We start from the raw sequence: 56,136 nt of genomic DNA, 5'->3' as shown, positions 1-56,136 counted from the left end.
AATGACATCAACCGCGCGCTGGACAACCCCGACCTCTATCCCTTCGTGCTGACCGGGCCGGTCCGCACCAAGATCGCCTTCGCGCATGAATGGCTGCGCGACCACCTGGACCGCGGGGTCTAACCCGCGGCCTTTTCCTCCAGCGACATCCATTCCTCCTCCGCATCGGCCAGGGCTGCCTGGCGTTCGCTGAGGGCGAGGCTGGCCTTTTCGAACTTGGCGGGGGCCTTGGTGAACAGCTCGGGGTCCGACATGAACTCGGTCAGCTTGGCGATCTCGGCCTCCAGGCGTTCCAGCACCGCAGGCAACTCCTCCAAGCGGTGCTTTTCGGTGAAGGTCAGCCCTTCGCGCGGCTTTTCGGCCGCAGGGGCCGCGGCCGTCTGCGTCGCCTGACGCGCGACAGGCGCTGCGGCGGCGGGCTCGGGGGCCTGGCGCTGGTTCTGGTAATCGCTCCAGCCGCCGGCATAGACGGTGGCGCGACCGTCACCCTCCATCGCCACCGTCGTATCCGCGACGCGGTCGATGAAGTCGCGGTCATGGCTGACCAGCAGCACCGTGCCGTCATATTCGCCCAGCAGATCCTGCAGCAGGTCCAGCGTTTCGACGTCCAGATCGTTGGTCGGTTCGTCCATGACCAGCAGGTTCGACGGCTTGGCCATCAGCTTGGCCAACAGCAACCGCGCCTTTTCTCCGCCCGACAGGCTGCGCACGGGGGCCCGCGCCTGGCCGTCATCGAACAGGAAATCCTTCAGATAGGCCACGACATGCTTGGGCACGCCCCGCACCATGACCTGATCGGCCCGGCCCGACACGCTCATGTCGGGATCGCCCGTCAGGGATTCCCACAGCGTCTGGTTGGGGTTCAGCGCCGCACGCGCCTGGTCGAAGACCGCGATCTCCAGGTTGGTGCCCAAGGTCACGGTGCCTTCGTCGGGCGCGACCTCCCCGGTCAGCATCTTGATCAGCGTCGTCTTGCCCGCGCCGTTCGGCCCGACAAAGGCGATGCGGTCGCCGCGCTGGATGCGCAGGTCGAAGGGCGCCAGGATCACCCGGTCGCCAAAGGCCTTCGAGATGCCCTGCACCTCGATCACTTTCTTGCCGCTGGTCGGGCCGGATTCCAGCGCCATGGCGGCGGTGCCCTGACGGCGGATCTGGCTGCTGCGTTCGGCGCGCAGATCGGCCAGCGCGCGGACACGGCCCTGGTTGCGCTTGCGCCGCGCGCTGATGCCCTCGACGGCCCAACGGGCCTCGGCCTTGATCTTGCGGTCCAGCTTGTGGCGGGCGTCGTCTTCGGCGGCCCAGGTGGCTTCGCGCCAATCCTCGAACCCCTCGAAGCCGCGTTCCTGGCGGCGGACCTGACCGCGGTCGATCCACAGCGTCGCCTTGGTCAGGCGACGCAGAAAGGCGCGGTCGTGGCTGATCAGCACAAAGGCCGCGCGGGTCTGGGACAGGTATTCCTCCAGCCAGCCGATGGCCTGGATGTCCAGGTGGTTGGTCGGTTCGTCCAGCAGCATCAGTTCGGGCGACCGCGCCAGCAGGCGGGCCAGCGCCGCGCGGCGGCGTTCGCCGCCCGACGCGGTATCGACAGGGCGGTCGGGGTCGAATTTCAGCCCTTCGGCGGCCATGTCGACCAGATAGCCTTCGCTGTCATCCAGCCCGTCGCGGGCAAAATCGCCCAACGTGGCATAGCCCGACAGGTCGGGGTCCTGCTCCATGTAGCCGGTCGAGACGCCCGCCGACAGGACCACGTCGCCGCGGTCGGCTTCGACGAAGCCGGCCATGACCTTCATCAGGGTCGATTTGCCCGACCCGTTGCGACCGACCAGCGCGACGCGATCGCCGGGCTGGACGTTCAACGACAGGCCGTCGAATACGGGATCGCCGCCATAGGTCAGCGCGATGTCCGAGAGTTGTAAAAGAGGTGCTCTTGCCATGCCTGCGCCCTAGCCTGCCGCCCGCCTTTGGTCAATGGACCCCGTGCATGGGCTGCGGCGAAAGACGCCCACCCCCATCCCTTATTGTTGACAAGTTTCGTCGGTCATCATATCGCGGTCCCACAACTTGATGACAGGAGCTATCATGCGTCAGCTGATCCTTGCCTCGCTTCTTGGTGCCACCGCGATGCCCGCGCTGGCCGAAGAAGTGAACGTCTATTCCCATCGCCAGCCCGAGCTGATCCAGCCGCTGTTCGATGCCTTCACCAAGGAAACCGGCATCACCGTCAACACCGCCTTCGTCGACAAGGGCATGGTGGAACGCCTGCAGGCCGAAGGCGACCGTTCGCCCGCCGACCTGGTCCTGACCGTCGATGTCGCCCGTCTGGGCGAGGTCAAGGACGCCGGCGTCACCCAGGCCGTCGAGGACGAGATGCTGGACGTCATCCCCGCCGACCTGCGCGACAAGGACAACCAGTGGTTCGCCCTGACGACCCGCGCCCGCATCGTCTATGCCCATAACGAGCGTGTGGCCGATGGCGATGTGACCACCTACGAGGATCTGGCCGATCCCAAGTGGAAGGGCCGCATCTGCACCCGCAGCTTCACCAACGACTACAACGTCGCGCTGACCGCCGCCTTCCTGGCCCATCACGGCGAGGAAGAGACCCTGACCTGGCTGCAGGGCATCAAGGACAATCTGGCCAAGCGCCCCGAAGGCGGTGACCGCGACCAGGTGAAATCCATCTGGGCCGGCGAATGCGACATCAGCCTGGGCAACACCTATTACATGGGTGCGATGCTGAAGGATGACGAACAGAAGGAATGGGCGGATTCGGTCCGCATCGTCTTCCCGACCTTCGAGGATGGCGGCACTCATGTGAACGTGTCGGGCGTGGCGATGACCAAATCGGCCCCGAACCGCGACGCGGCGCTGAAGCTGATGGAATTCCTGGTCAGCGACGAAGCCCAGAAAATCTACGCCGAGACCAACAACGAATTCCCGGTCAAGGAAGGCGTCGAAAAATCCGAGCTGGTCGCCAGCTGGGGTGAATTCACCGCCGACGATCTGGCCCTGTCCGAGATCTCGGACCTGCGTCCCAAGGCGCTGGACCTGATCGAACAGGTCAACCTGGACGGCTGATCGGCAACAGACGGCTGCAAGAACGGGAAAGGCGCAGGCATATCGCTTGCGCCTTTTATCTTGGCGGCGCAATGCTTTGCCCGTCACGCAGACAAGGAGGCAAGCTTGGCGCAAAAGATCATCATCGACACGGACCCCGGTCAGGACGATGCCGTCGCCATCCTGCTGGCACTGGCATCGCCAGAGCTGGAGGTGCTGGGCATCACCACGGTCGCGGGCAACGTGCCGCTGGACCTGACCCAGCTGAATGCCCGCAAGATCATCGAACTGGCAGGCCGCCCGGACATTCCCGTCTTTGCCGGATGCGACCGGCCCCTGTCGCGCGACCTGGTGACCGCCGAACACGTACATGGCAAGACCGGCCTTGACGGGATCGCGCTGCCCGATCCGTCGGTTCCGTTGCAGGACCGGCACGCGGTCGATTTCATCATCGACACCTTGCGCGCCCAGGACCCTGGCACCGTGACCCTGGTCCCCATCGGGCCGCTGACCAATATCGCCCAGGCCTTCCGCCGCGCGCCCGACATCGTCGCCCGCGTGCAGCAGATCGTGCTGATGGGCGGCGCCTATTTCGAGGTCGGCAACATCACCCCTGCCGCGGAATTCAACATCTATGTCGATCCCGAAGCCGCGGCCGAGGTCTTTGACGCCGACGTGCCTTTGGTCGTCCTGCCGCTGGACGTGACGCATACGGCGCTGACGTCGCGCGAATGGGTCGACGCGATGGCGGCGCTGCCCGGACGCTGCGGCCCCGCCGTGGCGGGCTGGACCGATTTCTTCGAACGCTTCGACAAGGAAAAATACGGCAGCCTTGGTGCGCCGCTGCACGATCCCTGCACCATCGCCTGGCTGCTGCGCCCCGACATGTTCACGGGCCGCCACATCAATGTCCAGATCGAGACCGAAGGTCGCTGGACCACGGGCATGACGGTTGCCGATTGGTGGCGCGTGACCGACCGCGCGCCGAATGCGCTGTTCCTGCGCCAGGTCGATCACGACGCGCTATTCGACCTTCTGGCCGAGCGGATCGCCCGCCTGCCCTGACGCCTCGGCCTCTGCCTCCTGCGGCAGGAGCACGGCACCCTGGCCGTCGCCCAGTTCCTCGTTCAGCTGGGCGATCAGGTCCTGCGTCACGTCGATGGCGTCCAGCGACACGAACAGCGTGCGACGGTCCAGGACCGCCACCGCGCCATGGTCCTGCATGATCTCGCCCATCATCGGCAGCGCGGCGCGGAAAAAGGCGCTGCGATCGGCCTCGGCCCAGGCATTCAGCAGTTGCACGGCCTGCGCGCGTTCGCGGCGGACATCGGTGGCGCGCTGATCAAAGCTTTCGGCCAGCTTGCGGAATTCGGCGGGCGGCAGGGTCGCGCGCTGTTCGGTCAGGCGCGTCTCCTCGGATGAGAGCAGTTCGGTCAGGCGTTCGTTTTCGGCGGTTATGACGTCGCCCTCGGCCTCCAGCTGCGCCTGCGCGCGCTTGCCCCAGTCCGAAGACAGGTACAGCACGTCCTGATCCAGCGTCAGGATCGGCGCGTTCAGCGCCTGTTCGGCCGTTCCGGAGGTGGTGATCGTGCTGCTGGGGAGCGGCGCCGTGGGTTGCGCGGGGTCCGAACCGGGCAGTTGCGGCCTCACGTCTTCGGCCTGCTGCGCGGCCACCATCATCGGCAGAAGGGCGGCCAGGATCATCCCGGCCGCCCCCAATCCGCGCAGTCCTGTCATCGCCCCGGTCATCAGAACCGGGTCTGGATGGTCAGGTCGAAATTCTGTTCCTCGTCATAGTCTTCCTGCTGCACCGCCTTCGAGAAGTTGAAGCGCAGGGGACCGATGGGCGTGGTCCAGAAGATCGAGGCACCGACGGCGGCGCGGACATACATGTCGTCATCGACCGTGGCATTCCCCGCCGTGTTGTCCAGCCCCCAAAGCGAGCCGACATCGGCGAACAGGCCGCCGGTGATGCCGTATTCCTCGGGCAGGCCGACGGGGAACTGCGCCTCGGCGCGGGCAGCCCAGTAGTAGTTGCCGCCGATGGCGTCTTCGTTCGCGGCGCCCAGGTCGCGCGGGCCATAGCCGTTGCTTTCAAAGCCGCGAATGCGGTTGCCGGTGCGGAACCGGTCCAGAATCCAGGTCGAATAATCGCCATAGCTGTAGATGGCGCCGGCCTCGACCTCGCCGCGCAGGGTCACTTCCTCGCGCCAAGCGGTGCTTTCGACACCCGCCAGGGCCGTGGTGGTGACCGTCTTGGTATCCCCGCCCGCGCCCGCGAAATCCTGCGAGAAGCGGAAGCGATAGGCCGTCAGCGGGTCCAGACCCGTGCGGCGCGAATCCCAGGAATAGGTATAGCCCAGGGCCGAGGTGACCCGCGACCCTTCCTCCTGCTGCAGCAGGATCGAACTGTCGGTCGTCACGTCGCGCAGCGTGTCCTTGGCGATCTTGTAGCGCAGTTCGATCCGGCCATTCGCCGAGATCGGGAATTCGATCGACGGCTGGACCTGGATCGAGCGGGTGTCATAGTCGGAATTGAGGCTGTCGGTTTCGTTGTAGTTGGCGTTGAAGCCGAACCGCAGGTCGCGCCCCAGGAAGAAGGGCTCGGCGAACGAGATGCCCGCCGCCCGATCGCCGCTGGCGGTCGAGATCTGCAGGCCGACCTGCTGGCCGCGCCCCAGGAAGTTGTTTTCCGAAATCGACGCGTTCAGGCCCACGCCAGAACTGACCCCATAGGAGGCGCCGAAGGACAGCGATCCGGTCGGCTGTTCCTCGACGGCGACGCCGACGATCACCTGGTCGGGGCCGCTGCCCTGACGGGTTTCCACCTGCGCATCGGCGAAATAGCCAAGCGCCCGGACGCGTTCGGCGGAATTGCGGATCTCGCGCGGGTTGAAGGGGTCGCCCTCGACGGTGTTGAACTGGCGGCGGATCACCTCGTCCAGGGTGGTGGTGTTGCCTTCGATGTCGATGCGTTCGACGAAGATGCGTTCGCCGCGGGTCAGCGCAAAGGTCAGGTCCAGCGTCTGGTTCGAGGGGTTGCGGGTGACGCGCGGCTCGATATTGACGAAGTTCAGGCCCTGCTGGATAGCGATGGTCTCCATCCGGCGGATGGTCGTGTCGATGACCGAGGGGTTGTAGACGGTCCCCCGTTCGACGCGGTTCTGTTCGGCAAAGGCAGCCGCATCGACGCCCGGGATCTCGGACACGGTGTTGACCTGGCCAAAGCGGTAACGCGGGCCTTCGCTGATATTGAAGGTGATGAAGAAGGCATCGCGTTCACGCGCGATTTCAGGCGCGACGGCCTGCACCTTGAAATCGGCATAGCCCCGCGACCGGTAATAATCGGTCAGCAGCTGCTGATCCAGCGGGATGCGTTCGGGCGCGAAGGTGTCGCGGCGGATGAAGGTGCGCAGGATGCCCGCCTGCTTGGTCTGCAGCACGTTGCGCAGGCGGCGGTCGGAAAAGGCGCGGTTGCCGGTAAAGCTGATGCGCTCGATCTCGGTGACGTCGCCTTCCTTGATCTCGAAGACCAGGTCGACGCGGTTGCCGCTGCGGCGGATGATGCGCGGATCGACACGGGCGGCCAGACGGCCTTCGGTCGCATAGATCTGGGCGATGGTCTGGGCGTCCTGAATGGCCTGGCTGGGCTGATAGACGCGGCGCGACTCGCTGGTCACGACCTCGGCCAGACGGTCATCCTTCAACCTGCGATTGCCTTCGAAGGAGATGCGGTTGACGGTCGGATATTCGCTGACGGTCACGACAAGGCGGTTGCCCTGGGGGGTCAGTTCGACAGTTTCGAACAGGCCCGATCCCTGCAGGCGCTGAAGGGCGTCGTTGACCTCGCCCGGGGACACGTCGCGCCCCTGGGGCAGGTTCAGGAAGGACAGGATGGTCGCGGTTTCGACCTGGTTGTTGCCCTGGATGGTGATGTCGTTGAACACAAGCGCCATGGCCGGCGCCGGCATCAGCCCCGCAGGCACCGTGATCGCCAAGGCCGTCATCAGCGCCACCGCGCCCTTGCCCAGTTTCCGTGTCATCGAAGCCCCTCTTTTCAGCCTTCACGCGCCCGTCGCGGGCTTGTCGTTTTGCCCTATCGTGTAGCCCTTTCGACAGGGGCCTGTCAAAAGCGCATCGACGCTCAGGGGCAGAAAAGATCGTTGGTCAGGCCGAAAATCATCAGTCCCAGCACCAGCGCCATGCCGATCGTCGTCAGCAGGTTCAGCGCCCCATCGGATGGCGGACGGCCCCGCACGGCCTCGTAGGCATAGAAAACCAGGTGCCCGCCATCCAGAACCGGGATGGGCAACAGGTTCAGAAAGCCGATCGCCGCCGACAGGACCGCGATCCACCACAGGAAATTCGCGCCCCCCGCGCTGGCCGCCTGGCCTGTGCTTTCCGCGATGCTGATCGCACCGCCCAGGTTGCAGCTGCCGATCTGCCCCGAGATCATCGCCCACATCCCCGTCAGCGAAGACACGATGATGCCCCAGGTCTGCGCGACGCCCAGACCAAGCGCCTCGACGGGTCCGGCGCGGCGGGTTTCGGGGGTAAAGAAGCTGTTGCCGCCGGTGATGCCGATCAGCCAGCGTTGTTCATATCCACCGGCCTCGGCGGGCAGGTCCGACAGCTTGGGGCGCAGCGTGACCTGAATGGGGTCGCTGCCCGCGCGCCAGACATCCAGCATCAGCGGTTCGCCCTTGGTCGTCTCGACCGCATCGCGGATCTGGGTAAAGCGCGTGATCTGCTGGCCGTCGATGGCCGTCACCACATCGCCCTCCCGCAGGCCGGCATCCGCCGCGGCGCTGCCGGGCGCCACGCCTGACACCCGCGCGGGCATCGGGTCGGGACCCGTCACGGTCATCTGCTGGCCGTCGCGTTCGATGCGCCAATCCTGCTGCGCGGCCAGCGGCAGGTCCTGCGCCGCCCGCCCCAGATCGCCCCAGTTTTCCAGCGCGACGTCCCCCACCGCCAAAAGCCTGTCACCGGGGCGCAGCTCGTTGGTGATGGCAGGGGGTGCGTCCGACACCTGGCCCACGCGCATCTCGGGCGATGGCAGGCCCTGGACCAGCGCAAAGCCGCCGAAGATCAGGATCGACAGGACGAAATTGAAGACCGGTCCCGCCAGCAGCGTGGCAAAGCGCCCCCAAAGCGGCGCCCCCTGCAATGTTTGGCGCCGCAGCGCCGGATCGACCTTGCGCCCCGGCCCCGCGCTGGCGGCATTGTCGTCGCCCAGGAACTTGACATAGCCGCCCAGAGGCAGCGCCGCGATCTGCCAGACGGTGCCGCGCCGATCCACGCGGGATGCCAAGCGCGGGCCGAAGCCGATGGAAAACACCTCGGCCCGGATGCCGGACCAGCGCCCGACGATGTAGTGGCCGTATTCATGCACCGTCACGATGACGGCCAGTGCCACCACAAAGGATGCCAGCGTCCACAGGGTATTGCCTGCGCCAAGGATCAGATCGGTCATGCGGCGGCCTTCTGTCGCGCAAGCGCGTCCCATTCAAGGACCGCCTGCAGGGTGTCGGGGTCGTCGCCGAAGCCCGCTTCGCCCGAAAGGGCGCTCAGCGTGGTTTCGACCCGGGGGGACATGTCGGTGAAACGGATGCGCCCGGCGATGAAATCGTCCAGCGCCTGTTCCTTGGCGGCGTTGAAGACCGCACCCGCCGCGCCCCCCGCGGCCATCACCTCGCGCGCAAGGCGCAGGGCGGGCCAGCGCGTCTCGTCGGGCGCGCGGAAGGTCAGGCTGGCGGCGCGGGCCAGGTCCAGCGGCGGCACCGGCAAGGCGCGGCGTTCGGGCCAATGGAGCGCAAAGCCGATGGCGTGGCGCATGTCGGGCGCCCCCATATGCGCGATGCTGCCGCCGTCGATATGGTTGACGATGGCGTGGATGATGGATTCCGGATGGACCAGCACATTGATGCGGTCGGGGGCAAGGCCGAAGAATTCCTTGGCCTCGATCACCTCCATCGCCTTGTTGAACATCGACGCGCTGTCGATCGTGATGCGCTGGCCCATCGCCCAGTTCGGATGGGTCGAGGCTTCGGCCACGGTCGCCGCCGCCAGCCGTTCCAGCGGCCAGTCGCGGAAAGCGCCCCCCGATGCGGTGATGGTCACGTCCCGGACGCTGTCCAGCTTTTCCCCCGCAAGCGCCTGGAACAGCGCGGAATGTTCGCTGTCGACCGGCAGGATCGTGGCGCCGCTGTCCCGCCCCGTGCGGCGCAGCAAGCCGCCCGCGCAGACCAGCGATTCCTTGTTGGCCAGCGCCAACACTGCGCCCTGGGCCAGCGCCGTCAGCCCCGGCGCCAGTCCGGCCGATCCGACGATGGCCGACAGCATCCAGTCGGCGGGCATGGCCGCGGCCTCGATCAGGGCGGCCTCGCCCGCGGCGGCGCGTACGCCGCTGCCCGACAAGGCGTCGCGCAGGTCGTCCAGCAGTTCGGGATGGGCGGTGACGGCGATTTCGGCACGCAGGTCGCGCGCCATCTGCGCCAGGCGCGCGATGTTGCGCCCGCCGGTCAGCGCCACGACGTCATAGGCATCCGCCCCGCCGCCGCGACGGATCAGATCGACGCCGTTGGCGCCGACCGAGCCGGTCGCCCCGAAGATGGAAATGCGTCGCATCAGGTCAGTTCACCACGAGATCAATTTACCACGGGCATGTTTGTCAGGAACCCGATCAGCATCGTCGCCAGAACCGCGCCCGTCACTGCGTCAAAACGATCCATGAAGCCGCCATGCCCCGGGATCAGGTTCGAACTGTCCTTGACCCCCGCCCGACGTTTCAGCCAGCTTTCGGCAATATCGCCCATCTGCCCCGCAAAGCAGACCAGCGGCGACACCCAGACCAACGTCATGTTGCCCTGCCCCGACAGCCACAGCACGATGCCCAGGATGCAGGCGCCGATCCAGCCGGCGATGGTCCCCGACCAGGTCTTCTTGGGGCTGAGCGCGGGCCAGAACTTGGGCCCGCCCAGGATGCGGCCGAAGAAATACCCCGCCGTGTCCGAGATGATGATCACCCCCATCAGCCACAGCACGAAGTTCAGGCCATAGCTTTCGCGAAAGACGACAAGCTCATAGGCGACCAGCATGATCGCGACGCCGAAGATCGCATAGGTCAGACGATCACGCTTGGCCGCACCGGGAAGCCCGGCAAAGATCGGCACCAGCAGCGCCAGCCAGGCCCAGCTTTCGAACGAGGTCAGCGCGACGGCCTGCGACACGCCCGCAATCGCGGCCAGGGCCACGGCGCGGCTGCGCCCGAACAACGTCACGTGGCGGGCCGGATATTTCCAGCCCGTCATCGCCGCCAGTTCCCAGAAGGTGATGGCCGAGATCACCGCCATGCCAAGCCGCAGCCACAGCCCCTGCGCCACGGCCAGCAGCACACCGATCGCCAAGAGCACCAGGGTCGAGGCGACACGTCGGGACAGATCGCCCCAACGTCCGCCCGCGCGGATGGCCCCGCCGCCGCTCATGCGCCCCCGAAACGCCGGTCGCGCATGCCGAAGCGGTCCAGGATGGCCGACAGGTGGTCGGGCGTGAAATCGGGCCACAGCGTGGGCGTGAATTCATATTCCGCATAGGCCGCCTGCCAAGGCAGGAAGTTCGACGTGCGCGTTTCCCCCGAGGTGCGGATCACCAGATCCGGATCGGGCTGATCGGCCGTGTCCATGCAGGCCGCCAGATCGCTTTCGGACGGATCGGTGACCTCGCCCTGGGCGATCTTGCGCGCCAGCCGGGTCGAGGCGCGCAGGATTTCATCCCGGCCGCCGTAATTGATGGCGACGGTCAGGTTCAGCCGCGTGTTGCCGGCGGTGCGCGCCTCGATGGCGGCCATGAGCGCCTGCAGCTTGGGGTCCAGCCGGTCGCGTCCGCCGATGAAGCGCATGCGCACCCCTTCGGCGGCCATGCCCACGGCCTCACGTTCGATATAGCGGCGGAAGATCTTCATCAGACCCAGCACCTCCTCGGTCGACCGCTTCCAGTTTTCGGTCGAGAAGGCATAGATGGTCAGCCAGTCCACGCCCAGGTCGGGACAGGCGCGCACGATCTGCTTGACCCGTTCGGCCCCGCGACGGTGGCCGACCAGACGCGGCCAGCCGCGTTCCGTTGCCCAACGCCCGTTGCCATCCATGATGATGGCGACATGCCGCGGCCGCGCCTCGCTGCCCGATGCCACTGCCTGCTCCCTTGCCGCTGCCATTCGGCTCAAACCTGCATGATCTCGGCCTGCTTGGCCTCGAGCGCTTCGTCCACGGATGCGATCATCCGGTCGGTCAGGGCCTGGATCTCGGTTTCCCAGAACTTCTGGTCATCCTCGGGCATGCCGTTCGTCTTGCCCTTCTTGACCTTGTCCATCCCGTCGCGGCGCACGTTGCGCATCGAAACACGGGCGCTTTCGGCATATTGCGCTGCGACCTTGGTCAGCTCGCGGCGGCGTTCCTCGTTCAGCTCGGGGATGGGCAGCATGATGATGGTGCCGTTCAGCTGCGGGTTGATGCCAAGGCCGCTTTCGCGCAGCGCCTTTTCCACCTTGCCGACCATGCCCTTGTCCCAGACGTTGATGGTGACCATACGCGGTTCAGGGACGTTCACGGTGCCCAGCTGGTTCACGGGGGTCATCTGGCCATAGGCCTCGACCTGAACCGGATCGATCATCGACGCGGATGCGCGGCCCGTGCGCAGACTGGCGAATTCGCTGCGCAGGCTTTCCATCGCGCCCTTCATCCGGCGTTCCAGATCGTCAATATCGATTTCGATGTCCTCGGCCATATCGGACTGCCTCTAAGTTTGAATTTCGTTTGCTTGTAACTGCATTGCCGGGGGTTGGCAAAGCCTTTGCCCACCCCTTGGGCAGCAGATCGCGGGTGTCAGCGCTGCGGCCCGCCCTGGTCGTTATGGGGGTCGCGCCCGCGCGCCAGCATCTCCTCGATGGCGGTCAGGCGCTCCAGAACCTGGTCGCGATAGGCCTCGGTCGCGGCGGTTTCCTCCTCCTGGTGGGCCTCCTGCATCGAATTGACGATCAGGCCCACGACCAGGTTCATCACCGCGAAGGTCGTCACCAGGATGAAGGGCACAAAGAACAGCCAGGCCTGGGGAAAAACCTCCATCACCGGGCGCACGATGCCCATCGACCAGCTTTCCAGCGTCATGATCTGGAACAGCGAATAGGCCGAATTGCCCAGATCCCCGAACCAGTCGGGGAAGGCCGCCGCGAACAGCTTGGTCGCCATCACCGCGAAGATGTAGAAGATGATCCCCATCAGCAGGAAGACGCTGGCCATGCCGGGCAGCGCCGACAGGAACCCCTCGACCACGCGGCGCAGGCGCGGCGTGACCGAGACGATGCGCAACAACCGCAGGATGCGCAGCGCACGCAGCACCGACAGCCCCTGCGTCGCAGGCATCAGCGCGATGCCCACCACGGCGAAATCGAAGACGTTCCAGCCGTCGCGGAAGAATCGCGGCCCGCGCGCGAACAGCTTCAGCCCGATCTCGGTCACGAAGATGGACAGGCAGATGGCGTCCAGCAGCAGGATCAACGGCCCGACGGCCGCCATGACGGTGCGCGATGTCTCCAACCCCAGGATCGCGGCGTTGAAGACGATGACACCGGTGATGAACCACTGGGCGCGGGGGCCGTGGACGAAGCCGTCGACGCGGTCGCGAAGTGTCATGGCGCGCTCAGTTATGCACGCGGGTATAGGTGCCGCGCCCTTCCAGGATGGTCCGGAACCCGCCCAGCTGATCCAGCGAGAAGACGATGATCGGCAGGCGGTTGTCGCGGGCCAGCGCGATGGCGGATGCGTCCATCACGCCCAGATGCTTCTGCAGGACCTCGTCATAGCTGACATCCTCATAGCGCTTGGCGTCGGGGAACTTGACCGGGTCCTTGTCATAGACGCCGTCGACCTTGGTGCCCTTGAAGATCGCCTCGCAGTTCATTTCGCTGGCGCGCAGGGTGGCGGCGGTGTCGGTGGTGAAATAGGGGTTGCCGGTGCCGGCGGCAAAGATGACGATCCGTTTCTTTTCCAGGTGGCGGATGGCGCGGCGGCGGATATAGGGCTCGCAGACCTCATCCATGCGGATGGCGCTGATGACGCGGCAATGCAGGCCCTCGGCCTCCAGCGATGCCTGCATGGCCAGCGCGTTCATCACGGTCGCCAGCATGCCCATGTAATCGGCGGTGGTGCGTTCCATGCCCTGCGCGCTGCCCTGCAGCCCGCGGAAGATGTTGCCGCCGCCGATGACCATGCAGACCTCGACGCCCATGGCCTGGACGGTGGCGACCTCGTTGGCGATGCGGGCGACGGTGGGCGGGTGCAGGCCGTATCCCTGGTCGCCCATCAGGGCCTCGCCCGAGATCTTGAGCATCACGCGGCCATATTGCTTGGGTGTCTCGGTGGTCATGGGGGCTCCTGTCGCCGGGTCGCTTTCATCGCGCCGTTAAATGTCGCAAAAGACCCGCAGGATCAACTGTCCGGATAGCCAATGCTGAAACTTGACCTGACACAGATCGACGGCTCGCGCCACCTGCTGATCGCGGGACCGACAGCCAGCGGCAAATCGGCGCTGGCGCTGGCCGTGGCGCAGGCACAGGGCGGGCTGATCGTGAATGCCGACGCGCTGCAGGTCTGGTCCTGCTGGCGGGTGCTGACGGCGCGGCCCTCGGCGGCCGACGAACAGGCCGCGCCCCATGCGCTTTACGGGCATGTGGGGCCGGACCAGACCTATTCGGTGGGCGACTGGCTGCGGCAGGTGGGCGACCTGCTGGGCCGGCGGCTGATCATCGTGGGCGGCACCGGCCTTTATCTGTCGGCCCTGACCCGCGGGCTGGCCGACATCCCCGCCACCCCCCATGCCATTCGCGCCGAAGCCGACGAACGCCTGCTGCGTCCGGGCGGCCTGCAGGCGCTGATTGCGGATCTGGATGCCACCACGCGCGCGCAGATCGACCTGAAGAACCCCGTCCGCGTCCAGCGCGCGTGGGAGGTTAAGCAGGCCACCGGGCGCGGCATCGCCGCTTGGCAGGCCGACACCCCCCCGCCCCTGATCGCCCCCGACGATTGCCAGCGCATCGTCATCACCTCGGATCGCGACTGGTTGGCCGACCGCATCGCGAGCCGCTTTCACGCGATGCTGGACCAAGGCGCGCTGGACGAGGTTCGCGCCATGCTGCCCCATTGGGACCCCGCCCGCCAATGGGCCAAGGCGATCGGCGCCCCCGACCTGGTGGCGCATCTGCAGGGCGGGCCCGACCTGGCGCAGGCGACGGAACTGGCCATCATCGCCACGCGGCAATACGCCAAGTCGCAGCGCATCTGGTTCAGGAACCGCATGAAGGACTGGCCGCTGTGGCACGCAAGCCACGCAGGACTGCGACCCGCAGACGGGATGTGAAACCTTTGGCACGGTTGTTGAGTTCTGCTGCAGATAGGCGATAATCCGCTTATCCCGAATGCAGGGGCTGACGACGATGTCACTTTGGGACCGCACAGGCTGGACGGGAGGGTTTCCGTTCTCGGACAGCAACCTTCGACCCCAGGGCCGCGGCGCGGCCGAGGCGGTCGATGTCACCGCCGCCTCGGTCCCCGAGGCAGGCACCGCCCCCATCCGTCACCGTCCCTGGCTGCGTCCCGGCGCACCCACCGGCAGGATCGTGGTTCCCGATGCGCTGACCGTGCGCGTGGGACCGACCACCCGACGCCACGCCCCACGCAAGGCCAGCCTGCGCCTGTTCCCCCTGGGCGGTTTCATCTGGGGCAGCCAGGGCCATCCCGTGCGCCCCCGGACGCGGCCCGATCACACGCTGATCTGGGTGACGGGCGGTGCGATGCGGCTGGAATTGCCGCGCCAGACGCTGCTGCTGGGCCCGGGCGATGTGCGCTACATCCCGTCGGGGACGGCCTTCGCGGCCATTCCGCAGGATGGGGCCGAGGGGCATGTCCTGACCCTGTCGCCCGAACTGACGACCGAGGTCGATCCCGCCCTGCCCACCGCGATGATCGCGGGCTGCATCGGCCAGTCGGGGCCTGCCCTGCTGGTCAACCTGCAGGAACTGGTGCGCGAGGCGACGACGGCGACCGATCGCAAGGCGCTGACCTGCCATCTGAACATGCTGTCGCTGCGCCTGTCGCGACTGGACCCGGAACGCCAGGTCCATGCCCGCCCGCCTGCCGCCACGGCTGATCGGCCGCTGGTCGATCGTTTCGTCACGTTGGCCAGCCAGCAAATGGGTTCGTGCCAGACCCTGGCCGACATGGCCCAACAGCTGGGCAGCACCCTGACCCAGCTGGACCGAGCCTGCATCGAGGCCAAGGGCCTGCGCGCCGTCGAATTGCTGCATGAACTGCAGCTGGAACGCGCCGCCGAGATGTTGCAGCACACCAACCGCCCCATCGGGCGCATCGCGCTGGATCTGGGCTATGCCAGCCAGACACACATGACCCGCGCCTTCGTGGCGGCCACGGGTCGCACGCCCGAAACCTTTCGCATCCAGATGCGTCAGATGTCGGCGTCGCCGCCCGCATCCGCCTGAAGGCCGCGACCGTGAAAGCCGGTCGCCACGACGAATTTCTCGGACGAATCGCTGCGGCTGGCGGGGGGTTTGACGTTGGCGACCTTGTCGAAGTTCTTCTTCAGCATGGCCTGCATGTCGGTTTCCGCGCCACCCGCCAGAACCTTGGCGACGAAGGTGCCGCCCGGTTCCAGCACGTCGAAGGCCAGCTGGGCCGCAGCCTCGACCAAGGCCACGATGCGCAGGTGGTCGGTGCCCTTGTGACCCGACGATGACGCCGCCATGTCCGACATGACCACGTCCGCCGCCCCGCCCAGCCAACCCTTGACCAGATCGTCGGCGCCTTCGGACAGGAAATCCAGCTGATGGATTTCAGCGCCCGCGATGGGATCGACCTCTTGCAGGTCCAGACCCAGCACGCGGCCGACGGATTTGCCGGATTTCTCGCCCAGGGCATTCACGCGGGCCACGGCGACCTGGCACCAGCCGCCGGGCGCGCAGCCCAGATCGACGACGCGGGCGCCGGGCACCAGGAAGCGGTACTTGTCGTCCAGCTCCAGGATCTTGTAGGCCGCACGTCCACGATAGCCTTCGCGCCGGGCGCGCACGACATAGGGGTCGTTCAGCTGCCGTTCCAGCCACAGTTTGCTGGACATCTTGCGGCCCTTGGCGGTCTTCACGCGGACCTTCAGGTCGCGCTGGCCGCGTCCGCTCGTCTTGCCCGACCGGCTGATAGGTTGTTTCGTCATTAGGCCACTCCGTTCAGTCCGTCAGGCGTCAGCACCCCATCGCGCACCATCTGGGCATAAAGCAACCCCTCTCGCAGGCCGCGATCGGCAACCGACAGCTTATTCGTCGGCCAGACGCGCATCAATGTCTGCAGGATCGCGGCCCCCGACATGATCAGCGCTTGCCTTTCGCGCCCGATGCGCGGGTCGGACCGCCGTCCGTCCGGACCCAGCTGCAGATAGGAATGGATCACCCGGTCGATCTGGTCGCTGGTCATCTCCAGCCCGTCCACCTTGGTCCGGTCATAGCGGCGCAGGTTCAGGAAGCTGGCCGCCACCGTCGTCACCGTTCCCGAAGTGCCGATGATCTGGAACCCCTCGTCGGGCGATCCATCCGCATAGGGGCTGAAATTCGCCAGCGCTTCCTCGAAGAACCACGACATCAGGGCGAAACGGCCCTGATCGTCCTGAACATCGACGAACTGGTCGCGCAGGGTCGCCACGCCCAGGGGCACGCTGATCCAATCGACGACACGCGCGCCGCCGGGCTGCGGATTGCCGAAGCCTTCCGACAGCCGCATGATCGCGCGGGGACGTTCCTTGGGTTCGACGTCTTCCAGGTCGATCCAGACCAGCTCGGTGGAACCGCCGCCGATATCGACCACCATCAGCGTTTCGGTCTTGTGGCTGACCAGCGGCGCGCAGGAAATGACGGCAAGCCGTGCCTCCTCTTCGGCGCCGATCACCTCGACCGGCAGGCCGGTTTCGCGCCGGATGGATCGCATGAAATCGCGACTGTTTCTGGCGCGACGGCATGCTTCGGTGGCCACAAGGCGCATGTTCTGCACCTTGTGCTGATCCAGCTTGCGCTTGCAGACCTGCAGCGCATGGACGGTGCGCGCCATCGAGCTGCGGGACAGGCGTCCCGAAGCTTCCAGCCCGTGACCAAGCTGCACGGGCTTGGAAAAGCTGTCGATGACCTGAAACTGACTGCCCGTCGGTCGGGCAATCAGCATCCGGCACGAGTTTGTGCCGAGATCGAGGGCAGCATAGAGCGCCCCCTCCTCGGGTTTCAGGGTGCCTGACGGCTCTACCGTTTTTCTCGGGAACGCGTCTGCACCCGCAGGACGCTTGGGCGTCATGTTACGCCCTCCGATGACAAGTTAATCAAAAGGTAACGTGCCGGGGGGACCCAATCAAGGGCCAGCGGTCCGCTTGCGGCATTTGGTTGCCCCAAGGGCAGCCCGCGACGCTGCGGGCCCTGCCTGCATCAGGTCGCGGCAAATGGTGCGGTGATGTCGCGCGGATGCTTGACGACCGGCGGAGCGCGCGTCAATCAGGTCCGATGATCGACCTGCGCCCCGTAGTCCACCCGATTGGCAAGATCGTCTTTGCACTGGGCGGCTTCATGCTGGCGCCCATGCTGGTCGACCTGTGGAACGACGACCCCCATTGGCTGGTCTTTCTGGAATGCGCCATCATCACCTCGGTCTGCGGGTTGCTGACGGTGGTCGCGACGCGCGGCGAACAAAAGACGCTGAAGATCCAGCAGGCCTTTTTGCTGACATCGGGGATCTGGCTGACCCTGCCCATCTTCGGTGCCCTGCCCTTCATCCTGGGCGCCCCCAATGCCAGCATCCTGGACGCCTATTTCGAGGCGATGTCCGGCGTCACCACCACCGGAACCACGGCCTTCCCCAAGCTGGACGGGCTTCCCTCGGGGACGCATCTGTGGCGTGCGCTGCTGCAATGGATCGGCGGCCTGGGGATCGTCGTGGTGGCGATGGTCTTCCTGCCGGTCATGAAGGTCGGCGGCATGCAGTTCTTCCGATCCGAGGGGTTCGACACCCTGGGCAAGGTCCTGCCCCGCGCCGGAGAGATCGCGACCGAGATGACCATGGTCTATCTGCTGATGACGGGGGCCTGCGCGATCACCTTCATGCTGCTGGGCATGACCGGCTTCGACGCCATCATCCATGCGCTGACCACCTGTTCCACCGGTGGATTTTCCAATTACGACGCCAGCATGGGCCGTTACCTCGGCGCGCCGGAATGGGCGGCCTCGGTCTTCATGGTGATGGCGTCGGTGCCCTTCATCCGGCTGGTGCAGGCGCTGCGGGGCAATTACGTGCCCCTGTGGCAGGACCGGCAGGTGCGCACCTATCTGCGCTGGATCTGCTATTGCTGCGCCATCATCATGATCTATCGCGTGATCTACATGGAGCAGGATCACGACCTGGCCGAAATGCTGCGCGAGACGGTCTTCAACACCATCTCGGTCTTTTCGGGGACGGGCTTTTCCTCGACCGACATGACGGCCTGGGGGCATCTGCCGCTGGCGCTGCTGATCATCGTGGGCCTGATCGGCGGCTGCACCGGGTCGACCGGCTGTTCAGTCAAGATCTTCCGCTATCTGGTGCTGCTGGAGGCGGTCCGCGCCCAGATCCGTCGCATGCATTCGCCCCATCGCGTCTATCCGCTGCGCTACGAAGGCCAGCCCCTGGACAAAAGCATCATCGATTCGGTGATGGCCTTCTTCACCCTCTTCATGCTGACCTTCGGCCTGCTGATCGTGGGGCTGGCGCTGACGGGGCTGCATCCACGCACGGCGCTGACCGCGGCATGGACGGCCATCGCCAATATCGGCCCCACCTGGGGGCCCGAGGTCACGTCGAACGGATCGGTCGAGGAGTTCCCGGCGGCCGCGAAATGGCTGATGATCCTGGGCATGTATCTGGGCCGGCTGGAACTGGTCTCCGTGCTGGTCCTGCTGATGCCCAGGTTCTGGCGGCCCTGAAGCCCCCTGTTCAGGGGGCCGTGGTTTCGGATGTCGCCCCGTCGGGTGCCGTGGTTTCGGGCTCCGTGGCTTCGGGGGCCGTGGCGGGTTCGCCCGGCAGGGCGGCGGGGGGCATGTCCTCGTTCTGGCCGGGGGCCTTGCGGGTCAGGCTGTCGCTCATCTCGGCCAGGATGCGGGCCTGGTCCTGCTGGTCGGCAGTTGGCCAGATCAGGACAAAGCCCTCGGCCCGGCCATCGCGGACCCAGCCTTCGGCAGCACCGATATGGTCGTCATTCTGGCCGCGCAGGGTGACATGGCCGCGCCGGACGTCGCGCTCGGGCTGGGGCACCCAGCCAAGCGCCGTGACCAGCCCCGCCAGATCCAGCAATTCCTGCTGCCCGCCGGGCTGGCTGAACAGGATCATCGCCGCCCCCGACCCATCCTTGGGGCCATAGATCGACAGCGCCCGTTCCGCGCGGTCAAAGCTGAGCGCGCCCATCGGCGCCATCACCGACAACCCCGTCGCCTCGTCGTCCAGCTGCTTCAGGCCCATCGCCTCGCGCCATTCGGCACGGCGTTCGGATAGCAGGCGCATCGCCGTGCCCGGATCGGTCGAGGCGCGCGCCGACAGGATCTCGGCCTGAATGGCGGCCTGGGTCTTGGGACCGTCACGCCCATCGATCTGGCCGTCGTAATGGCCCGCCCAACGCAGCGACCGCTGCACCTGGTCCAGGGGCGGCATGGGCTCGGCGTCACCCGTGGCGCCCAGTTGCGGCGCCTCGCCCTGATCCAGCGCCTGCCCCAGATCGGCGGCCTGCGCCACCAGCGCATCGCGCGGGATCAGCTTGCCCGATTTCAGGACCGGCAGCCAGTCGCGCGCGACATCGTCCGCCAAAGGGCCAAGCGCCACGGTGAACCAGCCATTCGGCAATTCCCACAACCCGGCACCGGGAAATTCCTTGCGGTTGCGGGCCAGCGCCTCGTCTGCCTCGGCACGATCCTGGAAGGATTCCAGCTGCAGATAGCTGCCTTGCGGCGCGGGCTCTTCGGGTGCCGGGGTCATCGCGGGTTCGGCGTCTGCGCCTTCGGCGTCGGGCGCATCGCCAAGCCGGGTCAGTTCCGTTCCGGGGGCCGCTTCGGTCACGAAGGCATCGCCCGGAACCACGCCCTTGGCCTTCAGATCCGCCAGCCGGGCCAGCGCGGCCTCGCGCTCCATCGGGCCAAGCGCGATGCCGGTCCAGCCGCCCTGCAGGGGCAGCGTCACCACGTCGTCGAAACGCTCGGCCCAGCCCTCGGCGGTCGCTGCCGCGACGTCGGGGGCGCGCTTTGCTTCCAGCCGGATCAACGCGTCCTGCGCCATCCCCGCCCCCGGCAGCGCCGCCGCCAGGATGATTACCGCCAACTGCCGCATCGCAGCCTCCTTGAATGTCTTTGTCGTCGCGGGGATCATGCCCGCCTGCGGGCCTTTATTGACCCTGTTCCTTCCCGCGCCTAGAAGACGCGAAAGCCTCGCCCGATCTACGCAAAAGGATGGCCCGATGACCAGCCCCAACCGACCCCGCAGCTTCCAGGAGATCATCCTGCGCCTGCAGACCTATTGGGCGACCAAGGGCTGCGCGATCCTGCAGCCCTATGACATGGAGGTCGGCGCGGGCACCTTCCACCCGGCCACCACGCTGCGCGCGCTTGGCGGCAAATCCTGGGCCGCGGCCTATGTCCAGCCCTCGCGCCGTCCGACCGACGGGCGCTACGGGGAAAACCCCAACCGCCTGCAGCATTATTACCAGTACCAGGTCATCATCAAGCCCAGCCCCCCCGACCTTCAGGACCTCTATCTGGGCAGCCTGCGCGCGATCGGCCTGGACCCGATGGTCCATGACGTCCGCTTCGTCGAGGATGACTGGGAATCCCCCACCCTGGGTGCCTGGGGCCTGGGATGGGAGGTCTGGTGCGACGGGATGGAGGTCAGCCAATTCACCTATTTCCAGCAGGTCGGCGGGCATGACTGCAAACCCGTGTCGGGCGAACTGACCTATGGCCTGGAACGCCTGGCGATGTATGTGCTGGGCGTCGAACATGTCATGGACATGCCCTTCAACGACCCCGACAGCCCCACGCCCCTGAGCTATGGCGACATCTTCCGCCAGACCGAACAGGAATATTCGCGCTGGAACTTCGATCAGGCCGATACCGACATGCTGTTCCAGCACTTCAAGGATGCCGAGGCCGAATGCGCCCGCATCCTGGGGGCCGCCGAAACCGACGGCGCCGGTCGCACCATCCCGATGGCCCACCCCGCCTATGACCAGGCCATCAAGGCCAGCCATCTGTTCAACCTGCTGGATGCCCGCGGCGTCATCAGCGTGACCGAACGCCAGGCCTATATCGGCCGGGTGCGGGCGCTGGCCAAGGGCTGCGCCGACCTGTTCCTGACCACCGATGCGGGCGGTGCCACCGCATGAATTGGGGCAAGGTCGCAGCCGCCTCGATCACGCTGGCCGCCATCGCTGCGGGCGGCGGCATGTGGTATGCGCAGGAATACGGTTATTACGACAGCATCGACCCCGCAGGGCCTGATGCGCGCATCGCCGTGACGACCCCTGCGGGAAGGCGCGACCTGACCCTGACCGATTTCCAGGGCATCGACGCCGACAGCTCGCCCCTGCGCTGGCGGGCCTGCGCGGTGACGGGTGACCTGCCCGCCGATGCCCTGCCCTTCGACGACCCCACGCCCCTGATCGCGCCCGGCTGGTTCGACTGTTTCGACGCCCAGCAGATCGGTGCCGATCTGGAATCCGGTGCCGCCCGCGCTGTCCTGTCCGTGGCCGAGATCCGGCCCGACGTGGACCGCGTGCTGGCCGTCTATCCCGACGGCCGCATCTTTGGCTGGCACCAATATAACGACAAGACCCCGGAACGCGGAGTGATGGACTGATGGCCGACCTGCTGATCGAGCTTTTCTCGGAAGAAATTCCCGCCCGCATGCAGGCGCGTGCCCGTGCGGACCTGAAACGCCTGGTGACGGACGGTCTGGTCCAGGCCGGACTGACCTATGCCGGCGCCGGTGCCTTCAGCACCCCGCGCCGCCTGACCCTGACCGTGGAAGGGCTGACCGACCACAGCCCCACCACGCGTGAGGAACGCAAGGGCCCCCGCACCGACGCCCCCGAAAAGGCGCTGGAGGGCTTTCTGCGCTCGACCGGGCTGACCCGCGATCAGCTGGAGGCCCGCGACGACAAGAAGGGCCAGGTCTGGTTCGCCACCATCACCCACGAAGGCCGCCCCGCCGCCGATATCGTCGCCGAGGTGCTGGCCGACGTGATCCGCAACTTCCCTTGGCCCAAATCCATGCGGTGGGGCGCGGGATCGCTGCGTTGGGTGCGCCCGCTGCATTCGATCCTCTGCATCCTGTCCGATGAGGCCGGCGCCACCACCGTCGATCTGGACATCGACGGCATCACCGCGGGCAACACCACCCGCGGCCACCGCTTCATGGCGCCCGATGCCTTCACCGTCAGCAATTTCGACGATTACGCCGCGAAACTTCGCCGCGCCCGCGTCATGCTGGACGCCGAGGAACGCGAATCCGAGATCCGCCAGCAATCCGAGAACCTGGCCTTCGCCCGCGGCTGGCAGGTCGTCCCCGATGACGCGCTGCTCTCCGAGGTGGCGGGGCTTGTCGAATGGCCCGTGGCCCTGATGGGCGTGATCGAGGACCGCTTCCTGACGCTGCCCCCCGAGGTGCTGCAGACCTCAATGAAGGAACACCAGAAATTCTTCTCGGCGCTGAACCCGAAAACCGGCCGGATCGAGGGTTTCATCACCGTCGCCAATATCGAGACCCCCGATGACGGCGCGACGATCCTGGCCGGCAACCAGCGCGTCCTGGCCGCCCGCCTGTCCGACGCCGCCTTCTTCTGGGAAAACGACCTGCGAGAGGCGAAATCGGGCATGTCCGCATGGGCCGAGGGCCTGAATTCGGTCACCTTCCACAACAAGCTGGGGTCGCAATCCGACCGCATCGCCCGCATCGCATCGCTGGCCCGCGAAATCGCCCCCTTGGTGGGCGCGGACCCAGACCAGGCCGAACGCGCCGCGCGACTGGCCAAGCTGGACCTGCGCTCGGCCATGGTCGGCGAATTCCCGGAACTCCAAGGCATCATGGGCCGCTACTACGCGCTGGAGGCCGGAGAGCCGGAAGCCATCGCCGACGCCGCCCGCGACCACTACTCGCCCCTCGGCCCCTCGGACGAGGTTCCCACCGCCCCCGTCTCGGTCGCCGTGGCGCTGGCAGACAAGCTGGACACCCTGACCGGCTTCTGGGCGATCGACGAAAAGCCGACCGGCTCCAAGGACCCGTTCGCACTGCGTCGGGCGGCGCTTGGGGTGATCCGCCTGGTGCTTGCAAACGCCATGCGTGGCGGTCTTCTTCCCATCATCGGCCAAGCATCCGAAACCGCCGACAAGGCCGACCTCCTCTCCTTCCTGCACGACCGCCTCAAGGTCTACCTCCGCGACCAAGGCATCCGCCACGACATCATCGACGCCGTGCTGGCACAGGATGGCAGCGACGATCTGGTGCAGGTGGTGAACCGCGCCACGGCGCTGAACGCCATGCTGACGACGGCGGACGGCCAGAACCTGACCCAGGGGCTGAAACGCGCCAGCAACATCCTGACCCAGGCCGAAGAAAAGGACGGCGTCGAATACAGCTTCGGCGCCGACCGGAAATTTGCGGAAACCGATGAGGAACGGGCCTTGTTCACTGCCCTCGACACGGCCGAACCGGGCATCAAGACCGCTATGAAGAACGAAGACTTCCCCGCCGCCATGACCGCCATCGCCGCCCTGCGCGCCCCCATCGACGCCTTCTTCGAGGCGGTGCAGGTCAACACCGACAGCCAGGTCGTCCGCCGCAACCGCCTGAACCTCCTGTCGCGCATCCGCGAAGCAGGGCGCCAGATCGCGGATTTCACCAAAATCGAAGGCTGACCGACCCTGAGATGCAAGAAGGGCCAGAGGCAAAACCCTCTGGCCCTTCTTCTTTGTCGAAATACCCTCGGGGGTCCGGGGGCGGACAGCCCCCGGTCGCAGCGATCAGGCCGAACGTTCGACCATCATGTGCTTGATCGAGGCGATCGCCTTGGCGGGGTTCAAACCCTTGGGGCAGGTATTGGTGCAGTTCATGATCGTGTGGCAACGATACAGCTTGAACGGATCTTCCAGCTCGTCCAGACGCTCGCCCGTGGCTTCGTCGCGGCTGTCGATGATCCAGCGGTACGCATGCAGCAAGGCTGCCGGTCCCAGGTAACGGTCGCCGTTCCACCAGTAAGACGGGCAAGCCGTCGAACAGGACGCGCAAAGGATGCACTCGTAAAGCCCGTCCAGCTTCTTGCGATCCTCGATCGACTGCTTCCACTCCTTGCCGGGCGTGGGCGACTTGGTCTGCAGATAGGGGTTCACCGAGGCGTGCTGGGCATAGAAATGCGTCAGGTCGGGGATCAGGTCCTTGACCACCGGCATGTGCGGCAGCGGATAGATGGCGACATCGCCCGCAACTTCGTCGATGCCATAGATGCAGGCAAGGTGGTTGCCCCCGTCGATCACCATCGCGCAGGAGCCGCAGATGCCTTCGCGGCAGGACCGGCGGAAGGACAGCGTCGGGTCGATCTCGTTCTTGATCTTGATCAACGCGTCCAGCATCATCGGACCGCATTTGTCCAGATCGACGAAATAGGTGTCCAGACGCGGGTTTTCCCCGTTTTCCGGGTCCCACCGATAGATCTTGAACTTCTTGACGTTGGTCGCGCCCGCGGGCTTGGGCCAGGTCTTGCCAACGCGGATCTGGCTGTTCTTGGGTAGCGTGAACTGGACCATTGGGTGCTCCTTTCAGAGAGTGCCTTCGGACGGCATGTCAGCCGTGAACAGGTGTTGCGAACGCGTCACCAGATCGACGATCCGGCCCCGCGCATGAGGGTTGAGCGCCAGCCCGTTGAGCCGGCGAAGAAATTCGGTCGAGCCGTCGTTCAGACGCTCCATCGCGCGCGATTGCAGCGGCGACAGACCGGCCACCCGGTCGGGCCCGATGCCCGCGATCGCCAGCAGCTGCTGGCCGGGGCGGTCGGGATCGGTCTCGGCCTCCAGCGCCAGGCGGGTGACGCGGTCCGGTCCCAGCTGCCGCGCAAGGCGGCGTTCCAGATCGCTCCAACCGGGCAGCTCGCTAATCTGCGTCAGAAACGCCTCGCGCGTATTGGCATAGCCATCCGTCCGCACCGCCTGCGCCCAGACCGAAGGTTTCCACGCCGTCATGCGGCGCGTGTAAAAAACATAGTGTGGGTCAAAGCCGCGCGACCGCGCGACCCCATCCAGCTGTTGCAGCATCCGCGGCAGGGCCGGGTAAAGCTGTGTTTCGCCGCCATTGCCGGGCATTGCGCCGGCAAGGTTTTCATGGCTGATCAGGACGGCCTGGGGACCGTCGGGGATGGTCTCCAACACATCCTCGAAGGCGACTTTCAGTGCCCTGCGCAGATCGCCGCTGTCGCCCAGGCTGGCCGCGATCGCGGCGCGGCCCAGGGGACGCATCGGCGTGCCTTCCTCGGGGGTGCGGATCACCAGCAGGTCGGACAGCGCTTCGGCATTCAGCTTCAGGAACCGCTGCAGCGATGTCGTGCCGGTCTTCTGCACGCCCAGATGCAGCACCAGCCGCCGCCCTGCCCCGTCCTGCGTCATCAGATGCGCCCCTGCCAGCCGGGTTGGTCGGCCAGACCGCTTTGCGGCATCTGGCCCGACCGGCGCATCACGCATCGGTCAAAGACCTGTGCCGGGTCGCGCCCTGCCAGGTAATCGCCGCTGATCTCCATGCCGATCCGGCCGAAACTCTGCGTTCCGCCCGAACCTGTGCCGATGCCCACCGTCACGTCCGTGCGCGGCGCGCGGGCCAGTTCGGCGTCACGCAGGCAGACCCGTTCGGCCTGATCCACCGGGATCGGACCACAAGCCGACAGAACCGCCAACAGCGGAACCATGGCCAGGGGGGCTGCCCGCGTCATCATGCCATCAGGCCGTGCGCGCCGCGGCGGCGATGCACTGCGTGGTGGCCGGACGCGACACGATCGAGGCGACGCTGTCGGCCGTTCCACCAGCACCGGCACGCGACATCTGGGCGATGTCGATCATCTCGGCGGTGGTCGCATTGTTCACGACGCAGTCGGTATAGGGCGCGACGTTGACGCCCGGCAGGCGCTTCTGCATTTCGGAATTGACGACGCTGCGTGCGACCTGTCGCGATGCGGCGTCCAGAACGGTCGGCGTCGCAGGCGTGGTGACGGGGGCCGAGGGAACGGCGGGACCCGCGACGGGGACCGGTGCGACGCAACCGGCCAGCGTGACGGCGGAAAGGCCAAAGGCCGCGATAAGATTGAAACGCATCAGTAAACCCTTTTCTTCGGAGCGATCTTGTTCATGTCGATGCCGCCCTGTTCCGTGGTCGTCAGCGGATCAAGATGGACGGGACGATAGTCCAGTTTAACCTTGTTCCCGTCGATGCGCGCAAGGGAATGCTTGCGCCAGGTGGCGTCATCCCGCTCGGGGTAGTCTTCGTGGGCGTGCGCCCCGCGGCTTTCCTTGCGCGCCTCGGCCGCGACGATGGTCGCCAGGGCGTTGGGCATCAGGTTCGTCAGCTCCAGCGTTTCCATCAGGTCGGTGTTCCAGATCAGGCCGCGATCCGTGACCTTGATGTCATCCATCTTGGCGGCGATGGCTTCCATCTTCTCGACGCCTTCGGCCAGCGTCTTGTCGGTGCGGAAGACGGCGGCATCGGCCTGCATGGTGCGCTGCATCTGGTCGCGCAGTTCCGCGGTCGAGATCGAGCCGTCCGCATAACGCAGCGCGTCAAACCGGGCCAGGGCCTTGTCCACCTGCGACTGGTCGGTCGAGGGGATGGGGCTTTCGCGGTCGATCACGTCGCCCGCGCGGATGGCAGCGGCACGACCGAAGACCACCAGGTCGATCAGGCTGTTCGACCCAAGGCGGTTCGCGCCATGGACCGATGCGCAGCCCGCCTCGCCCACGGCCATCAGGCCGGGGAAGGTCGCGTCGGGGTTGTCTTCCGTGGGTGCAAGCACTTCGCCCCAATAGTTCGTCGGAATGCCGCCCATGTTGTAATGCACGGTCGGGATCACCGGGATCGGCTGCTTGGTGACATCGACACCGGCAAAGATCTTGGCCGATTCACTGATGCCCGGCAGACGTTCGGCCAGGCTTTCGGGCGGCAGGTGCATCAGGTTCAGGAAGATGTGGTCCTGTTCGCCACCCACGCCGCGGCCTTCGCGGATTTCCATGGTCATGCAGCGGCTGACGACGTCGCGGCTGGCCAGATCCTTGTAGGTCGGGGCATAGCGTTCCATGAACCGCTCGCCTTCGGAGTTGGTCAGGTAACCGCCCTCGCCCCGCGCGCCTTCGGTGATCAGGCATCCCGAGCCATAGATGCCGGTCGGGTGGAACTGCACGAATTCCATGTCCTGCAGGGGCAGGCCCGCGCGGGCGACCATGCCGCCGCCGTCTCCGGTGCAGGTATGGGCGCTGGTCGCGCTGAAATAGGCGCGACCATAGCCGCCGGTCGCCAGCACCACCATCTTGGCGTTGAAGACATGCATGGTGCCGTCATCCAGCTTCCAGCAGACGACGCCGGTGCAGCGGCCATCGGTGATGATCAGGTCCAGCGCGAAATATTCGATGAAGAATTCCGCGTTATGCTTCAGCGACTGACCATAGAGCGTGTGCAGGATGGCGTGGCCGGTGCGGTCGGCGGCGGCGCAGGTGCGCTGCACCGGGGGGCCTTCGCCGAATTCGGTGGTGTGGCCGCCGAAGGGGCGCTGATAGATGCGGCCGTCTTCGGTGCGGCTGAAGGGAACGCCGTAATGTTCCAGTTCATAGACGGCCTTGGGGGCCTCGCGCGCCAGGTATTCCATGGCGTCGGTGTCGCCCAGCCAGTCCGACCCCTTGACGGTGTCGTACATGTGCCATTGCCAGTTGTCGGGGCCCATGTTGGACAGCGAGGCGGCGATGCCGCCCTGTGCGGCGACGGTGTGCGAACGGGTCGGAAAGACCTTGGTCACGCAGGCCGTGCGCAGGCCCTGTTCGGCCATGCCAAGCGTCGCGCGCAGACCTGCGCCACCGGCGCCCACCACGACGACGTCATATTCATGCGTTTGGATTTCGTATGCAGCCATGTCGTCCTCAGATCGCGGGGGTGGTGAAGGCCATCTTTGCCAGCGCAAAGATGGCGGCGGCGATGACGCCCCACCCGAAGATGTTCGCGGCGATGATCGCCATCTTGTTGGCCGAGCCATAGACATAGTCGTCGATCATGATCCGCGTGCCCTTGATGAAGTGGATCATGCCCACGACGATGAACAGCGCGGTGATGATGCCGGGGAACGGGCGTCCGAAATGAGCGGCGACCGCGTCCTGCGGCAGGCCGATCGCACCGGCGACGGCGATCATGAACAGCGGCGTCAGGATGACCAGCGCATAGCTGCTGACGGTCATCTGCCAGTGATGTGCGGTTCCCGAACGGGCCGAACCCAGTCCCGTGGCCGCCTTGCGTGGGGTGATATAGCGCATGATGTCCCTCGCCTCAGCTGATGAAGAAGATGATCAGGCTGAGCAGCGTCAGCGCGACCGAACCGATGATGATTGCCCAGGACGCCTTCTTGGCATCCTCGATCTCAAGGCCCAGGCCCTGGTCGTAGAACAGGTGGCGGACGCCCGACAATGCGTGGAACCACAAGGCCCATGCCGAAGCCGTCAGGATGATGAAGCCCAGCCATGACCGCACCAGCCAGTCGGCCACCTCGAAGGCGCCGGGACTGCTGACGGCCGCGACCAGCCACCAGACCAGCAGCAGGATGCCCGCGACCAGGGCGTGGCCGGTGATGCGGGTCATTATGGATGTGATTGCCGGCAACGGCAGACGATAGACCTGAAGGTGGGGGGAAAGCGGCCGGTTACCCCGGTTCACGTCGGCCATGGTCGGCCCTCCTATGTCGGTTCTGGCATGTCCCGTCGCAGGTGCCCAAGACTGACAGGGCTGGCCACGCGGGCTGGCGATTGGCGTCCTTATTGATCGTGATACTGTCACCTGTCACGGGCAGATGCCACCCCGCGCGATGAAATGCCGCGGATTTCCGCCTTTGTGATCACACTTGCAATCCGTGTGATCACAGGCAGCGGAACGGTCGCGCCACGTTAGCGCAAAACCGTGGAGCGTCTAGTGGACTGAATCGCCATTGGTCGGCATCAGCGCCCAATAGTCCAGGTCCAGCAGCACCTCGGGGGCGTATTTCCCGTCGGCCCCGCGCAGCGCGAATTGCGCGCTGACGCCCTTGGTCGCGACCAGCCGCAACCGGATCGCGCCGACGCCGGGCGCGTCGGTTTCGGCCTTGTCCAGCACCTCGGACCAGGCGCGGATCGTGTCGCCCGCGAAACAGGGATTGGCATGGGACCCGCCGTTCAGCGCCACGATCATCTGCGCATTGGCCAGCCCGTTGAAGGACAGCGCGCGCGCCATGCTGATGACATGCCCGCCATAGATCAGGCGGCGGCCATCCTCGCGGTGGGTGGCGTCGAAATGGACCTTGGCGGTGTTTTGCCACAGGCGGGTGGCCAGCATGTGCTCGGCCTCCTCGACGGTGACGCCGTCGACATGATCGATCCGTTCGCCGATGGCGTAATCGCCCCAGCAATAGGGTTCGCCCGACAGGCTGAAATCGTAGTCGGTGAAATCCAGCGCCTCGGGGATGGCCAGGTCCTCGGCGGCGACCGCCACGGGCAGGTCGGGAATGACGGTTTCCGGGGCGGGGCTGCCGGGATTGCGCTTGCGCACCATGACCCACCGCACGAATTCCAGCACCGGTTCATCGACCTGGTTCAGGCCGCGGGTCCGCACCCAGACGACACCCGACTGCCCGTTCGAGTTCTGCTTCAGTCCGATCACCTGGCTTTCCGCGCGCAGCGTGTCGCCCGGCCAGACCGGCTGCAGCCAGCGCCCGTCGGCATAACCCAGATTGGCAACCGCGTTCAGGCTGATGTCGGGAACCGTTTTGCCAAAGACCGCGTGGAAGGTCAGCAGATCGTCCAGGGGACTGCCGTCCAGCCCCGCCGCGATCGCGAATTCATCCGACGAATGCAGCGCGTGCCGCATGGGATAAAGCGCGTGATAGAGCGCCCTTTCCCCTTCGGCCAAGGTGCGGGGAACGGCGTGGCGGATGACCTGGCCGACGGTGTAATCCTCGAAGAAGCGGCCGGAATTCGTCTTGGTCATTGCTGCCCCAGCTTCATGTCGGGGTGGTATTCGGCCTCGACCTCCTTGGTGACGGCCTGCCCGCAGCGCATGACGCCGCGCGCCGCGTCGAAACCCATCGAAGGATCGCCCTGCAGCCGCCAGCCCTTGGACAGGGCCTCGGACACGCGGTGGCAGAATTGCGAGGTGTCGTCCTCGGTGATGAAACGATAGAGGGTGGGCATCACGCGCCTCCGAAGGGGTTGGGGCCGACAAGGCCGTGGATCGCGCCAAGAACCAACAGCACGATGACCGCGCCGGCAAGGGCCGTCATCTCTTTCTTGACGGGGAAGGGTCCGGTGGGCCGCACCCAGTCCGAGGCGCGGTTGATGACCTGCATCTCGACGAAGGCCCAGACCAGCAGCCCGCCGAACAGGATCAGCGACGGCGTGTCGCCATTGACCAGCAGATGCGCGACCGCCCACAGCGCAAAGCCCCACAGCATCGGGTGGCGGGTATAGGCCGTGACGCGGGTCTTCATGCCGCTGGCCGCGAACAGATAGATCGAGACCAGCATCAGCAGGTTGTTGATGCCCGTCATGGGCGCGGTCCGGCCCCAGAAGAAGGCGCCATCCGCCATGCGATAGCCGACGATCATCAGGATCACCGACAGGATCAGCAGCCCGGTGACCATGCCCCGGCCCTGGCTGCCCATCGCGGCGCGCTGCGCGGGGGCCATGCGTTTATAGAGGTGGGCGCCCCACCACAGGGCGACACCAAGGATCAGGATCAGCATCTGGCTTCCTCTTGCTGGAATGCGTTTGGCCGCACCTTGCGCCTATTGTGCCATGGCCGCAATCGCATCCGCCCGATCCAGCGTCGCGCGGGCGGTGGCGACATGCAGGTTCTCGACGATGCGGCCATCGACGACGGCCACGCCCTTGCCCTGGGCGGTGGCCTGATCGAAGGCCTCGATCTGGCGCCGGGCCAGCGCGATCTCGACCTCGGTCGGGGCGAAGGCCGCGTTGGCGATGGCCAGCTGGGCGGGATGGATCAGGGTCTTGCCGTCGAAACCCATGTCGCGGCCCTGTTCGCATTCCGCACGCAGCCCGTCCTCATCCTTGAAGGCGTTGAAGACCCCGTCGACGATGGTGACGCCATGCGCGCGGGCGGCCAGCAGGCACAGCCCCAGCCCCGCCATCATCGGCAGGCGGTCGGCGCGAAAACGGGTGCCCAGATCCTTGGCCAGATCGTTGGTGCCCATCACCATGCCCTGCAGGCGCGGATGCGCGGCGATGGCGCCTGCGTTCAGCATGCCCAGGGGCGTTTCCATCATCGCCCAAAGGGCCGTATCGGGGATCAGCTCGGCCACGGCGTCCAGATCGGCGGGGCCGTCCACCTTGGGGATCAGCACGGCATCGACCAGACCCGCCAGCGCCCCCGCACAGGCCAGCGCATCGTCCCTGCCCCATTCCGTCGCCAGCGCATTGATGCGCAAGATGCGCGCGCGCGGCCCGTAATCCTGCGCCAGCGCCTGTCCCAACCCCTCGCGCGCCGCGGATTTCTGTTCGGGGGACACCGCGTCCTCTAGGTCGAAGATGATGGCATCGGCGGGCAGGTCGCGGGCCTTGTCCATCGCGCGGGCATTGGCGGCAGGGATATAAAGAACGGAGCGATAGGGTCTGGCCATGAGATCCTCAGGGTAAGAATGTTGCGCAATGCTGCAATGCAGCGCCACAAATGGCAAGCGCAAATGCGCTGCATCGCGGCGTCATCCCGCCAGCGCCTGCCAGATCAGCCGGACCGAGATCACCAGCAGCCCCCAGGTGATCAGCCGATAGAACAGCAGCGGCGGGATGATCCGCACCAGCCGCAGCCCGACCCAGACCGCCGCCAGCGACACGGGCGTCAGGGCCGCCGCCGTCGCCAGATTGGCTGCCGATAGCTGGCCCAGGGCCGCATAGGGGATCAGCTTGACCCAGTTGCCGATCGCAAAGAACCAGGTCGTCGTCCCCGCATAGATCAGCGGCGTCAGGCGCAGGGGTTGGGCATAGACCTGCCACAGCGGCGCGCCCGAATGGCTGACGAAACTGGTATAACCGGCAAGCCCGCCCCAGACGCTGCCCGCCGTCAGGGTCGGGCGGCGGGCATCATCATCAAGCGGCGGGCGGATCAGCGCGTTCAGCGCAAAGCCTAGGCCGATCAGCCCCACGATCAGCGTCACCCCCCAGACCGGCACGATCGACGCCGTGGCCCACCCGACCCCGATCCCCGCCAAGGCCCCCGGCAGCGCGCGCAGCAGCACGCCGCGGTCGAAATCGCGCCGGAACGCCACAAGCCCGCCCAGATCCGAAATGACATAGACCGGCAGCAGCAGCCCCGCCGCCTGCACCGGTGACATGACCAGCGACATCAGCGGGACCGAGATGATTCCCACCATCGCCAGCCCGCCCTTGGACAGGCCCACCGCGGTCGCGGCCAGCACCGCCAACAGCCATCCCGTCACCGTCAGATCCAGCATCCGGCCCCTCCTCTTGCATGTCGTGCAAACCTTGCCTGCACAGGGGCGGAAGGCAAGTGTTAGCCCAATCAACGCCGCAGCGCAGCAGGTCACACTTGCGATTCATTGCTTGACGCCTTAACCACCACGCAACATTCCAACATGTATTCGGAGGTTACCCATGGCCCGACCCAAAATCGCACTGATCGGTGCGGGGCAGATCGGCGGCACGCTGGCCCATCTGGCCGCGATGAAGGAACTTGGTGATGTCATCATGTTCGACATCTCGGAAGGCACGCCGCAGGGCAAGGCCCTGGACATCGCCCAATCGGGTCCGTCCGAAGGTTTCGACGCCCGCATGAAGGGCACCAACGACTATGCCGACATCGCGGGCGCCGACGTCTGCATCGTCACCGCCGGTGTCCCCCGCAAGCCGGGCATGAGCCGCGACGACCTGCTGGGCATCAACCTCAAGGTCATGAAGGCCGTGGGCGAGGGCATCGCCAAGCACGCCCCCGACGCCTTCGTCATCTGCATCACCAACCCGCTGGACGCGATGGTCTGGGCGTTGCGCGAATTCAGCGGCCTGCCCCACAACAAGGTCTGCGGCATGGCCGGCGTGCTGGATTCGGCCCGCTTCCGCCACTTCCTGTCGCTTGAATTCGACGTGTCCATGAAGGACGTCACCGCCTTCGTGCTGGGCGGCCATGGCGACACGATGGTTCCGCTGACCCGCTATTCCACGGTCGCGGGCATCCCGCTGCCGGATCTGGTTAAGATGGGCTGGACCACGCAGGACAAGCTGGACGCCATCGTTCAGCGCACCCGCGACGGCGGCGCCGAGATCGTCGGCATGCTGAAGACCGGCAGCGCCTTCTATGCGCCCGCCACCAGCGCCATCGAGATGGCCGAAGCCTATCTGAAGGACCAGAAGCGCGTCCTGCCCTGCGCGGCCCATGTCTCGGGCGCATACGGCCTGGACGGCATGTATGTCGGCGTTCCGACCGTCATCGGCGCCAAGGGCATCGAACGCGTCATCGAGATCGACATGGACAAGGACGAACAGGCCATGTTCACCAAGTCGGTCGATGCCGTCAAAGGCCTGGTCGAAGCCTGCAAGGGGATTGACTCCACGCTGGCGTGATCGCCCCCCACTTGCAGCTGTCGGAACGGCGCGCCATGCTTGGCGCGCCGTTCTGCATTCCGGCCCGACCGCATCCACGGGGTTCCCCATGCGCCATCTGATCGCCGCCCTTGCCCTGACAGTCACCCCCGCTCTTTATGCCGGCCCCGCCCTGTCCGACGACACCAGCACATCCGCGATGATCGCGGATCGCGGGCTGACGGCCACGGCGCAGGCGCTGTCGGACCAGCCCGCATCTCCGGACCGGGACATGGCGCTGTCGGCGGTGACCTTCCTTGGCGCGGTCCAGTCGGCCTATCAGGCGCGCTGGCGTATCGGTGCGACGGACCCGCTGCTGCCGCTGCCGCTGCTGGGGGCCACCTTGCCCGTCAATCCCGACCCGCAGCCCATGCCCTCCGACTTCGTCAACGTGATGATGACCGGCCTGTCGCAAGCCATGCAGGACAGCCGCGACCACCTGCCCAAGGATGATGCCGCGCTGGTGCTGGATCTGGACGACCTGTGGCTGGATGTGGACCGGGATGGCCAGCGTTCACCTGCCGAGGATCTGGGCCAACTTGCCGGCCTGCCCCTGCCCGAGGGTCCGCGCGTGATCCGCTTTGACCGCGCCGATGTGGAATGGCTGCGGGCCTATACTCATCTGATCCAGGCCGTCACCAAGCTGGTCCTGGCCTTCGACCCTGAACCCGCGCTTGCCGACAGGCTGGCCCTGCAGCAAAAGCTGGACGAGCAGTTCGCTCAGCCGCCGGGCCAGATGGCCCGCGCGCCCAGCATGCAGATGCAGGCACAGGCCTTCGGGCCGATCATCGACCGCATCGCCGTGGTCCTGCAGACCCTGCGACACCAGCCGACCCCGGCCCTGACCCGGGATGCCCGCGACCACCTGCGCCAGATGGTCGGGGCCAACCGCGAATTCTGGCGGCTGGTCGCGCTGGAGGGCGACAACGACCGCGAATGGATCCCGAATGACGGGCAGCAGGCCGCCCTGGGCTTTGATCTGCCGCAGGGCACCGGGCCGCAATGGATGGCGCTGCTGGACCAGATGGATCAGGCGCTGCAGGGCAAGATGCTGATCCCGTTCTGGCGCTTTGCACCCGGCCACGGCATCGACCTGTCCAAATGGCTGCAGGACCCGCAGCCGGTCGAGATCGCGGATTGGGTGCAGGGCACCGCCGCCCTGCCCTATGCCCGGCCCGGACTGACGGTGGGGGGCGACAGCTGGGACGGCTGTGTCCAGATGTTCGGAGGACGCGCGGGTCTTTACATGCTGCTGCTGAACTGAACCGGGACGTCAGCGTCCCGAATCAAGCTGCTTGCGCTATCGGGCGCGGGCTTTGTGATCACACGCGGAATTACTGTGATCACATCAGGCAGGAACCCGCCTGTTTTCGGCATTTTACGGGAAAACCGTTTCAGTGGCCCCTTGGGATATGTCACAACACCGCCAAATCTGTCGAACCGAATGAGGGGGTCGAGATGAACATCCACGAATACCAGGCCAAGGCGCTGCTGCGTCAATACGGCGCGCCCGTCAGCGAAGGTCGCATCGTGACCAAGGCCGACGAAGCCAAATCCGCCGCAGGCGAGATGGACGGTCCGCTTTGGGTCGTGAAGGCGCAGATCCACGCAGGTGGCCGCGGCAAGGGTCACTTCGTCGAATCCGAAGCCGGTGAAAAGGGCGGCGTCCGCCTGGCCAAATCGGTCTCCGAGGCCGAGGAACTGACCCGCCAGATGCTGGGCCGCACGCTGGTCACGCACCAGACCGGACCGGCCGGCAAGCAGGTCAACCGCATCTATATCGAAGACGGTTCGGACATCGCGCGCGAGCTGTACCTGGCCCTGCTGGTCGATCGCCAGACCAGCCGCGTGTCCTTCGTGGCCTCCACCGAGGGTGGCATGGACATCGAGGAAGTCGCCGCCAACACCCCCGAAAAGATCGTGACCTTCAGCGTCGATCCCGCTTCGGGCCTGTCGGATTTCCACGGCCGCCGCGTCGCCTTTGCCCTGGGTCTTGAAGGCCAGCAGGTCAAGCAATGCGTGGCCCTGGTCAAGAACCTGTATCGCCTGTTCATCGACAAGGACATGGAGATGCTGGAGATCAACCCGCTGATCGTGACGCCCGAAGGCATCATCAAGTGCCTGGACGCCAAGATGGGCTTCGACAACAACGCGCTCTATCGCCAGTCCGACATCATGGCGCTGCGCGACGAGACCGAGGAAGACGCCAAGGAACTGGCAGCCTCCAAGTTCGACCTGAACTATATCGCGCTGGACGGCGAGATCGGCTGCATGGTGAACGGTGCCGGTCTGGCCATGGCCACCATGGACATCATCAAGCTGAAGGGCGCCGAGCCTGCCAACTTCCTGGATGTCGGCGGCGGCGCGACCAAGGAAAAGGTCACCGAGGCCTTCAAGATCATCACCAGCGACCAGAACGTCAAAGGCATCCTGGTCAACATCTTCGGCGGCATCATGCGCTGCGACATCATCGCGGAAGGCATCATCGCCGCCGTGAAGGAAGTCGGCCTGCAGGTCCCGCTGGTCGTCCGTCTGGAAGGCACCAATGTCGATCTGGGCAAAGAGATCATCGCGAACAGCGGCCTGAACGTGATCGCGGCCGACGATCTGTCGGATGCGGCCGAGAAGATCGTGAAAGCGGTCAAGGGCTGAGCCTGATCCTCTTGGCCGCGCCCATCACGGCGCGGCTTGCCGGAAACATCGGTGCGCCAAGCCGCACCCCTACGCAAGGAGGCCATGATGGCCGTTCTCGTTGACAAGAATACCAAAGTCATCTGCCAGGGGATCACCGGATCCCAGGGCACCTTCCACACCGAACAGGCGATCGCCTATGGCACGCAGATGGTCGGCGGCGTGACGCCCGGCAAGGGTGGCCAGGATCACCTGGGCATGCCGGTCTTCAACTCGGTCCACGAAGCCGTGGCCGTGACCGGCGCGAATGCATCCGTGATCTATGTCCCGCCCCCGTTCGCGGCGGATTCGATCCTGGAAGCCATCGACGCGGAAGTGCCGCTGATCGTCGCGATCACCGAAGGCATCCCGGTCCTGGACATGATGCGCGTCAAGCGCGCCCTGATGAACAGCAAGTCGCGCCTGATCGGCCCGAACTGCCCGGGCATCATGACGCCGGACGAATGCAAGATCGGCATCATGCCGGGCAGCATCTTCCGTCGTGGTTCGGTCGGCGTCGTGTCGCGTTCGGGCACCCTGACCTATGAGGCCGTCAAGCAGACGTCCGACGTGGGTCTGGGCCAGTCCTCGGCTGTCGGCATCGGCGGCGACCCGATCAAGGGCATGGAACATATCGACGTGCTGCAGATGTTCCTGGACGATGATGAAACCGAATCCATCATCATGATCGGCGAAATCGGCGGCTCCGCCGAGGAAGAGGCCGCCGAGTTCCTGGCCGAGCAGAAGCGCAAGGGCAAGTGGAAGCCGACCGCCGGCTTCATCGCGGGCCGCACCGCACCTCCGGGCCGTCGCATGGGCCATGCCGGAGCGATCGTGTCGGGCGGCAAGGGCGACGCGGAATCCAAGATCGAGGCCATGAAGAAGGCCGGGATCGTGGTTGCCGACAGCCCCGCAGGCCTCGGCGAAGCCGTTCTGAAGGCGATCAAGGCCTGATGATTTGACTGTCCGCCCCCCGGACATGAGTATGGGGGGCGGATGGCATGAAGGGGAAGGACCGTGACAGTGACTGGACAGCGCGCCACCGAGCCGCAGCCGAACCCGGTGCAGATGGCATCGGGCCGCGGCGTTCCCATGTCGCTGATCGCGCTACTGACCCTGACGGCCTGCGGCGACCGCATGACCGGGGACATCCTGCCCGGCGGCATTCCCGCCCGCACCAACCTGCACCAGGCAAGCGGCCTTCCGCCCGCCTCGGTCCGGACGGTGGCGCGCAGGGATTTCGGCTGGCGGGTGATCTATCAGCCCTCGGCTGCGCCCCCGAATGCCGAAAGCCAGGCCGCCGTGGCATTGTGCGGATTGGAACGACGGGCGCCGCTGCGCATTGTCCAACAGCCCCGCATCGATCCATTCGCCGACCCCGGTGCCCGCATCTTCGATATCCATTGTGCCTGACATCCGTGCCCGACACCGCCTTTTCCCTCTCCTTGCCCTGAACGGGGACCAGCCATGACCGACCAGCCGAAAAACACCGATTTCCATGATTCCTCGTTTCTGCAGGGCCATAACGCGGCCTATGTGGAACATCTTTATGGCCAGTGGGCCCAGGATCCGGCTGCGGTCGATCAGGCGTGGGACGAATTCTTCCGCGGCCTGGGCGATGCCGAGGCCGATGCCGTGCGCGAAGCCGAAGGCGCCAGCTGGATGCGCGCCGACTGGCCGCCCCTGCCCCAGGATGACACCACCGCCGCGCTGACCGGCGAATGGCCTGGCGCGTCCAAGAGCGATGCCGACGCCGCCATCAAGAAGATCGCCGCCAAGGCCGAGGAAAAGGGCGTCAAGCTGACGACCGACCAGATGCGCCAGGCCGTGCTGGACAGCATCCGCGCGCTGATGCTGATCCGCGCCTTCCGCATCCGGGGCCACCTGCATGCCAAGCTGGACCCGCTTGGTCTGCGCGACGTGCCCGATCATGGCGAACTGAAGCCTTCGACCTATGGCTTTGGTCCCGACGACATGGACCGCCCGATCTTCATCGACAACGTGCTGGGCCTGGAAGTCGCATCGATCCGCCAGATCGCGGACCTGATGACGCGCACCTATTGCGGCACCTTCGCGCTGCAATACATGCACATCTCGAACCCCGAGGAAGCCGCCTGGCTGAAGGAGCGGATCGAGGGTTACGGCAAGGAGATCGCCTTCACCCGCGAAGGCCGCCGCGCCATCCTGAACAAGCTGGTCGAGGCCGAGGGCTTCGAGAAGTTCCTGCACGTGAAATACATGGGCACCAAGCGCTTCGGCCTGGACGGCGGCGAAGCCCTGATCCCCGCGATGGAGCAGATCATCAAGCGTGGCGGCGCCCTGGGCGTCAAGGACATCGTCATCGGCATGCCCCACCGTGGCCGCCTGTCGGTGCTGGCCAACGTGCTGTCCAAGCCCTATCGCGCCATCTTCCACGAATTCCAGGGCGGCAGCTTCAAGCCCGAGGATGTGGACGGTTCGGGCGACGTGAAATATCACCTGGGCGCCAGCTCGGATCGTGAATTCGACGGCAACACCGTCCATCTGTCGCTGACCGCGAACCCCAGCCACCTGGAGGCCGTGAACCCCGTCGTGCTGGGCAAGGCACGCGCCAAGACCGACCAGATGGGCGACCGCAAGGCGCGCACCTCGGTCCTGCCGATTCTGCTGCATGGCGATGCGGCTTTTGCCGGTCAGGGCGTCGTGGCCGAATGCCTGCAGCTGTCGGGCATCCGCGGTCACCGCACCGGCGGCACCATGCATATCGTCGTCAACAACCAGATCGGTTTCACGACGGCACCGCATTTCAGCCGCACCTCGCCCTATCCGACCGACATCGCGCTGATGGTCGAGGCGCCGATCTTCCACGTGAACGGCGACGACCCCGAGGCCGTGGTTCACGCCGCCAAGGTCGCGACCGAATTCCGCCAGAAGTTCCGCAAGGACGTGGTTCTGGACATCTTCTGCTATCGCCGCTTCGGTCACAACGAAGGCGACGAACCGATGTTCACCAACCCCGCGATGTATCACAGCATCAAGGGTCACAAGACCACGCTGCAGCTTTACACCGAACGCCTGGTCGCAGACGGCCTGATCCCCGAGGGCGAGATCGAGGACATGAAGAGCGCGTTCCAGGCGCATCTGACCGAAGAGTTCGAAATCGGCAAGAACTACAAGCCGAACAAGGCCGACTGGCTGGACGGCAAGTGGACCGGCCTGTCGCGCGAAGGTGCGGAATATGTCGCCGGTGAAACCGGCATCGCCCCCGAGGTGATGACCCGCGTCGGTGCCGCGCTGACCAAGGTTCCCGAAGGCATGAACCTGCACAAGACCGTCGGCCGCCTGCTGGAGGCCAAGAAGCAGATGCTGGAAACCGGCGAAGGCTTCGACTGGTCCACCGCCGAGGCCCTGGCCTTCGGTTCGCTGGTGACCGAAGGGCATGGCGTTCGCCTGGCCGGCCAGGACAGCACCCGCGGCACGTTCAGCCACCGCCATTCGGCCTTCATCGACCAGAAGACCGAACAGCGTTACTATCCGCTGAACAACATCACCGAAGATCAGGCCCGCTATGAGGTCATCGACAGCATGCTGTCGGAATATGCGGTGCTGGGCTTCGAATACGGCTATTCGCTGGCCGAACCGAACAGCCTGGTGATGTGGGAAGCGCAGTTCGGCGATTTCGCCAACGGTGCGCAGATCATGTTCGACCAGTTCATCAGCTCGGGCGAAAAGAAGTGGCTGCGCATGTCCGGCTTGGTCATGCTGCTGCCGCACGGCTTCGAGGGTCAGGGTCCGGAACACAGCTCGGCCCGTCTGGAACGCTTCCTGCAGGGCTGCGCCGAGGACAACTGGATCGTCGCGAACTGCACGACGCCGGCGAACTATTTCCACATCCTGCGCCGCCAGATCCATCGCGGCTTCCGCAAGCCCTTGGTGCTGATGACGCCGAAATCATTGCTGCGCCACCCACTGGCCGTCAGCAAGGCCGAGGATTTCCAGACCGGATCGACCTTCCACCGGGTTCTGTGGGACGATGCGCAGCGCGGCACATCCGCCACGGAACTGGCCGCCGACGACAAGATCAAGCGCGTCGTCGTCTGTTCGGGCAAGGTCTATTACGATCTGCTGAAGGCCCGCGACGAAGCCGGGATCAACGACGTCTACCTGCTGCGTCTGGAACAGTTCTATCCCTTCCCCGCGCAGGCGATGATCAAGGAACTGGGTCGCTTCAAGCAGGCCGAGGTCGTCTGGTGCCAGGAAGAGCCCAAGAACCAGGGCGGCTGGACCTTCGTCGAGCCTTATCTGGAATGGGTCCTGGAACGCCTTGGCGCGAAACATTCGCGCGCCCGCTATGCGGGTCGCAACGCCGCCGCCTCGGTCGCCACGGGCCTTGCCTCGCGCCACAAAGCTGAACAAGAGGCGCTGGTCGCCGAAGCACTGAACCTTGAAGGATGATCCGATGACAACCGAAGTCCGCGTACCCGCCCTGGGCGAATCCGTCACCGAGGCCACCATCGCCACCTGGTTCAAGAAGCCCGGCGACCGGGTCGAGATCGACGAGATGCTGTGCGAGCTGGAGACCGACAAGGTCACGGTCGAGGTGCCCAGCCCCTCGGCCGGGGTCCTGGCCGAGATCGTGGCAGCCGAGGGCGAGACCGTCGCCCCCGACGCGCTGCTGGCCCAGATCGACGAGGCAGGCACCGCAGCGGCCCCCGCCAAAGCCAAGGCCGAAGAGGCCAAACCCGCTGAAAAATCCGAAGGACAAGACAAGATGACCGGTAAATCCGTGGACGTGATGGTTCCGTCCCTGGGCGAAAGCGTGACCGAAGCCACCGTCGCCACCTGGTTCAAGAAGCCCGGCGACAGCGTCGAGATGGACGAGATGCTGTGCGAGCTGGAGACCGACAAGGTCTCGGTCGAGGTGCCATCCCCCGCAGCCGGCGTCCTGGCCGAGATCCTGGCCGAGGAAGGCGCAACGGTCGATGCCAAGGCCAAGCTGGCCATCATCACCGAAGGCGGCGAAGGCAAGGCCACCACGCCCGCCAGCGCCGCGCAGGAAACCGTCCTGGAGAACGCAGGCCCCGAGGAAACCCGCCCGCGTTCGGATGTCGAGGACGCGCCTTCGGCCAAGAAGGCCATGGCCGAGAAGGGCGTCAGCCGTGACCAGGTCCAGGGATCGGGCCGCGACGGACGCGTGATGAAGGAAGACGTGGCCAAGGCATCCTCGGCCCCCGCGCCGGCCGCCAAGGCACCCGCCGCCCCCCGTTCGGCCAATGACGCCGACCGCGAGGAGCGGGTCAAGATGACCCGCCTGCGCCAGACCATCGCCCGCCGTCTGAAGGACGCGCAGAACACCGCCGCGATGCTGACCACCTATAACGAAGCCGACATGTCCGGCATCATGCAGCTTCGCAACGAATACAAGGACGCCTTCGAGAAGAAGCACAAGGTCAAGCTGGGCTTCATGTCCTTCTTCGTGAAGGCCTGCTGCCACGCCCTGAAGGAAGTCCCCGAGGTCAACGCCGAAATCGACGGCACCGACATCGTCTACAAGAACTTCGTCCACATGGGCGTCGCCGTCGGCACGCCGACCGGTCTGGTCGTCCCCGTCGTCCGCGACGCCGACCAGAAAAGTTTTGCCGAGATCGAGAAGGAAATCGGCGCGCTTGGCCTGAAGGGTCGCGACGGCAAGCTGTCGATGGCCGAAATGCAGGGCGGCACCTTCACCATCTCGAACGGTGGCGTCTATGGTTCGCTGATGTCCTCGCCGATCCTGAACCCCCCGCAGTCGGGCATCCTGGGCATGCACAAGATCCAGGAACGGCCGATGGTCGTCGGCGGTCAGATCGTCATCCGCCCGATGATGTACCTGGCGCTGTCCTATGACCACCGCGTCGTGGACGGCAAGGGCGCCGTGACCTTCCTGGTCCGCGTCAAGGAAGCCCTGGAAGATCCGCGCCGCCTGCTGATGGATCTGTAATCCGACCTTGCGGGGGCCGTGGCCACATGGCCCCCGCGTTCCATCTTGCCGGACAGGCCGGCCATCGGCGGACCCCTGCCCCATGCATCAGCGTTTCCTCGATCCGCCCGTACCGATTTCCGCGCAACGCGGCGGGATGCGCATCATCATACCGGAGCATGGATCATGCAGCTGATCATTCGCTATACCCACCAGGACACCGCCAACTTCCGCACCGCCTTCGACGCCGATGCCGAGGATCGCGGCCGCAACGGCCTGTCGCTGCTGCAGCTGTGGCGCGAGGATGACGGGCATTCCTGGGCGCTGTTCCAGGTCGGCGACGTCAAGGCCGCCCGCGAATACCTGAGCGGAGCCGCAAAGGTCTTCGAAAGCCAGGCCGGCATTACCGCGACCGACGCCCATTTCCTGGAGACCGCGTGACCATGCCCGCCGAAATCACCGTCCTAGCCCTTGCCGGATTGTTGCAGACCGCCCAGTTCGCCGCCTTTTCCATCATGGCCCAACGCCAGATCGGCCCCAAAGCCGCCATGAGCCCGCGCGACAACATGCCGACCCAACTGAAAGGCATCGCGGGGCGCATGCAGCGCGCCTTCAACAACCACTTCGAAGGGTTGATCATGTTCACCCTGGCGGTGGTGGTCGTGACCCTGGGCGGCGCCGCGTCCTGGTTCACCGCGCTTTGCGCCTGGATCTATCTGCTGGCCCGCATCGCCTATGTCCCCGCCTATCTGCTGGGCTGGGTGCCGGGCCGTTCGATCATCTGGATGATCGGCTTTGCGGCGACGGTCCTGATGATCGTCGCGGGGCTTGTCTCATCATCCGTCTAGAAATATTGCGCAGGTGACCGGTGGATCCAAGCCCCCGGTCCTGCGGTCCGAATGAAAGGAATTCCAATGTATGATCTGATCGTGATCGGCGCCGGCCCCGGTGGCTATGTCTGCGCCATTCGGGCCGCACAGCTGGGCCTGAAGGTCGCCTGCGTCGAAGGTCGCGAAACCCTGGGCGGCACCTGTCTGAACGTCGGCTGCATCCCGTCCAAGGCGCTGCTGCATGCCAGCCACATGCTGCATGAAAGCCACGAGAACTTTGCCAAAATGGGCCTGATGAACGCCAAGGTCGATGTCGATTGGGCAACGATGCAGGGCTACAAGCAGGAAACCGTCAACGGCAACACCAAGGGCATCGAGTTCCTGTTCAAGAAGAACAAAATCGACTGGCTGAAGGGCTGGGCCAAGATCGAAGCCCCCGGCAAGGTCAAGGTCGGCGACACGGTCCACGAAGCCAAGAACATCGTCATCGCCACCGGTTCGGTTCCGTCCGAACTGAAGGGTGTGACGGTCGACAATGCGGGCGGCGTCATCGTCGACAGCACCGGCGCGCTGGCCCTGCCGAACATCCCCAAATCCATGGTCGTGATCGGCGCGGGCGTCATCGGGCTCGAGCTCGGCTCGGTCTATTCGCGCCTTGGGGCGGATGTGACGGTCGTGGAATACCTGGACGTGATCACCCCCGGCATGGATGCCGAGGTGCAAAAGCAGTTCCAGAAGATCCTGACCAAGCAGGGCCTGAAATTCGTCATGGGTGCCGCGGTGCAGGGTGCCGAGGTTCAGGATGGCAAGGGCAAGGTGACCTATGCCCTGAAGAAGGACGGCAGCGAACAGGTGATCGAGGCCGATTGCGTCCTGGTCGCCACCGGCCGTCGCCCCACGGTCGACGGGCTGGGCCTGGATGATCTGGGCGTCAAGATGACCGACCGCGGCCAGGTTGCGATCGACGATCACTGGGCGACCAACGTCAAGGGCATCTATGCCATCGGCGACGCGGTGCCCGGCCTGATGCTGGCCCACAAGGCCGAGGATGAGGGCATGGCCGTCGCCGAGGTGATCGCCGGCAAGCATGGCCACGTGAATTACGACGTGATCCCCGGCGTGATCTATACCACCCCCGAGGTCGCCAGCGTCGGCCTGACCGAGGAGGCCGCCAAGGAAGGCGGTCGCAAGGTCAAGATCGGCAAGTTCCCCTTCATGGGCAATGCGCGCGCCAAGGCGATGATGCAGGCCGACGGCTTCGTCAAGCTGATCGCCGATGCCGAAACCGACCGCATCCTGGGCTGCCACATCATCGGCCCCTCGGCGGGCGACCTGATCCACGAAGTCTGCGTGGCGATGGAATTCGGTGCCTCGGCCGAGGATCTGGCACTGACCTGCCATGCCCACCCGACCGTGTCGGAAGCCGTGCGCGAGGCTGCGCTGGCCTGCGGCGACGGCGCCATCCATGTCTGACGCCGGTTCGGCGGTGGATCGGGGGGCGCTGTCCCCCGGTCGTCGGGATATCCCGGCACCGGTGATGGGGCGGCGCCTTGCCGTCCTGTCGCTGTTGGCCTTGGGGGCATGCGGCGGATCGTCGAGCGTGTCCCAGCCCAAGGGCCTGCGGTCCAACGGGCTTTATCCCAACGAAACCCCGCGTCTGCGCCAGCAGATCAATTCATGGGCGCGCCATTACGACGTCCCCCCGACGCTGGTTCAGCGCGTCGTCCTGCGCGAATCGCAGCACCGGCCCGGCGCGCGCAACGGTCCCTATTACGGCCTGATGCAGATCGCCCCGCAAACGGCCCGGACGATGGGACATCGCGGACCCGCGTCCAACCTTTTGGATGCCGATACGAACCTGCGTTACGGGGTGAAATACCTGCGCGGGGCGTGGCTGGTGGCCGAAGGCGATGCGGATGCCGCGATCGGGTGGTACAGCCGCGGCTATTACTACGAAGCCAAGCGCAAGGGTCTGCTGAAGGTGACCGGATTGCGCAGCTGACAAGGAAAAGGGCCCCGATCGGGGCCCTTTTCAGTCCGATCAGCCGCCCGCGATGATGCGCACGTAATTGCGCGTTTCGCGATAAGGCGGGATGCCGCCGTATTTCTGCACCGCGCCCGGACCCGCGTTATAGGCCGCAAGGGCCAGGTTCCAGTTGCCGAACTGGTTGTACATCATCCGCAGATAACGCGCCCCGCCATTCAGGTTCTGGACCGGGTCGGCGGCGTTCACGCCCAGCTTGGCCGCGGTTCCCGGCATCAGCTGCGCCAGACCCATCGCGCCCTTGTGGGATTTCGCGTTCGGGTTCCAGCCCGATTCCTGCTGGACCAGGCGCAGGAACAGATCCTCGGGGATGCCGTTCTTCTGCGCGGCCGCGCGGGCATGCGGCAGATAGGCGGTGCGCCGTCCGGTATAGCGCGGAATGCGGACGGTTTCCTCGGGGACCAGGGCGTTGCGCTTGGCACCGCCGGGCTGCAGGCGGGCGGATTGCTGGTACTGGGTGGACAGGCGCGAATCCATCAGGCGCGTCTGTCGGGCGAATTGGTCGGCGCGTGACTTGGAAGAACTGCCCGACAGGCGCAGCCCCTCGGCCATGGCGGGCACAGCTGTGGCACTGATCAGTGCCATGCAAAGCGCCGCTGTCACAGAATGTCTGATCCGCATGTTTCGGCCCCTCGTTCGTGTCGGCTTTGACTATTGCCGGTTTTGGCGACAACTATACATAAAAATGCGGCCGGTGCCACCGTGCTTGCCATGGCCTCCCGACCCCTTGGGCGGCATCCCGCCTTGGCCCGGACGGGCGAACCGCTTGCAGGCGACGGTCGCCCTGCGATAGACCCCTTTGAACCCATAGAGACATCACCAAGGAATTCCGTCATGGCAGGCAGCGTCAACAAGGTCATCCTGATCGGCAATCTGGGCCGCGACCCGGAAATCCGCAGCTTCCAGAACGGCGGCAAGGTCGCCAATCTGCGCATCGCCACGTCCGAGCAGTGGAAGGACCGCAACACCGGGGAACGCAAGGAGCGGACCGAGTGGCACACCGTGTCGATCATGTCCGAGGGCCTGGTCAACGTGGTCGAGCGTTTCCTGAAGAAAGGCAGCAAGGTCTATATCGAAGGCCAGCTTGAGACCCGCAAATGGCAGGACCAGTCCGGCGCCGACAAATACAGCACCGAGATCGTCCTGCGAGGTTTCAACGGCACGCTGCAGATGCTTGACGGCCGCGGCGAAGGCGGTGGCGGTGGCATGGGCGGCGGCAGCATGGGCGGCGGCGGTGGCCGCGACCAGGGCGGCTATGATAGCTATGGCTCGGGTTCCGGGTCGCAGGGCGGCGGGTCGCAAGGCGGCGGTCGCCCCGATTACGACGACGAGATCCCGTTCTGATCCAGCAGGGTCACGGCGATTCGATTTTGGCAAGGGCGGCCCATCGGGTCGCCCTTTGTCGTGACCGGGGGTCGAAAGATTGCCGCCCCCCGCCCCGCCGCGCATGACAATTGCGCGTTTCGCCCGCGAAATTTGCAAATGATCCTGCGCTTGCAATGATGCGCGCATGGCGCTTTCTGGTTCGGACTTTCCAAGCAGATCCACCCAAAAGGCACCGCCCATGGCACTGACACTTACGGAAATGACCGCCCCCGATGGCTTTGAACAGCTGGTCCTGGCACAGGACCCCGATGTCGGACTGCGGGCTCTGATCTGCGTGCATTCGACGGTGCTGGGCCCGGCGGCGGGCGGGTGCCGGATGTGGCCCTATGCCGATGACGCGGCGGCGATCCACGACGTGACCCGGCTGGCACGCGGCATGACCTACAAGAACGCCATGGCCGATCTGGGTCTGGGCGGCGGCAAATCCGTCATCATCGGCGATGCCCGTCACGACAAGACGCCAGCCCTGATGCAGGCCTTCGGGCGCGCCGTCGATACGCTGGCCGGCCGCTACTATACCGCCGAGGACGTGGGCATCTCGCCCGAGGACATGGCCCATGCGGCCAGCCAGACGGCCTATGCGGTGGGCCTGTCGAATGCCTCGGGCGATCCCTCGCCCTGGACGGCCGAAGGGGTGTTCCGCTGCCTCAAGGTCGGCGCGACCCATGTCTTCGGGACGGACGATCTGACCGACCGCCGCGTGCTGGTGCAGGGTCTGGGCCATGTCGGCATGTCGCTGGCCGAAAAGCTGCATGCCGCCGGGGCGCGTCTGATCTTCACCGACATCAACCAGGCGGCGCTGGACGATGCGCAGGCGCGGCTTGGCGCGACCGTCTGCGCGACGGATCAGGTCTTCGACCAACCGATGGACATCTTTGCCCCCTGCGCCCTGGGCGGCGTGCTGACGGCCGAAACCGCGGCGCGGCTGCAGGCGCGGCTGGTCTGCGGGGCTGCCAACAACCAGCTGGCCACCGACGCGGTCGCGCAGATCCTGGCCGATCGCCAGATCACCTATCTGCCCGATTACGTCGTCAACGCCGGCGGCATCATCAGCGTCGCAAGCGAGATCCACGCCCAGCCCGATACCTGGCGGCTGGAACGCCTGATCGCCATCGCGGGCCGCGTTGACCAGATGCTGACGCGCGCCAAGGCCGAAGGCCGCCTGATCCCGGACATTGCCGACCAGATGGTCCACGACATGCTGACCGGTCGCAAGGCCGCCTGACACGACGGCGGTGGCGGGTCCGGACGGCAGGGCCGTCCAGCGCCGTTGTCCCCCTCGATGGGGGGCGGCGGCGCTTGCCGTTTCGGATCAGCGCGCGTCCTTCAGGACCTGCGCCAAGGGTCCGGTCTGCACCGCATCGCTGACAAAGGCATCGCCGATGCCGCGCGCCAGGACAAAGCGCAGCCGGCCGTCCACGACCTTCTTGTCCTGCCCCATCAGCGCGATCAGCGCCGCATCGTCGGGCAGTGTGCCGGGAATGTCGGACAGCCGCGCGGGCATGCCCATGGCGCGCAGATGCGCCAGCACGCGGCTCGGGTCCTCCTGGCTGCACAACCCCATCCGCGCCGACAGATCGAAAGCCAGCGCACAGCCGATCGCCACGCCCTCACCATGCAGCAGCCGGTCGGAATAGCCGGTCGCCTGTTCCAGCGCGTGGCCGAACGTATGGCCCAGGTTCAGCAGCGCACGCTCACCCTGCTCGGTCTCGTCGCGGGTGACGATGCCGGCCTTCATGGCGACGGAATGGGCGACCGCCTTCTGGCGCAGTTCGGGGTCGTCCCGAAGGGCCGGGGCGTTGCTTTCCAGCCAGGCAAAGAAATCGGCATCGCCCAGCATGCCATATTTCACCACTTCGCCATATCCGGCCAGGAAGTCGCGGGCGTTCAGCGTCTCCAGCACCGAAATATCCGCCAGCACCAGCGACGGCTGGTGAAACGCGCCGATCAGGTTCTTACCCTGCGCGCTGTTGATGCCGGTCTTGCCGCCCACGCTGCTATCCACCTGCGCCAGAAGCGAGGTGGGCAGCTGCACGAAGCGCACCCCCCGCCGCAGGATCGCCGCCGCAAAGCCCACCAGATCACCGATGACCCCGCCGCCCAGGGCCAGCACCACGTCGCGACGCTCGACCTTGCGCTCCAGCAGCCATTCGACGCAGCCGGTCAGGTGGGGCCAACTTTTCGTCGCCTCGCCCGCCGGCAGGATCAGCGCGTCATGCGCGATGCCTTCCGCCGCCAGCGCGGCCTTCAGGGGTTCCAGGTGCAGGGCCGCCACGTTTTCATCGGTGACGATGACGACGCGGGGGCGCGCCAGCAGCGGCGCAATCTCGGCGCCGGCGCGCGCGATCAGCCCCGCGCCGATCCGCACGTCATAGGCGCGATCGCCAAGGGGGACATGGACGGTAACGGGCTGGGTCATGCTTTGTCCTCGATCAGGGTGGGGTCGGCGGCGCGCAGCTGCGCGATCAGGCGATCGGTCGACGTCTCGACGCTGTCGCCGGGCTGGGACAGGAACTCGACCTCGGCCTGGGCATAGATGGGGCTGCGTTCGGCCAAGAGACGCAGTAGCGTGCCCTTGGGGTCGGCCGTCTTCAGCAGCGGCCGGGTGCTGCGCTGGCGGACGCGATGCCACAGCACCTCGGGGGAACAGTTCAGCCAGACCGAGATCCCGCGCGCCGCGATGGCGCCCCGGTTCTCGGCGCGCAGCCAGGCGCCCCCACCGGTCGAGATCACGCTTGGCCGCCCCGCCAGCAACCGCGTCAGCACTCGGCTTTCGCGGTCGCGAAAGAAGCTTTCGCCGTCGCGAGCAAAGATCTCGCTGATGGACATGGCGGCGGCGGCCTCGATCTCGGCGTCGGAATCGGTAAAGGGCACACGCAGCCGTCGGGCCAGTTCCGTCCCCACGGCCGTCTTGCCGGCCCCCATCATTCCGATCAGCACGATATGGCGCGCAATCCGCTTGGTCATCCCAGCCCCCGTCAATCGGGTGACTGAATGACGTGATCTTTCGGAAATTGCCATATATATTCGGGACAAGCCGGCGTAGAACCGGCCCGAGCCATATAAAACACGGTCGAGCAAAGGCGAATTCGATGCGCAAGATCAAGATACTGGTGGTGCTGATTCTTGCAGGGCTGATCGGCCTTGCGGGCTATGCCTATCTGGGGAACATGGACCCCAACCGGACCGAAACCCGCACTCAACTGCAACTGGGCGCGAAGAATGGCACGTCCGAGCCTGCCAGTGAGTGACCCCGGCCCTGCCCAACGCCCTGCCCTTGGCAGGATCGCCGCATTGCTGCTGAGCGGATGCCTGGTCGCACAGCCGATGGTGCTGGCGGCGCAGCAGCCCTTGTCGGCCAGCGACTGGCTGTCGGGCAGCGTGCGCGGACCGCAGCGCGAAAGCTCGGCCTGGCGGCCCGGCGACGGCAGCCGGCGCCCCGACCCCAAGGGCCAGCCTAGCCGCCGCGCGGTGGCCGAAAGCGGTGCGGTCGGCCCCGTGCAGGTCACCCGTCTGGACCAGACGAACCCCGACCATACCGGCACCCAAAGCGCCAGCCGCGCCGGTCTGCCCGCCGATCTGTGGCAGGGCAGCGACCCGTCGGTGCTGGCGGCACAGGTGCTGTCCACCCCGGCAAGGCTGCCCGCGATGCAGGGTCTGATGCGCCGCATCCTGACCGCCCAGCTGACCCCGCCGCAATGGACCCCCGACCGGGCACCCGACCCGTCCGCCGAGGCCGCGCCGAAGGCCGCCGGCAACATCGCGGGGCAGCTGTTCCTGGCCCGGGTCGACCGCCTGCTGGACATGGGCGCGCTGCAGCCCGCGCAGACCCTGCTGGCCGCCGCCGGTCCGGGCGAACCCGAGATCTTCCGCCGCATGTTCGACATCGCCCTGCTTGAAGGCGACGAATCGCGCGCCTGCGCCATCATGGACAATACCCCCGGCATCGCGCCCAGCTTTACCGCGCGGATCTTCTGCCTTGCGCAGACCGGTGATTGGGCGGCAGCCGCCGTCAGCCTGCATGGCGCCGAGGCGCTTGGGCTGATCGACGAACGCCGCGCCATCCTGCTGACGCATTTTCTGGACGATGCCTTTGTCGATGGCGCGGAAATTCTGGAACCGGCCGATCCGATGACCCCGATCGAATTCCGCATCCACGAGGCCATCGGCCAGCCCCTGCCGACCACGCCGCTGCCCGTGGCCTTCGCGCAATCGGACCTGCGGCTGAACAGCGGCTTCAAGGCCCGCGTCGAGGCGGCCGAGCGTCTGGTCCGGGCCGGTGCGCTGTCCCATCAGCAGCTGCGCGGCATCTATGCCGAACAGCGTCCCGCGGCATCGGGCGGGGTCTGGGAACGGGCTGGCGTGATGCGCACGCTGGAGGCGGCGCTGGTCAGCGGCGACCTGCGCCAAGCCCTGCCCCGCGCCTTTGACGAATTCCGTCGCGCCGACATGGCCGATCTGCTGGCCGGCATGGTCGCCCAGGACCTGCCCGACAGCGAGGACCCCGACACCGCGCGCATCACCGCGCTGCTGCAGGCATGGCAGGGCATGCGCCCCCTGCCCGATGCCGTCGAGCCCATCGAGACGCTGCCACCGCCCGACGCCCCCGCCACCGCCAAGGGAGAGGCGCTGCTGTCGGCCATGACCGATATCGATGCCGCCCTGGAAGGCGATCTGGCGCGGGCCGCGCGCGGCGTCGCCCAGATGCGCGCGCTTGGCCTGACGCAGGACGCCGATCTGGCCGCGGCCCAGATCGCGCTGCTGTCCGAACTGGGCGGAGAGGCGGGATGAGCGATCACCGCGCCATTTCAGATTTCCTGGACGCGCAGGCCGCCGAGGCGGGTGCCGCGCGCAACACCCTGCTGGCCTATGGGCGCGACCTGCGCGACCTGTCGGACTGGCTGGGCCACAGGCGCCTGTCGCTGGCCAACCTGACCCGCGACCAGATCGAAGACTACCTGACCCATTGCGACGCCCAGGGGCTGTCGCGTGCCACCCGCGCCCGCCGCCTGTCGGCCATCCGCCAGTTCACCCGCTTTGCCCTGGAAGAAGGCTGGCGCACCGATGATCCGGCGCTGCGCATCGCGGGACCGGGACGCGCCAAGCGCCTGCCCAAGACGCTGGAACGCGCCGAGGTCGAGGCGCTGCTGGATGCCGCCGGCCGGACCGGGCGCACCCAGACCGACCGCGCCCGCAACATCTGCCTGATCGAGCTGCTTTACGCGACGGGTCTGCGCGCGACGGAACTGGTGTCGCTGCCCGTGGCGGGCTGTCGCGGCGATCCGGCGGTCTTGGTGGTGCGCGGCAAGGGCGGCAAGGATCGGATGGTGCCGCTGAGCAACCCGGCCCGCGCGGCGCTGCGCGAATGGATCGCGCTGCGCGACGCCGCCCCCCATGGCAGCGCCCTGCACCGGATGCTGCAGGGCCCCGGCGCGCGCTGGCTGTTCCCCGCGATCGGGGCCGAAGGCCACATGCCCCGCCAGAGCCTGTCGCGCCTGCTGTCCCTGATGGCCATCGAGGCGGGCGTCGCACCATCGCGCGTGACGCCCCATGTCATCCGCCATGCCTTCGCGACCCATCTTCTGGAGGGCGGCGCCGATCTGCGCAGCATCCAGCTGTTGCTGGGTCACGCCGACCTGGGAACGACCGAGATCTATACCCATGTGCTGGACCAGCGCATGCGCGATCTTGTACTGAACCATCACCCGCTGGCGCACGTTGCCAACGAATGCCGCAAGAGCGGCGATCCCTCAACCTGATCTGGACCCATGGACGATCCTTCAAGTACCTTCGACGCCGCCTTGTGGCTGACCGCCGCCTCGATCATCGTGCTTCTGGCGATGTCGGCCTTCTTCTCGGGCTCGGAAACCGCGCTGACGGCGGCCAGCCGCGCCAAGCTGCGGTCCCGGGCCGACAAGGGCGACACAGGCGCGCAGGCCGCCATCGCCGTATCCTCGGACAGTGAACGCCTGATCGGCGCGATCCTGCTGGGCAACAACGTTGTCAACATCCTGTCGGCCAGCCTTGCGACCGCGCTGTTCACCCGCATCCTGGGCGGCAGCGGCGTGGCCATCGCCACCATCGTGATGACCGTGCTGGTGCTGATCTTTTCCGAGGTGATGCCCAAGACCTACGCGATCTCTGCCCCCGAAAAGGTCGCGAGCCTGGTCGCCCGGCCGATCCGGCTGATCACGATCATCCTGTCGCCCATCGTGACCGTCGTGCGCCTGATCGTGCGCGGCATGCTGGGCATTTTCGGCCTGAAGACCGATCCCGGATCGCACATGTTCTCGATCGAGGAGGAAATCGCCGGGGCGCTGTCCATCGGCCATGCCGCCGGGGCCGTTCACAAGGAGGACCGCGACCGCCTGCTGGGCGCGCTGGACCTGGGCAACCGCACCGTCGAGGAGATCATGCTTCACCGCAGCGAGATCCAGATGATCGACGCGGACCTGCCCCCCGAAAAGATCCTGGACACCATTCTGGCCAGTCCCCATACCCGCCTGCCCGTCTATCGCGAGGAACGCGAAAATGTCGTGGGCGTCGTTCATGCCAAGGACCTGCTGCGCGCCGTGAACCGCGCCGTGCGCGAGGCGGGCGATCCTGGTGCTGCCGCGCGCTTCGACATCATGTCGGTCGTGATGTCGCCCTATTTCGTGCCCGAAACCAGTGCGCTGGACGAACAGATGCGCGAATTCCTGAAGCGGCGGACGCATTTCGCGCTGGTCGTGGATGAATACGGGTCCCTGCGCGGATTGATCACCCTGGAGGACATTCTGGAAGAGATCGTCGGGGAGATCGCCGACGAACACGACACCGAGGCCGACCAGACGTTGAAGCCCAACGCCCATGGCGACTATCTGGTCGAGGGCGGCATGACCATCCGCGACCTGAACCGCCAGCTGGACTGGACCCTGCCCGACGAGGAGGCCAACACCATCGCGGGGCTGGTCATCCACATGGCGCAGTCCATCCCGGAACAGGGTCAGGTCTTTTCCTTCCACGGGTACCGCTTCGAAGTGGTGACGCGACGTGAAAATCGTATCACCCGGCTGCGCATCAGGCCATTGGTCGGTCCGCGCGGGGCCGAATCTTAGGGTCGGCAAACGCGCGGGCGGCTTGCAACCGGCCCGCTTCACCCCTAACACCAACGCATCATTTTCAGCCGCAAGGGATCGTCATGGACATTGCCGCACGCCGCACCGCCAACCCCGACCACTGGAATCTGGCCAGCGCGATCCGCGTCCTGTCCATGGACGCCGTCGAGGCCGCCAATTCCGGCCACCCCGGCATGCCCATGGGCATGGCCGATGTCGCCACGGTCCTGTTCAAGAACCATCTGAAGTTCGACGCCTCTGCGCCGCACTGGTTCGACCGCGACCGCTTCATCCTGTCGGCGGGCCACGGGTCGATGCTGATCTACTCGCTGCTGCACCTGACCGGCTATGAGCAGATGACGCTGGACCAGATCCGCAACTTCCGCCAGATGGGCGCGATTACCGCGGGCCACCCCGAATACGGCCATGTCGAGGGCGTCGAGACCACCACCGGCCCCTTGGGCCAAGGCATCGCGACCGCCGTCGGTTTCGCCATCGCCGAAGAAGCCATGCGTGCCGAATACGGCGATTCCCTGTGCGACCACCGCACCTGGGTCATCGCGGGCGACGGCTGCCTGATGGAGGGCATCAGCCACGAGGCGATCGCCCTGGCCGGCCACCAGAAGCTGGGCCGCCTGATCGTCATGTGGGACAACAACGACATCACCATCGACGGCCGCGTCAGCCTGTCGGATTCGACCGATCAGCATGCGCGCTTTGCCGCCGCCGGCTGGCGGGTCCTGTCCTGCGACGGTCACGACGCCGCCGATATCGACCGCGCCCTGACCGAGGCCGCCAAGGACGACGGCCGTCCGGTTCTGGTCGATTGCAAGACGATCATCGGTTTCGGTTCGCCCAACAAGTCGGATACGAACAAGGTTCACGGCTCGCCCTTGGGCAAGGATGAGATCACCGCGACCCGCGCCGCCTATGGCTGGGACGCCGAGCCCTTCCAGATCCCCGACGCGATCATGACCGAATGGCGCAAGATCGGCCAGCGGGGCGCCGAGGCGCGCAAGGCCTGGAACGACCGCGTCGATGCCCTGTCCGGCGACCACCGCGAGGAATTCGCCCGCCGGATCGGCAATGACACGAACCCCAAGCTGGAAAAGGTCATCGCCGAGTTCAAGGCCAAGACGCTTGAGGAAAAGCCCAAGCTGGCTACCCGCAAGGCATCCGAAAACGCTCTTGGCGCGCTGAATGCCGAAATGCCGGAAAACTTCGGCGGCTCGGCCGACCTGACGGGATCGAACAACACCAAGACCGGTGGCCAGGGCGTCTTTGCGCCCGACAACCGCATGGGCCGCTATCTGCATTACGGCATCCGCGAACATGGCATGGCCGCCGCGATGAACGGCATCTGGCTGCATGGCGGCTTCCGCCCCTATGGCGGCACCTTCATGACCTTCACCGACTATGCCCGCGGCGCGATGCGCCTGTCGGCGCTGATGGGGGTTCCGGTCGTCTATGTGATGACCCATGACAGCATCGGCCTGGGCGAAGACGGCCCGACCCACCAGCCGGTGGAACATCTGGCCATCTGCCGCGCGACGCCGAACACGCTGGTCCTGCGCCCCTGCGACCAGATCGAGACCGCCGAGGCCTGGGAAATCGCGCTGTCGCAGGACAGCACGCCCTCGGTCCTGGCCCTGTCGCGCCAGAACCTGCCGACCCTGCGCCAGGACGGCGGAGAGAACCTGACCGCCAAGGGTGCCTATATCCTGCGCGAAGCCGTGGGTGGCGAACCCAAGGCCGTGCTGATGGCCACCGGCTCCGAGGTCGAGATCGCCGTTGCGGCGCGTGACGTGCTGGAAGAGGCCGGCATCCCGACCCGCGTCGTGTCGGTTCCCTCGATGGAGCTGTTCCGCGACCAGCCCGCGACCTATCGCCAGCAGGTGCTGCCGGCGCAGACGGTCCGTGTCGCGATCGAAGCGGCGGTCCGTCAACCTTGGGACTGGCTGCTGCTGGGCGAACGTGGCCAAGAAGCCAAATCGGCCTTTGTCGGCATGGAGGGCTTTGGCGCTTCGGGTCCGGCACCGGAACTCTACAAGGAGTTCGGCATCACCGCCGAGAAGGTCGTCGAGCACGTCAAAGGCATGCTGTGACATCACCGACCGCCTTTGGCGGGGGCGTCGGGG

55 protein-coding genes (1 of these 55 only partly in view) are annotated in these 56,136 nt (G+C 66.1%); 27 read left to right on the top strand and 28 right to left on the bottom strand.

What is annotated here, in order from left to right:
- Window positions 1–123: the 3' end of a putative zinc-binding metallopeptidase gene (locus IE00_RS13330; RefSeq protein ID WP_072297696.1), read on the top strand. It extends 849 nt beyond the left edge of the window; the window shows 123 of its 972 coding nt (coding positions 850–972); the start codon falls outside the window, past its left edge; it ends in the stop codon at window positions 121–123.
- Here IE00_RS13330 and IE00_RS13325 read toward each other — a convergent pair.
- Complete coding sequence (locus tag IE00_RS13325; RefSeq protein WP_072297695.1) at window positions 120–1,934, bottom strand: ABC-F family ATP-binding cassette domain-containing protein; 1,815 nt, start codon at window positions 1,932–1,934, stop codon at window positions 120–122. The two genes, IE00_RS13330 and IE00_RS13325, sit on opposite strands and share 4 nt — an antisense overlap.
- Before the next feature lie 145 nt (window positions 1,935–2,079).
- Here IE00_RS13325 and IE00_RS13320 point away from each other — a divergent pair, with 145 nt between their 5' ends.
- Together IE00_RS13320 and IE00_RS13315 are read left to right on the top strand one after the other, a co-directional pair.
- The gene (locus IE00_RS13320; protein ID WP_072297694.1) at window positions 2,080–3,078 is read left to right on the top strand and encodes a Fe(3+) ABC transporter substrate-binding protein; all 999 of its coding nucleotides are present in this window, start codon (window positions 2,080–2,082) and stop codon (window positions 3,076–3,078) included.
- Between the two features lie 105 nt (window positions 3,079–3,183).
- The gene (locus IE00_RS13315; RefSeq protein ID WP_072297693.1) at window positions 3,184–4,122 is read left to right on the top strand and encodes a nucleoside hydrolase; all 939 of its coding nucleotides are present in this window, start codon (window positions 3,184–3,186) and stop codon (window positions 4,120–4,122) included.
- Here IE00_RS13315 and IE00_RS13310 read toward each other — a convergent pair.
- From IE00_RS13310 to pyrH, 9 genes are all read right to left on the bottom strand, one after another.
- A complete protein-coding gene (locus tag IE00_RS13310) occupies window positions 4,081–4,794 on the bottom strand; it encodes an OmpH family outer membrane protein (protein WP_170864153.1) in 714 nt (237 codons plus the stop codon). The genes IE00_RS13315 and IE00_RS13310 overlap by 42 nt on opposite strands.
- An 11-nt stretch (window positions 4,795–4,805) precedes the next feature.
- Entirely contained in the window at window positions 4,806–7,100 is a 2,295-nt protein-coding gene (bamA, locus tag IE00_RS13305; RefSeq protein ID WP_072297691.1) for an outer membrane protein assembly factor BamA, read from the bottom strand.
- A 101-nt stretch (window positions 7,101–7,201) separates the two neighbouring features.
- Window positions 7,202–8,533 carry an RIP metalloprotease RseP gene (rseP, locus tag IE00_RS13300; protein ID WP_072297690.1) on the bottom strand — a complete coding sequence of 444 codons (1,332 nt, stop codon included), beginning with the start codon at window positions 8,531–8,533 and terminating at the stop codon, window positions 7,202–7,204.
- On the bottom strand, window positions 8,530–9,687 hold the full coding sequence (gene dxr, locus IE00_RS13295; RefSeq protein WP_072297689.1) for a 1-deoxy-D-xylulose-5-phosphate reductoisomerase: 1,158 nt from the start codon (window positions 9,685–9,687) through the stop codon (window positions 8,530–8,532). The genes rseP and dxr overlap by 4 nt, the downstream gene beginning before the upstream one ends.
- A gap of 20 nt (window positions 9,688–9,707) precedes the next feature.
- The gene (locus tag IE00_RS13290; RefSeq protein WP_072297688.1) at window positions 9,708–10,544 is read right to left on the bottom strand and encodes a phosphatidate cytidylyltransferase; all 837 of its coding nucleotides are present in this window, start codon (window positions 10,542–10,544) and stop codon (window positions 9,708–9,710) included.
- Entirely contained in the window at window positions 10,541–11,272 is a 732-nt protein-coding gene (gene uppS / locus IE00_RS13285) for a polyprenyl diphosphate synthase (RefSeq protein WP_139291434.1), read from the bottom strand. Before uppS ends, IE00_RS13290 begins: the two co-directional genes overlap by 4 nt.
- Window positions 11,273–11,277: 5 nt before the next feature.
- Window positions 11,278–11,841 carry a ribosome recycling factor gene (frr, locus tag IE00_RS13280; RefSeq protein WP_072297686.1) on the bottom strand — a complete coding sequence of 188 codons (564 nt, stop codon included), beginning with the start codon at window positions 11,839–11,841 and terminating at the stop codon, window positions 11,278–11,280.
- Window positions 11,842–11,939: 98 nt separating this feature from the next.
- Entirely contained in the window at window positions 11,940–12,746 is an 807-nt protein-coding gene (locus tag IE00_RS13275) for an ion transporter (protein WP_072297685.1), read from the bottom strand.
- A 7-nt stretch (window positions 12,747–12,753) separates the two neighbouring features.
- On the bottom strand, window positions 12,754–13,479 hold the full coding sequence (gene pyrH, locus IE00_RS13270; protein WP_072297684.1) for a UMP kinase: 726 nt from the start codon (window positions 13,477–13,479) through the stop codon (window positions 12,754–12,756).
- Window positions 13,480–13,560: 81 nt separating this feature from the next.
- Here pyrH and miaA point away from each other — a divergent pair, with 81 nt between their 5' ends.
- Both miaA and IE00_RS13260 read left to right on the top strand, forming a co-directional pair.
- Window positions 13,561–14,469, top strand: coding sequence for a tRNA (adenosine(37)-N6)-dimethylallyltransferase MiaA (gene miaA / locus IE00_RS13265; protein WP_072297683.1), 909 nt, complete (start codon window positions 13,561–13,563; stop codon window positions 14,467–14,469).
- Between the two features lie 76 nt (window positions 14,470–14,545).
- On the top strand, window positions 14,546–15,607 hold the full coding sequence (locus IE00_RS13260; RefSeq protein WP_072297682.1) for an AraC family transcriptional regulator: 1,062 nt from the start codon (window positions 14,546–14,548) through the stop codon (window positions 15,605–15,607).
- Here the strand turns inward: IE00_RS13260 and IE00_RS13255 are convergent.
- On the bottom strand, window positions 15,574–16,335 hold the full coding sequence (locus IE00_RS13255) for an RlmE family RNA methyltransferase (RefSeq protein ID WP_072297681.1): 762 nt from the start codon (window positions 16,333–16,335) through the stop codon (window positions 15,574–15,576). The two genes, IE00_RS13260 and IE00_RS13255, sit on opposite strands and share 34 nt — an antisense overlap.
- The gene (locus tag IE00_RS13250) at window positions 16,335–17,456 is read right to left on the bottom strand and encodes a Ppx/GppA phosphatase family protein (RefSeq protein WP_072297680.1); all 1,122 of its coding nucleotides are present in this window, start codon (window positions 17,454–17,456) and stop codon (window positions 16,335–16,337) included. Before IE00_RS13250 ends, IE00_RS13255 begins: the two co-directional genes overlap by 1 nt.
- 203 nt (window positions 17,457–17,659) lie before the next feature.
- On the opposite strand from IE00_RS13250, the gene IE00_RS13245 reads away from it, so the two are divergent.
- Complete coding sequence (locus tag IE00_RS13245) at window positions 17,660–19,111, top strand: TrkH family potassium uptake protein (RefSeq protein ID WP_072297679.1); 1,452 nt, start codon at window positions 17,660–17,662, stop codon at window positions 19,109–19,111.
- A 10-nt stretch (window positions 19,112–19,121) separates the two neighbouring features.
- Here the strand turns inward: IE00_RS13245 and IE00_RS13240 are convergent, their stop codons facing one another.
- Window positions 19,122–20,501 (bottom strand): SPOR domain-containing protein, encoded by a 1,380-nt coding sequence (locus IE00_RS13240; RefSeq protein WP_072297788.1) that lies wholly within the window; start codon window positions 20,499–20,501, stop codon window positions 19,122–19,124.
- A gap of 127 nt (window positions 20,502–20,628) precedes the next feature.
- On the opposite strand from IE00_RS13240, the gene IE00_RS13235 reads away from it, so the two are divergent.
- Genes IE00_RS13235 through glyS form a run of 3 tightly spaced genes read left to right on the top strand, consistent with a single transcriptional unit; the run spans window position 20,629 to window position 24,082 of the window.
- Window positions 20,629–21,552 (top strand): glycine--tRNA ligase subunit alpha, encoded by a 924-nt coding sequence (locus IE00_RS13235; RefSeq protein WP_072297678.1) that lies wholly within the window; start codon window positions 20,629–20,631, stop codon window positions 21,550–21,552.
- Window positions 21,549–22,025: a DUF6446 family protein gene (locus tag IE00_RS13230; protein ID WP_072297677.1), complete on the top strand. Its 477-nt coding sequence runs from the start codon at window positions 21,549–21,551 to the stop codon at window positions 22,023–22,025. The genes IE00_RS13235 and IE00_RS13230 overlap by 4 nt, the downstream gene beginning before the upstream one ends.
- Entirely contained in the window at window positions 22,025–24,082 is a 2,058-nt protein-coding gene (gene glyS, locus IE00_RS13225; RefSeq protein ID WP_072297676.1) for a glycine--tRNA ligase subunit beta, read from the top strand. The genes IE00_RS13230 and glyS overlap by 1 nt, the downstream gene beginning before the upstream one ends.
- Before the next feature lie 105 nt (window positions 24,083–24,187).
- On the opposite strand, the gene IE00_RS13220 is transcribed toward glyS, so the two are convergent.
- The 12 genes from IE00_RS13220 to IE00_RS13165 form a co-directional block, all read right to left on the bottom strand.
- Window positions 24,188–24,967, bottom strand: coding sequence for a succinate dehydrogenase iron-sulfur subunit (locus tag IE00_RS13220; RefSeq protein ID WP_072297675.1), 780 nt, complete (start codon window positions 24,965–24,967; stop codon window positions 24,188–24,190).
- 12 nt (window positions 24,968–24,979) lie between these two features.
- Entirely contained in the window at window positions 24,980–25,819 is an 840-nt protein-coding gene (locus IE00_RS13215) for a hypothetical protein (RefSeq protein ID WP_072297674.1), read from the bottom strand.
- Entirely contained in the window at window positions 25,819–26,139 is a 321-nt protein-coding gene (locus tag IE00_RS13210; RefSeq protein ID WP_170864152.1) for a hypothetical protein, read from the bottom strand. The genes IE00_RS13215 and IE00_RS13210 overlap by 1 nt, the downstream gene beginning before the upstream one ends.
- A 7-nt stretch (window positions 26,140–26,146) precedes the next feature.
- A complete protein-coding gene (locus IE00_RS13205; RefSeq protein WP_072297672.1) occupies window positions 26,147–26,518 on the bottom strand; it encodes a hypothetical protein in 372 nt (123 codons plus the stop codon).
- Window positions 26,518–28,320 carry a succinate dehydrogenase flavoprotein subunit gene (gene sdhA / locus IE00_RS13200; RefSeq protein WP_072297671.1) on the bottom strand — a complete coding sequence of 601 codons (1,803 nt, stop codon included), beginning with the start codon at window positions 28,318–28,320 and terminating at the stop codon, window positions 26,518–26,520. The genes IE00_RS13205 and sdhA overlap by 1 nt, the downstream gene beginning before the upstream one ends.
- A 7-nt stretch (window positions 28,321–28,327) precedes the next feature.
- Window positions 28,328–28,714, bottom strand: coding sequence for a succinate dehydrogenase, hydrophobic membrane anchor protein (locus IE00_RS13195; protein WP_072297670.1), 387 nt, complete (start codon window positions 28,712–28,714; stop codon window positions 28,328–28,330).
- 13 nt (window positions 28,715–28,727) lie between these two features.
- Entirely contained in the window at window positions 28,728–29,120 is a 393-nt protein-coding gene (sdhC, locus tag IE00_RS13190) for a succinate dehydrogenase, cytochrome b556 subunit (RefSeq protein ID WP_072297669.1), read from the bottom strand.
- Window positions 29,121–29,360: 240 nt separating this feature from the next.
- Window positions 29,361–30,413, bottom strand: coding sequence for a MaoC family dehydratase (locus tag IE00_RS13185; protein WP_072297668.1), 1,053 nt, complete (start codon window positions 30,411–30,413; stop codon window positions 29,361–29,363).
- The gene (locus tag IE00_RS13180; RefSeq protein ID WP_072297667.1) at window positions 30,410–30,616 is read right to left on the bottom strand and encodes a DUF1737 domain-containing protein; all 207 of its coding nucleotides are present in this window, start codon (window positions 30,614–30,616) and stop codon (window positions 30,410–30,412) included. Before IE00_RS13180 ends, IE00_RS13185 begins: the two co-directional genes overlap by 4 nt.
- On the bottom strand, window positions 30,616–31,167 hold the full coding sequence (locus tag IE00_RS13175; protein ID WP_072297666.1) for an NnrU family protein: 552 nt from the start codon (window positions 31,165–31,167) through the stop codon (window positions 30,616–30,618). The genes IE00_RS13180 and IE00_RS13175 overlap by 1 nt, the downstream gene beginning before the upstream one ends.
- 42 nt (window positions 31,168–31,209) lie before the next feature.
- On the bottom strand, window positions 31,210–32,061 hold the full coding sequence (locus IE00_RS13170; RefSeq protein WP_072297665.1) for a CoA ester lyase: 852 nt from the start codon (window positions 32,059–32,061) through the stop codon (window positions 31,210–31,212).
- A gap of 81 nt (window positions 32,062–32,142) precedes the next feature.
- The gene (locus IE00_RS13165) at window positions 32,143–32,892 is read right to left on the bottom strand and encodes a sulfite exporter TauE/SafE family protein (RefSeq protein ID WP_072297664.1); all 750 of its coding nucleotides are present in this window, start codon (window positions 32,890–32,892) and stop codon (window positions 32,143–32,145) included.
- Between the two features lie 160 nt (window positions 32,893–33,052).
- Here IE00_RS13165 and mdh point away from each other — a divergent pair, with 160 nt between their 5' ends.
- The 11 genes from mdh to IE00_RS13110 all read left to right on the top strand — a co-directional run bounded on the left by mdh (window position 33,053) and on the right by IE00_RS13110 (window position 45,473).
- Window positions 33,053–34,015 (top strand): malate dehydrogenase, encoded by a 963-nt coding sequence (gene mdh, locus IE00_RS13160; RefSeq protein ID WP_072297663.1) that lies wholly within the window; start codon window positions 33,053–33,055, stop codon window positions 34,013–34,015.
- Between the two features lie 88 nt (window positions 34,016–34,103).
- Complete coding sequence (locus IE00_RS13155; RefSeq protein ID WP_072297662.1) at window positions 34,104–35,297, top strand: hypothetical protein; 1,194 nt, start codon at window positions 34,104–34,106, stop codon at window positions 35,295–35,297.
- A 194-nt stretch (window positions 35,298–35,491) separates the two neighbouring features.
- Window positions 35,492–36,685 (top strand): ADP-forming succinate--CoA ligase subunit beta, encoded by a 1,194-nt coding sequence (gene sucC / locus IE00_RS13150; RefSeq protein WP_072297661.1) that lies wholly within the window; start codon window positions 35,492–35,494, stop codon window positions 36,683–36,685.
- Between the two features lie 87 nt (window positions 36,686–36,772).
- The gene (gene sucD / locus IE00_RS13145) at window positions 36,773–37,657 is read left to right on the top strand and encodes a succinate--CoA ligase subunit alpha (RefSeq protein ID WP_072297660.1); all 885 of its coding nucleotides are present in this window, start codon (window positions 36,773–36,775) and stop codon (window positions 37,655–37,657) included.
- A gap of 63 nt (window positions 37,658–37,720) precedes the next feature.
- The gene (locus IE00_RS13140; protein WP_139291433.1) at window positions 37,721–38,116 is read left to right on the top strand and encodes a hypothetical protein; all 396 of its coding nucleotides are present in this window, start codon (window positions 37,721–37,723) and stop codon (window positions 38,114–38,116) included.
- A gap of 54 nt (window positions 38,117–38,170) precedes the next feature.
- A complete protein-coding gene (locus tag IE00_RS13135; protein WP_072297658.1) occupies window positions 38,171–41,137 on the top strand; it encodes a 2-oxoglutarate dehydrogenase E1 component in 2,967 nt (988 codons plus the stop codon).
- 4 nt (window positions 41,138–41,141) lie between these two features.
- A complete protein-coding gene (odhB, locus tag IE00_RS13130) occupies window positions 41,142–42,662 on the top strand; it encodes a 2-oxoglutarate dehydrogenase complex dihydrolipoyllysine-residue succinyltransferase (protein WP_072297657.1) in 1,521 nt (506 codons plus the stop codon).
- Window positions 42,663–42,827: 165 nt separating this feature from the next.
- The gene (locus IE00_RS13125; protein WP_139291432.1) at window positions 42,828–43,082 is read left to right on the top strand and encodes a hypothetical protein; all 255 of its coding nucleotides are present in this window, start codon (window positions 42,828–42,830) and stop codon (window positions 43,080–43,082) included.
- Between the two features lie 2 nt (window positions 43,083–43,084).
- Window positions 43,085–43,489 (top strand): MAPEG family protein, encoded by a 405-nt coding sequence (locus IE00_RS13120; RefSeq protein ID WP_072297656.1) that lies wholly within the window; start codon window positions 43,085–43,087, stop codon window positions 43,487–43,489.
- Between the two features lie 60 nt (window positions 43,490–43,549).
- Window positions 43,550–44,944 (top strand): dihydrolipoyl dehydrogenase, encoded by a 1,395-nt coding sequence (lpdA, locus tag IE00_RS13115; protein ID WP_139291452.1) that lies wholly within the window; start codon window positions 43,550–43,552, stop codon window positions 44,942–44,944.
- 64 nt (window positions 44,945–45,008) lie between these two features.
- Window positions 45,009–45,473: a transglycosylase SLT domain-containing protein gene (locus IE00_RS13110; RefSeq protein ID WP_072297786.1), complete on the top strand. Its 465-nt coding sequence runs from the start codon at window positions 45,009–45,011 to the stop codon at window positions 45,471–45,473.
- Window positions 45,474–45,512: 39 nt separating this feature from the next.
- Here IE00_RS13110 and IE00_RS13105 read toward each other — a convergent pair whose 3' ends face one another.
- Complete coding sequence (locus tag IE00_RS13105) at window positions 45,513–46,100, bottom strand: lytic transglycosylase domain-containing protein (protein ID WP_240493894.1); 588 nt, start codon at window positions 46,098–46,100, stop codon at window positions 45,513–45,515.
- 249 nt (window positions 46,101–46,349) lie between these two features.
- On the opposite strand from IE00_RS13105, the gene ssb reads away from it, so the two are divergent.
- Entirely contained in the window at window positions 46,350–46,859 is a 510-nt protein-coding gene (gene ssb, locus IE00_RS13100) for a single-stranded DNA-binding protein (protein WP_072297653.1), read from the top strand.
- Window positions 46,860–47,079: 220 nt separating this feature from the next.
- The gene (locus tag IE00_RS13095; RefSeq protein WP_072297652.1) at window positions 47,080–48,126 is read left to right on the top strand and encodes a Glu/Leu/Phe/Val dehydrogenase dimerization domain-containing protein; all 1,047 of its coding nucleotides are present in this window, start codon (window positions 47,080–47,082) and stop codon (window positions 48,124–48,126) included.
- An 87-nt stretch (window positions 48,127–48,213) separates the two neighbouring features.
- Here the strand turns inward: IE00_RS13095 and aroB are convergent, their stop codons facing one another.
- Entirely contained in the window at window positions 48,214–49,320 is a 1,107-nt protein-coding gene (aroB, locus tag IE00_RS13090; RefSeq protein WP_072297651.1) for a 3-dehydroquinate synthase, read from the bottom strand.
- Window positions 49,317–49,868 (bottom strand): shikimate kinase, encoded by a 552-nt coding sequence (locus IE00_RS13085; RefSeq protein ID WP_240493893.1) that lies wholly within the window; start codon window positions 49,866–49,868, stop codon window positions 49,317–49,319. The genes aroB and IE00_RS13085 overlap by 4 nt, the downstream gene beginning before the upstream one ends.
- Window positions 49,869–49,993: 125 nt before the next feature.
- Here IE00_RS13085 and IE00_RS20160 point away from each other — a divergent pair, with 125 nt between their 5' ends.
- The 5 genes from IE00_RS20160 (at window position 49,994) to tkt (ending at window position 56,103) form a co-directional block, all read left to right on the top strand.
- Entirely contained in the window at window positions 49,994–50,152 is a 159-nt protein-coding gene (locus IE00_RS20160; RefSeq protein WP_170864150.1) for a hypothetical protein, read from the top strand.
- Window positions 50,124–51,692 (top strand): hypothetical protein, encoded by a 1,569-nt coding sequence (locus tag IE00_RS13080; RefSeq protein WP_072297650.1) that lies wholly within the window; start codon window positions 50,124–50,126, stop codon window positions 51,690–51,692. Before IE00_RS20160 ends, IE00_RS13080 begins: the two co-directional genes overlap by 29 nt.
- Window positions 51,689–52,660, top strand: a complete 972-nt coding sequence (locus IE00_RS13075; RefSeq protein WP_072297649.1) for a tyrosine recombinase — start codon at window positions 51,689–51,691, stop codon at window positions 52,658–52,660. The genes IE00_RS13080 and IE00_RS13075 overlap by 4 nt, the downstream gene beginning before the upstream one ends.
- 9 nt (window positions 52,661–52,669) lie before the next feature.
- Entirely contained in the window at window positions 52,670–53,998 is a 1,329-nt protein-coding gene (locus IE00_RS13070) for an HlyC/CorC family transporter (protein WP_072297648.1), read from the top strand.
- An 83-nt stretch (window positions 53,999–54,081) separates the two neighbouring features.
- Window positions 54,082–56,103: a transketolase gene (tkt, locus tag IE00_RS13065; RefSeq protein WP_072297647.1), complete on the top strand. Its 2,022-nt coding sequence runs from the start codon at window positions 54,082–54,084 to the stop codon at window positions 56,101–56,103.
- Window positions 56,104–56,136: the final 33 nt, after the last annotated feature.

The organism is Paracoccus sp. SM22M-07, assembly GCF_001887735.1.
Classification (GTDB): Bacteria; Pseudomonadota; Alphaproteobacteria; order Rhodobacterales; family Rhodobacteraceae; genus Paracoccus.
This window is presented reverse-complemented; position numbering and strand designations above follow the sequence as displayed.

Coding starts and splice junctions, on each gene's coding strand:
- IE00_RS20160 (WP_170864150.1), top strand. CDS start 49,994: ATGCGCAAGATCAAGATACTGGTGGTGCTGATTCTTGCAGGGCTGATC.
- sdhC (WP_072297669.1), bottom strand. CDS start 29,120: ATGGCCGACGTGAACCGGGGTAACCGGCCGCTTTCCCCCCACCTTCAG.
- IE00_RS13220 (WP_072297675.1), bottom strand. CDS start 24,967: ATGGTCCAGTTCACGCTACCCAAGAACAGCCAGATCCGCGTTGGCAAG.
- IE00_RS13170 (WP_072297665.1), bottom strand. CDS start 32,061: ATGGCCAGACCCTATCGCTCCGTTCTTTATATCCCTGCCGCCAATGCC.
- IE00_RS13250 (WP_072297680.1), bottom strand. CDS start 17,456: ATGACGCCCAAGCGTCCTGCGGGTGCAGACGCGTTCCCGAGAAAAACG.
- odhB (WP_072297657.1), top strand. CDS start 41,142: ATGACAACCGAAGTCCGCGTACCCGCCCTGGGCGAATCCGTCACCGAG.
- IE00_RS13085 (WP_240493893.1), bottom strand. CDS start 49,868: ATGACCAAGCGGATTGCGCGCCATATCGTGCTGATCGGAATGATGGGG.
- IE00_RS13275 (WP_072297685.1), bottom strand. CDS start 12,746: ATGACACTTCGCGACCGCGTCGACGGCTTCGTCCACGGCCCCCGCGCC.
- IE00_RS13230 (WP_072297677.1), top strand. CDS start 21,549: ATGAATTGGGGCAAGGTCGCAGCCGCCTCGATCACGCTGGCCGCCATC.
- IE00_RS13105 (WP_240493894.1), bottom strand. CDS start 46,100: ATGGCACTGATCAGTGCCACAGCTGTGCCCGCCATGGCCGAGGGGCTG.
- IE00_RS13210 (WP_170864152.1), bottom strand. CDS start 26,139: ATGACGCGGGCAGCCCCCCTGGCCATGGTTCCGCTGTTGGCGGTTCTG.
- IE00_RS13125 (WP_139291432.1), top strand. CDS start 42,828: ATGCAGCTGATCATTCGCTATACCCACCAGGACACCGCCAACTTCCGC.
- IE00_RS13110 (WP_072297786.1), top strand. CDS start 45,009: ATGGGGCGGCGCCTTGCCGTCCTGTCGCTGTTGGCCTTGGGGGCATGC.
- IE00_RS13155 (WP_072297662.1), top strand. CDS start 34,104: ATGCGCCATCTGATCGCCGCCCTTGCCCTGACAGTCACCCCCGCTCTT.
- tkt (WP_072297647.1), top strand. CDS start 54,082: ATGGACATTGCCGCACGCCGCACCGCCAACCCCGACCACTGGAATCTG.
- IE00_RS13235 (WP_072297678.1), top strand. CDS start 20,629: ATGACCAGCCCCAACCGACCCCGCAGCTTCCAGGAGATCATCCTGCGC.
- IE00_RS13070 (WP_072297648.1), top strand. CDS start 52,670: ATGGACGATCCTTCAAGTACCTTCGACGCCGCCTTGTGGCTGACCGCC.
- pyrH (WP_072297684.1), bottom strand. CDS start 13,479: ATGACCACCGAGACACCCAAGCAATATGGCCGCGTGATGCTCAAGATC.
- frr (WP_072297686.1), bottom strand. CDS start 11,841: ATGGCCGAGGACATCGAAATCGATATTGACGATCTGGAACGCCGGATG.
- IE00_RS13135 (WP_072297658.1), top strand. CDS start 38,171: ATGACCGACCAGCCGAAAAACACCGATTTCCATGATTCCTCGTTTCTG.
- sucC (WP_072297661.1), top strand. CDS start 35,492: ATGAACATCCACGAATACCAGGCCAAGGCGCTGCTGCGTCAATACGGC.
- aroB (WP_072297651.1), bottom strand. CDS start 49,320: ATGACCCAGCCCGTTACCGTCCATGTCCCCCTTGGCGATCGCGCCTAT.
- IE00_RS13195 (WP_072297670.1), bottom strand. CDS start 28,714: ATGCGCTATATCACCCCACGCAAGGCGGCCACGGGACTGGGTTCGGCC.
- IE00_RS13240 (WP_072297788.1), bottom strand. CDS start 20,501: ATGCGGCAGTTGGCGGTAATCATCCTGGCGGCGGCGCTGCCGGGGGCG.
- glyS (WP_072297676.1), top strand. CDS start 22,025: ATGGCCGACCTGCTGATCGAGCTTTTCTCGGAAGAAATTCCCGCCCGC.
- dxr (WP_072297689.1), bottom strand. CDS start 9,687: ATGCGACGCATTTCCATCTTCGGGGCGACCGGCTCGGTCGGCGCCAAC.
- IE00_RS13260 (WP_072297682.1), top strand. CDS start 14,546: ATGTCACTTTGGGACCGCACAGGCTGGACGGGAGGGTTTCCGTTCTCG.
- IE00_RS13080 (WP_072297650.1), top strand. CDS start 50,124: ATGGCACGTCCGAGCCTGCCAGTGAGTGACCCCGGCCCTGCCCAACGC.
- IE00_RS13165 (WP_072297664.1), bottom strand. CDS start 32,892: ATGCTGGATCTGACGGTGACGGGATGGCTGTTGGCGGTGCTGGCCGCG.
- rseP (WP_072297690.1), bottom strand. CDS start 8,533: ATGACCGATCTGATCCTTGGCGCAGGCAATACCCTGTGGACGCTGGCA.
- bamA (WP_072297691.1), bottom strand. CDS start 7,100: ATGACACGGAAACTGGGCAAGGGCGCGGTGGCGCTGATGACGGCCTTG.
- uppS (WP_139291434.1), bottom strand. CDS start 11,272: ATGGCAGCGGCAAGGGAGCAGGCAGTGGCATCGGGCAGCGAGGCGCGG.
- IE00_RS13310 (WP_170864153.1), bottom strand. CDS start 4,794: ATGACAGGACTGCGCGGATTGGGGGCGGCCGGGATGATCCTGGCCGCC.
- IE00_RS13180 (WP_072297667.1), bottom strand. CDS start 30,616: ATGCCCACCCTCTATCGTTTCATCACCGAGGACGACACCTCGCAATTC.
- IE00_RS13320 (WP_072297694.1), top strand. CDS start 2,080: ATGCGTCAGCTGATCCTTGCCTCGCTTCTTGGTGCCACCGCGATGCCC.
- IE00_RS13175 (WP_072297666.1), bottom strand. CDS start 31,167: ATGCTGATCCTGATCCTTGGTGTCGCCCTGTGGTGGGGCGCCCACCTC.
- IE00_RS13205 (WP_072297672.1), bottom strand. CDS start 26,518: ATGCGTTTCAATCTTATCGCGGCCTTTGGCCTTTCCGCCGTCACGCTG.
- IE00_RS13255 (WP_072297681.1), bottom strand. CDS start 16,335: ATGACGAAACAACCTATCAGCCGGTCGGGCAAGACGAGCGGACGCGGC.
- IE00_RS13245 (WP_072297679.1), top strand. CDS start 17,660: ATGATCGACCTGCGCCCCGTAGTCCACCCGATTGGCAAGATCGTCTTT.
- IE00_RS13215 (WP_072297674.1), bottom strand. CDS start 25,819: ATGACGCAGGACGGGGCAGGGCGGCGGCTGGTGCTGCATCTGGGCGTG.
- mdh (WP_072297663.1), top strand. CDS start 33,053: ATGGCCCGACCCAAAATCGCACTGATCGGTGCGGGGCAGATCGGCGGC.
- IE00_RS13075 (WP_072297649.1), top strand. CDS start 51,689: ATGAGCGATCACCGCGCCATTTCAGATTTCCTGGACGCGCAGGCCGCC.
- miaA (WP_072297683.1), top strand. CDS start 13,561: ATGCTGAAACTTGACCTGACACAGATCGACGGCTCGCGCCACCTGCTG.
- IE00_RS13185 (WP_072297668.1), bottom strand. CDS start 30,413: ATGACCAAGACGAATTCCGGCCGCTTCTTCGAGGATTACACCGTCGGC.
- IE00_RS13120 (WP_072297656.1), top strand. CDS start 43,085: ATGCCCGCCGAAATCACCGTCCTAGCCCTTGCCGGATTGTTGCAGACC.
- sdhA (WP_072297671.1), bottom strand. CDS start 28,320: ATGGCTGCATACGAAATCCAAACGCATGAATATGACGTCGTCGTGGTG.
- IE00_RS13095 (WP_072297652.1), top strand. CDS start 47,080: ATGGCACTGACACTTACGGAAATGACCGCCCCCGATGGCTTTGAACAG.
- IE00_RS13325 (WP_072297695.1), bottom strand. CDS start 1,934: ATGGCAAGAGCACCTCTTTTACAACTCTCGGACATCGCGCTGACCTAT.
- ssb (WP_072297653.1), top strand. CDS start 46,350: ATGGCAGGCAGCGTCAACAAGGTCATCCTGATCGGCAATCTGGGCCGC.
- sucD (WP_072297660.1), top strand. CDS start 36,773: ATGGCCGTTCTCGTTGACAAGAATACCAAAGTCATCTGCCAGGGGATC.
- IE00_RS13290 (WP_072297688.1), bottom strand. CDS start 10,544: ATGAGCGGCGGCGGGGCCATCCGCGCGGGCGGACGTTGGGGCGATCTG.